This window comes from Bacillus altaicus, assembly GCF_042136375.2.
GTDB lineage: Bacteria > Bacillota > Bacilli > Bacillales > Bacillaceae_G > Bacillus_A > Bacillus_A cereus_U.
The window spans coordinates 115052-171402 of sequence record NZ_CM143394.1 but is presented as its reverse complement, the minus strand read 5'-3'; the positions used below and the strand labels follow the sequence as shown (position 1 = coordinate 171402).

Sequence of the window (56351 nt, the reverse complement as noted above, 5' to 3'; positions counted from 1 at the left end):
ATTCCGTCGTGCACAAAAGCAAGTTATTCAACGTGCTATGCGTGCAGGAGCAAAAGGTATTAAAACACAGGTTTCTGGTCGTCTTGGCGGAGCTGATATCGCTCGTGCAGAATCTTACAGTGAAGGAACTGTTCCACTTCATACACTTCGCGCTGATATTGACTATGCAGCAGTTGAAGCTGATACAACATACGGTAAATTAGGCGTAAAAGTATGGATCTACCGTGGAGAAGTCCTTCCTACAAAAAAGAAAGCTTCTGAGGAAGGAGGAAAATAATATGTTAATGCCTAAACGCGTAAAATATCGTAGAGAGCATCGTGGTAAAATGCGTGGTCGTGCAAAAGGTGGAACTGAAATCGCTTTTGGTGAATTCGGTTTACAAGCACTAGCTGCTTCATGGATTACAAACCGTCAAATCGAAGCTGCTCGTCGTGCAATGACTCGTCAAATGAAACGTGGCGGTAAAGTATGGATTAAAATTTTCCCTTCTAAACCTTACACTGCAAAACCTTTAGAAGTACGTATGGGTTCCGGTAAAGGGGCACCAGAAGGCTGGGTAGCAGTAGTAAAACCTGGGAAAATTATGTTTGAAATTGCGGGTGTATCTGAAGAGGTAGCACGTGAAGCATTACGTCTTGCAGCTCACAAATTACCAATTAAATGTAAATTCGTAAAACGTGAAGTAAATGGTGGTGAATCTAATGAAAACTAATGATATTCGTGAATTAACCACTGCCGAAATCGAAACAAAAGTTAAAGCTTTAAAGGAAGAGTTGTTTAATCTTCGCTTCCAACTTGCTACAGGACAATTAGAGAATCCGACTCGCATCCGTGAAGTACGTAAAGCGATTGCTCGTATGAAAACTGTAGTTTGTGAAAGAGAGATCGGAATTAATCGATAAATTGAGGGGAGGTTTGCATAGTGAGCGAACGTAACCAACGCAAAGTTTATACTGGTCGTGTTGTTTCTGACAAAATGGACAAAACGATTACAGTTTTAGTTGAAACTTACAAAACTCATTCCTTGTACGGAAAACGTGTTAAGTATTCTAAAAAGTATAAAGCCCATGATGAGCAAAACCAAGCGAAACTTGGCGATATCGTTAAAATCATGGAAACTCGCCCGCTTTCTGCTACTAAGCGTTTCCGTTTAGTTGAAATCGTTGAAGAAGCGGTTGTTATCTAAATAGACGAATCGGAATTTTTAGTCCGAAGGGAGGTTTCATAACATGATCCAACAAGAATCTCGTTTGAAAGTTGCTGACAACTCTGGTGCCCGCGAACTTTTAACAATTAAAGTATTAGGCGGCTCTGGTCGTAAATATGCTTATATTGGTGATATTATCGTTGCTACGGTAAAACAAGCAACACCAGGTGGCGTTGTTAAAAAAGGTGACGTTGTTAAGGCAGTAGTGGTACGTACGAAGAGCGGAGCTCGTCGTCCGGACGGTTCTTACATTAAATTTGATGAAAACGCAGCGGTTATCATCAAAGACGATAAGAGCCCACGTGGTACTCGTATCTTCGGACCAGTAGCTCGTGAATTACGTGATAGCAACTTCATGAAGATCGTTTCTTTAGCTCCAGAAGTTCTATAATTTAAGGTATTGCCTTGCTAAGGAGGTGCAGAATTAAGATGCATGTAAAAAAAGGTGATAAAGTTCAGGTAATCACTGGTAAAGACAAAGGAAAACAAGGTGTTATCCTTGTGGCTTTCCCAAAGCAAAACCGTGTTATCGTTGAGGGTGTTAATATCGTTAAAAAACACTCTAAGCCATCTCAATTAAATCCACAAGGTGGAATTATTACGAAAGAAGCACCTATTCACGTTTCTAATGTTATGGTATTAGATCCGAAAACAGGCGAACCTACTCGCGTAGGCTTCAAAGTAGAAGATGGTAAAAAAGTGCGTATTGCAAAAAAATCTGGTGAATTATTAGATAAATAATTTTCTTAAGAAAGGAGGTCACTTCATTGAATCGCCTTAAAGAGAAGTTCCAAAAGGAAATTACTCCTGCTCTAATGAGCAAGTTTAACTATAAATCTGTGATGGAAGTACCGAAAATCGAAAAGATCGTAATCAACACTGGTGTTGGTGACGCGGTATCTAACTCAAAAGCTTTAGACAATGCAGTAGAAGAATTAACTCAAATCGCAGGTCAAAAACCTGTTGTAACTCGCGCTAAAAAATCAATCGCTGGTTTCCGTCTTCGTGAAGGTATGCCAATCGGTGCGAAAGTAACTTTACGCGGTCAGCAAATGTATGAGTTCTTCGATAAATTAGTATCAGTTTCTTTACCACGTGTACGTGATTTCCGTGGTGTTTCTAAGAAATCATTTGATGGTCGTGGGAACTACACATTAGGTGTTAAAGAGCAACTAATTTTTCCTGAGATTGATTATGATAAAGTAAGTAAAGTCCGAGGTATGGACATCGTAATCGTTACTACAGCGAAAACTGATGAAGAAGCTCGTGAACTTTTAACACAATTCGGTATGCCATTCCAAAAATAATGGAAGCCAACGCTAAGTAGAGGAGGCGAAAACGTGGCTAAAAAATCTATGATCGCGAAACAAAAGCGTACTCCTAAGTTTAAAGTACAAGAGTATACACGTTGCGAACGCTGCGGTCGTCCGCATTCTGTATACCGCAAATTTAAGCTTTGTCGTATTTGTTTCCGTGAACTTGCATATAAAGGTCAAATTCCTGGTGTTAAAAAAGCTAGTTGGTAAAACCCACAAATGGGAAGGAGGTAAAACACATGGTGATGACAGATCCAATTGCAGACATGCTTACTCGCATCCGTAATGCGAACATGGTACGTCATGAGAAATTAGAGGTTCCTGCTTCTAAAATCAAAAAAGAGATCGCTGATCTTTTAAAACGTGAAGGTTTCATTCGTGATGTAGAATACATCGGGGATAACAAACAAGGTATCCTTCGTATTTTCCTGAAATATGGTGCAAACAATGAACGTGTAATCACTGGATTAAAACGTATCAGTAAACCTGGCTTACGCGTTTACGCAAAAGCTGATGAAGTACCTCGTGTACTTAACGGATTAGGTATCGCTCTTGTTTCTACATCTAAGGGAGTAATGACAGACAAAGACGCTCGTCAATTACAAACTGGTGGAGAAGTAGTAGCATACGTTTGGTAATATATATTTAAAACGAACGGAGGTGTGACCACATGTCTCGTATTGGTAAAAAGATTCTTGAAATCCCTGCAGGTGTTACTATTACAGTTGCAGAAGACAATACTGTAACAGTAAAAGGCCCTAAAGGTGAATTAACTCGTACTTTCAAAACTAATATGTCTATCAAAATTGAAGAAAATACACTAACAGTTGAGCGTCCATCTGATCAGAAGGAACACCGTGCATTACACGGTACAACTCGTGCTTTAATCGGAAACATGGTTGAAGGTGTAACTACAGGTTTTGCACGCGGACTTGAATTAGTCGGTGTTGGTTACCGTGCTCAAAAACAAGGTGATAAACTTGTTTTAAGCGTAGGTTATTCTCATCCAGTAGAAATGACTCCAGAAGCAGGACTTGAAGTTGAAGTACCTGTACCAACTAAAATCGTAATTAAAGGTATCGACAAGCAACGTGTTGGCGAATTTGCTGCTAACATCCGTGCTGTACGTGCTCCTGAACCATATAAAGGTAAAGGTATTCGTTACGAAGGCGAAGTTGTTCGTCGTAAAGAAGGTAAAACTGCTAAGTAAACCCGTTAGGTGAAAGAAAGGAGTGACAAGAATGATCACTAAAGCTGCTAAAAATGCGACTCGTAAGAAAAGACATGCACGTGTACGTGCTAAACTTACTGGTACTGCAGAACGTCCACGTTTAAACGTGTACCGTTCTAACCAACATATTTACGCTCAAGTTATTGATGATGTAAATGGTGTAACATTAGTAAGTGCATCTACTCTTGATAAAGACCTTGCTCTTAACGGTACTAGCAATACTGAAGCTGCTACGAAAGTTGGAGAATCAGTTGCTAAGCGTGCTGTAGAGAAAGGCGTTAAAGAAGTAGTATTTGATCGCGGTGGTTACTTATACCATGGCCGTGTTAAAGCTCTAGCTGAAGCTGCTCGTGAGGCTGGATTACAATTTTAATGGTCAAAGGAGGGAAAATTGATGCAACGCATTGACCCAAGTAAATTAGAACTTGAAGAACGTGTAGTTACGATAAATCGTGTCGCGAAAGTTGTTAAGGGTGGTCGTCGTTTCCGCTTTGCTGCACTAGTTGTAGTTGGCGATAAAAACGGTCATGTTGGATTCGGTACTGGTAAAGCACAAGAGGTACCAGACGCAATCCGTAAAGCTATCGAAGACGCTAAGAAAAACCTAATCGCAGTACCATTAGTTGGTACAACAATTCCACATACAATCAACGGTCATTTTGGAGCTGGTGAAGTATTCTTAAAACCTGCTGCTGAAGGTACTGGTGTTATTGCTGGTGGACCTGTTCGTGCGGTACTAGAATTAGCTGGTGTACAAGATATTCTTTCGAAATCTCTTGGTACTAACACACCAATCAACATGATTCGCGCTACTGTGAACGGATTAAGCGAACTTAAGCGCGCTGAAGATGTTGCAAAATTACGCGGTAAATCTGTAGAAGAGCTACTAGGTTAAGGAGGGAAAACAAATGGCGAAAAAGTTAGAAATTACCCTCACTCGTAGTGTAATTGGTCGTCCACAAGATCAACGTGCGACGGTAGAAGCTTTAGGTCTTAAAAAGTTGAATTCAACTGTAGTTAAGGAAGAAACTCCTGCTATTCTTGGTATGATCAACAAAGTTTCTCACCTTATAACTGTAAAAGAAGCTTAAGGATAACTCATTAATATAAGGAGGTGCCTGGGAATGAAACTTCATGAATTAAAACCTGCAGAAGGTTCTCGTAAAGTACGTAACCGTGTGGGCCGTGGTATCGGTTCTGGTAACGGTAAAACTGCTGGTAGAGGTCATAAAGGACAAAACGCACGTTCTGGCGGCGGTGTTCGTCTTGGCTTCGAAGGTGGTCAAACTCCACTATTCCGTCGTTTACCAAAACGCGGCTTCACAAACATTAACCGTAAAGAGTTTACTATTGTAAACTTATCAACGTTAAATCGTTTTGAAGATGGTACAGAAGTAACACCTGAATTATTGCTGGAAACTGGCGTTATCAGCAAGTTAAACGACGGTGTTAAAATTCTTGCAAGCGGATCAGTAGAGAAAAAATTAACTGTTAAAGCGCACAAGTTCTCTTCAAGTGCTAAAGAAGCAATTGAAGCAGCTGGCGGATCAGTTGAGGTGATCTAATGTTTCGTACAATCTCCAACTTTATGCGCGTTGCTGAGATAAGACGTAAAATATTATTCACTTTAGCGATGTTAGTCGTATTCAGGATTGGCACGTTTATCCCAGTGCCATTTACAAATGGAGACGTACTGAAAGCACAAGATCAATTAAATGCCTTAGGTATCCTAAATACATTTGGCGGTGGCGCCTTGAAGAACTTCTCCATCTTCGCGATGGGAATCATGCCGTATATTACAGCATCCATCATCGTGCAATTATTGCAGATGGATGTTGTTCCTAAATTTTCGGAATGGTCGAAGCAAGGCGAAATGGGCCGTCGTAAACTAACGCAATTCACGCGTTACTTTACAATTGTTCTTGCGTTTATTCAGGGGTTTGGTATGTCAATCGGTTTTAACGGTATGGTAGGTGGGCAATTAATTTTGAATCCAGGTTGGAGCACTTATTTATACATTGCTACGGTACTGACTGCTGGTACTGCATTTTTAATGTGGTTAGGTGAGCAGATTACATCTAAAGGTGTAGGTAATGGTATTTCCATCCTTATCTTTGGTGGTATTGCCGCGGCGATCCCAAGTGTTATATCTCAAGTGTATCAACAACAGTTTCAAAATATCGGAGATCAATTGTTCATGAGTATCGTTAAAGTTGCATTGATTTTACTAGCTGTGCTAGCAGTTATTGTTGGTGTTATTTTCATTCAACAGGCTGTTAGAAAGATCCCAATTCAATACGCGAAGCGTGTAACAGGAGGGAATGGGAATCATGCTGGAGCACAAAACACTCATTTACCACTTAAGGTAAATAGTGCGGGTGTTATTCCAGTCATTTTTGCTGTTTCATTCTTAATTACGCCTCCAACTATTGCACAGTTCTTCCCGAAACATGATGTATCGCAGTGGATTATTGCAAACTTTAACTATTCTCACCCAGTGGGAATGATCATATATGTTGCGCTCATTGTGGCCTTCACATACTTCTATGCATTTGTTCAGGTTAATCCAGAGCAAATGTCAGAGAATCTAAACAAGCAAGGTGGATATGTTCCAGGTATTCGTCCGGGTAAGAATACAGAACAATATCTAACAAAAATCTTGTATCGTTTGACCTTTGTGGGATCAATTTTCCTAGCAGCGATTGCAATCTTACCAGTTATCTTTACGAAATTGGGAAATCTTCCTCCATCTGCACAGATTGGTGGAACGAGTATGTTAATCGTTGTCGGCGTTGCTTTAGAAACAATGAAGCAGCTAGAAAGCCAATTAGTAAAACGCCATTACAAAGGGTTTATCAAGCAGTGAGTAAGTGGGAAGAATTATCTTCCCTACATGCTCATGTACTGAGGGGGAACAAGGATGAACTTAATTTTAATGGGGCTTCCTGGTGCTGGTAAAGGTACACAAGCCGAACAGATTGTTGCCAAGTATAACATCCCTCACATCTCAACGGGAGATATGTTCCGTGCAGCTATGAAGGCTGAAACTGAACTTGGTTTACAAGCAAAATCTTTTATTGATAAAGGTGCGCTTGTTCCAGATGAAGTTACAATCGGAATTGTTCGTGAACGTTTAAGTCAAGAAGACTGTATTAAAGGATTCTTATTAGATGGTTTCCCACGAACTGTTGCACAAGCATCAGCTCTTGAAGAGATTATGAAAGATCTTGGCAAAAAAATCGATTATGTTTTAAACATTAATGTGGATTCAGGGTTGTTATTAACACGCCTTACAGGTCGTCGCATTTGTAAAGAGTGCGGTGCGACTTACCACTTAGAATTCAATCCGCCAGCAAAAGCTGATGTGTGCGATAAATGTGGTGGCGAATTATATCAACGCTCTGATGACAACGAGGAAACTGTAGCAAATCGTTTAGATGTAAATATTAAGCAAACAAAACCTTTGCTTGATTTCTACGGGGAGCTTGGTTACTTAGAAAGCATTAATGGTGAGCAAGATATCAATAAAGTATTTGCTGATATCGATGTTCTCATCGGGTGCTTAGCGTAATGATCATCTGCAAAACTCCTCGCGAGATAGAAATCATGCGAGAAGCTGGCAGGATCGTTGCTTTAACTCATCAAGAGTTGAAACAACATATTACTCCAGGAATTACAACGAAAGAGCTCAATCAAATAGCGGAAAAGACGATTCGAAAATATGGTGCTACGCCATCTTTTAAAGGATATAACGGATTTCCGGGGAGCATATGTGCTTCTGTAAATGAAGAGCTTGTACACGGGATTCCAGGGAAGCGTAAGCTCGAAGAGGGCGATATCATCAGTATCGATATTGGTGCGAAATACAATGGGTACCATGGAGATTCTGCATGGACGTATCCAGTTGGAAACATTTCTGAATCTGTTCAAAAGTTACTTGATGTCACAGAAAAATCGTTGTATCTTGGTCTAGAACAAGTAAAACCAGGCGAAAGATTATCAAATATCTCACATGCGGTTCAAACCCATGCTGAAGAGAATGGATTCTCGATTGTTAGGGAGTATGTTGGTCACGGAATCGGGCAAGACTTACATGAGGACCCTCAAATCCCGCACTATGGTCCACCAAATAGAGGCCCTAGATTAAAGCCGGGAATGGTCATCTGTGTTGAGCCGATGGTGAATCAAGGAAGACGATATGTAAAAACACTATCTGATGACTGGACAGTGGTAACGGTAGATGGTAAATGGTGTGCCCACTTTGAGCACACGATTGCTCTTACAGAAGCAGGATACGAAATCCTTACCACTTTATAAGTAGCTGGCTCTCCGGGATTTCAGAGCAGTGTAAAATGTTACTGATTTGAAGAAGGGAGAACTATTGAATGGCTAAAGATGATGTAATTGAAGTCGAAGGTACCGTTCTTGAAACGTTGCCAAATGCTATGTTCAAAGTAGAATTAGAGAATGGGCATGTCGTATTGGCTCACGTTTCTGGTAAAATCCGTATGAACTTCATTCGTATTTTACCAGGAGACAAAGTTACGGTAGAATTATCTCCGTACGATTTAAATCGTGGTCGTATTACGTACCGTTTTAAATAATATAGCACTCCGTAATCTTTAAGGAGGTTCGAGACATGAAAGTAAGACCGTCAGTTAAACCAATCTGCGAAAAATGTAAAGTTATTCGTAGACGTGGAAAAGTAATGGTTATTTGTGAAAACCCTAAACATAAACAAAAACAAGGTTAATCAGAAGGAGGTGCATTCAGAATGGCACGTATCGCAGGTGTAGATATTCCTCGTGACAAGCGCGTTGTTATTTCTTTAACTTACGTATTCGGCATTGGTCGCCCAACTGCTGAAAAAATCATTACAGAAGCTGGTATTTCTTCGGAAGCACGAGTTCGTGATTTATCGGAAGATGAATTAGGACGTATCCGTGATATCATCGATCGTATTAAAGTTGAGGGAGACCTTCGTCGTGAAGTATCTCTTAACATTAAACGTCTAATGGAGATCGGTTCTTACCGTGGTCTTCGTCACCGTCGTGGTTTACCAGTTCGTGGTCAAAACTCTAAAAACAATGCTCGTACACGTAAAGGTCCACGTCGTACAGTAGCAAATAAAAAGAAATAATAAGTAAAGGAGGTTGAACTAACAATGGCACGTAAAACAAACACTCGTAAAAAACGTGTGAAAAAGAATATTGAAGCTGGTATAGCTCATATTCGTTCTACTTTCAACAACACAATCGTAACACTTACAGATACTCACGGTAACGCACTTTCTTGGTCTAGTGCTGGTGCACTTGGTTTCCGTGGATCTCGTAAATCTACTCCATTCGCTGCGCAAATGGCTGCTGAAGCTGCTTCTAAAGTTGCAATGGAGCATGGTTTAAAAACTTTAGAGGTTACTGTTAAAGGTCCTGGTGCTGGTCGTGAAGCTGCAATTCGTGCTCTTCAAGCGGCAGGTCTAGAAGTAACAGCAATTAGAGATGTTACTCCAGTTCCTCATAATGGATGTCGTCCACCAAAACGTCGTCGTGTGTAATTTTTCTGTATAGAATTTTCCCTTTTGTCTATAATGGATATGATGCATTATCGAGAAATTTCGTACAGAAACATCGCTTGTTGTGCACAATCGGGAACTGCCTAAGGGGGACTTTCGGTTAAACAGAGGTTCTTCCTTTGTTTAACCGGGGTTTCGACGTTTTGAAGGAGGGTTTAGTTAATGATTGAAATCGAAAAACCGAAAATCGAAACGGTTGAACTTAACGAAGATGCTAAGTATGGCAAATTCGTGATTGAACCGCTTGAGCGTGGATATGGTACTACTTTGGGTAACTCCTTACGTCGTATTCTTTTATCCTCACTCCCTGGTGCCGCTGTAACTGCTATCCAAATCGATGGCGTTTTACACGAATTTTCAACAATTGAGGGCGTAGTAGAGGACGTTACGACGATGATCTTAAACTTGAAAAAGTTAGCTCTTAAAATCTACTCTGAAGAAGAGAAGACGTTGGAAATCGATGTACAGGGCGAAGGTATTGTCACAGCTGCTGATATTACTCACGATAGTGATGTTGAAATCTTAAATCCAGATTTACACATTGCAACGTTAGCAAAAAATGCGCATTTCCGCATGCGTTTAACTGCAAAGCGTGGCCGTGGGTATACGCCAGCTGTTGCAAATAAAAGCGAAGATCAACCAATAGGAGTAATTCCTATTGATTCTATTTATACTCCAGTATCACGTGTGACTTACCAAGTGGAAAAGACACGTGTCGGACAAGTGGCTAATTATGATAAGCTTACGCTTGATGTATGGACGGATGGAAGCATCGGGCCAAAAGAAGCTATCTCTTTAGGTGCCAAAATCTTAACTGAGCATTTAAATATCTTTGTTGGTTTAACTGACGAAGCACAAAATGCTGAGATTATGGTCGAGAAGGAAGAAGATCAAAAAGAAAAAGTTCTAGAGATGACTATCGAAGAACTAGATCTTTCTGTTCGTTCTTATAATTGCCTAAAACGTGCAGGAATTAATACTGTACAAGAGCTTGCGAACAAAACAGAAGAAGATATGATGAAAGTTCGTAACTTAGGACGTAAATCCTTAGAAGAAGTTAAACATAAACTTGAGGAATTAGGTTTAGGTTTACGTAAAGACGACTGAGGATTTAAACCCATCAACAAAGGAGGGAACTACGAATGGCATACAGAAAATTAGGCCGTACAAGTGCGCAACGTAAAGCTATGTTACGTGATTTAACTACTGATTTAATTATCAACGAGCGCATTCAAACGACAGAAACTCGTGCAAAAGAACTTCGTTCTGTAGTGGAAAAAATGATCACTTTAGGTAAACGCGGAGATCTTCATGCTCGTCGTCAAGCAGCAGCTTTCATCCGTAATGAGGTTGCTAACGCTGAGACTGGTCAAGATGCACTTCAAAAATTATTCGCTGATGTAGCTCCACGCTATGCTGAGCGCCAAGGCGGATACACTCGTATTGCAAAAATTGGTCCACGTCGCGGAGACGCAGCACCAATGGTAATTATCGAGCTAGTATAATGATAATTAAAAGGGCAAGACAGTTCTTTTCAAGTAACTGGTCATGGCCCTTTTTTTTTAAATATAGAAAAACGGGCTAACTTGGCGAAAGAAAGGGTGCCTTGTATTGAAAAAAGAGAAACTTCGGACAGAAAATATATCATTTCAATATCCTGGGGCAGCCTCTTATGCATTAAAAGATGTTTCGTTTTCCTTATATGAAGGAGAATGGGTATCTGTTATTGGACAAAATGGTTCAGGGAAGTCTACACTTGCAAAATTATTGAATGGCTTATTTTTACCGGAATCAGGGACAATTACTTTAAATGATACAATGATGTTATCAGAGGAAACAGTATGGGATGTTCGAAAGCAAATTGGGATGGTATTTCAAAATCCAGATAATCAATTTGTTGGAACGACAGTACAAGATGATGTTGTATTCGGCCTAGAGAACATCGGAATGCCAAGGGAGCAGATGATAGAAAGACTAGAACAAGCTCTGCAACTTGTCCGTATGGAAGATTTTTTAAATGAAGAGCCCCATTCGTTATCTGGTGGACAAAAGCAGCGAGTCGCAATAGCAGGTGTTCTAGCACTTCAGCCATCTATTTTAATACTAGATGAAGCAACTTCAATGTTAGACCCTCAGGGGAGACGTGAAGTAGTAGAAACGGTCAGACAACTTGTTAATCAAAAGGGTATTACGGTGTTATCGATTACGCACGATTTAGAAGAAGCGGCACAGTCAGACCGTATTATTATTTTGAACAAAGGAGAAATATTAGAGGAAGGTACTCCAGAGAAAATTTTCAAATCCTCTCATATGCTCCAAGAGATTGGATTAGATGTACCTTTTTCGGTGAAAATAGCAGAATTATTAAAAAAAAATGAAATTCACTTGCAAAATACGCATCTTACAATGGAAAGCTTGGTGAACGAACTTTGGAGATTACATTCCAAAAAGTAGAACATCGTTATCAATATAAAACTCCATTTGAAAGACGCGCACTTTATGATGTAGACGTGTCGTTTCCAAGTGGGGGCTATTATGCCATTATCGGTCATACTGGTTCAGGTAAGTCGACGATGATTCAACATTTAAATGGTTTATTGCAGCCGACAAATGGTACGGTTCAAATTGGTGAACATTTAATTTCAGCAGGGAAGAAAGAGAAGAAACTTAAGCCGCTACGAAAAAAAGTAGGGGTTGTCTTTCAGTTTCCAGAACATCAACTATTTGAAGAAACAGTTGAAAAGGACATTTGTTTTGGACCTACTAATTTTGGTGTATCTGAAGAAGAGGCAAAACAAAAGGCGAAAGATGCAATCCAGCTTGTTGGATTGGACATAGAGTTATTAGCACGTTCTCCGTTTGAATTAAGTGGTGGGCAAATGAGGCGTGTTGCAATAGCAGGCGTACTTGCGATGGAACCCGAAGTGCTTGTATTAGATGAACCTACAGCAGGGCTTGATCCGAAAGGACAGCACGAGCTCATGGAGATGTTTTACAATTTGCATAAGGAACAGGGGCTTACAGTCATTCTTGTTACCCATAATATGGAGGATGCCGCTAAGTATGCAGATCAAATAGTGGTCATGCATAAAGGAACGGTCTTTTTGCAAGGAAGAGCAGAGGAAGTATTTTCATATGCTGATGAATTAGAACAAATCGGTGTGGATCTTCCAATGTCTTTAAAGTATAAACGTGCAATTGAAGAGAAGTTTGGTATTTCAATTTCGAAGGCTACCTTATCTTTAGAGGATCTTACTCATGAAGTTGTACAGGTGTTACGAAAAGGTGGTCATGAATCATGCAGCAGTTGATTATTGGGAGATATATTCCAGGTCAGTCACTCGTTCATCAACTTGATCCTCGTACGAAGCTGTTGATTGTCTTTTTATATGTATTTGTTGTTTTCTTAGCAAATAATGCGATTTCATATGGGTTTTTATTCTTATATGCACTCATTGCTTTATTTTTTGCAAAAGTGCCGATTCGTTATGTACTTTCGGGCTTAAAACCAATTTTATGGATTTTTCTTTTTACATTTTTCCTGCATATTTTTACAAATAAAGAAGGGGAAGTACTATTCCAGCTTGGTTGGTTTTCGATACATGAAAAAGGATTAGAGCAAGGAATCTACATTTCTATACGATTTTTCGTTATTATTTTAATGACGACATTATTAACGTTAACAACGACACCAATTGAGATTACAGATGGTTTAGAGACGTTATTAAAGCCGTTGAAGCGTATGAAAGTTCCTGTTCATGAAATCGCATTAATGATGTCAATTTCTCTTCGATTTATCCCCACATTAATGGATGAAACGAGTAAAATCATGAAAGCGCAGGCGTCACGTGGTATTGATTTTGCTGGGGGACCGATAAAAGATAGGATGAAAGCTATTATCTCACTACTCGTTCCATTATTTATCAGTGCTTTTAAGCGTGCAGAGGACTTAGCGATTGCGATGGAATCTCGTGGATATAAAAGTGGCGAAGGACGTACTAAATTTAGGCAACTACGCTGGAAAATAAGTGATACAGTAACAATTGTAAGCTTACTTTGTTTAGCTTGTATTTTAGCATGGGTGCGGTCGTAATGGAGAATAGAGAAATGGAAAGAATAAAATGTACAGTTGCATATGATGGCATTCATTTTTGTGGTTACCAAATTCAACCACAGCATCGTACTGTTCAACAAGAAATAGAGAAAGCATTGCAGAAGTTGCATAAAGGAGAACTTGTTCGTGTGCAGGCATCAGGCAGAACGGATTCTACCGTTCACGCCAAAGGACAAGTGATACACTTTGATACACCTTTGTCTCTTGAAGAGTGGCAATGGAGTAATGCTTTAAATACAATGTTGCCGGATGATATTATTATCAGGCAAGTAGAGAAGAAAACAGAAGAATTTCATGCACGTTACGGTGTCGAGAAAAAAGAATATCGCTATCGTGTATTATTATCAAAGCCTGCGGATGTATTCCGTAGAAATTACGTATATCAATATCCATATCCGCTCGAAATAAACTCTATAAGAAAAGCGATTCCTTATTTTATTGGAACGCATGACTTTACTTCTTTTTGTTCGGCAAAAACTGACAAAAAAGATAAAGTGCGAACAATTTATGAAATCGAATTAATTGAGCAAGACGATGAATTAATTTTTCGCTTTGTAGGTAATGGATTTTTATATAATATGGTCAGAATTATTGTTGGTACGTTACTTAGCGTAGGCCAAGGAAGGCTTGATCCTGATAGTATTCCAGAGATTTTAGCGAAACAAAATCGCCAGTTTGCTGGAAAGATGGCTCCAGGTCATGGACTTTACTTATGGCAGGTAAACTATAACAACTAATCCTGGTGTAACATTTGCTTGACATTAGAAACTCAACAGTATATCATAACATATGGTATTGTTTCTAAAACCACGATTAGCCCCGGAAGGAAATCGTGTTTAAGATAAACAATAGATTTTTTCTATGGAAAAGATAACGAGGAGGGAAACACATGCGTACGACTTTTATGGCAAAAGCTAACGAAGTTGAGCGTAAATGGTATGTGGTTGATGCTGAAGGTCAAACTTTAGGTCGCCTATCTACTGAAGTAGCATCCATTTTACGTGGTAAACACAAACCTACATTTACACCACACGTTGACACGGGTGATCATGTAATTATTATTAACGCTGAGAAAATTCATTTAACAGGTAATAAATTAAACGATAAAATTTACTACCGTCACACTAACCACCCAGGTGGACTTAAGCAAAGAACAGCTCTAGAAATGCGTACAAACTACCCTGTACAAATGTTAGAGCTTGCAATTAAAGGCATGCTTCCAAAAGGACGTTTAGGACGTCAAGTGTCTAAGAAATTAAACGTGTATGCTGGAGCAGAGCATCCACACCAAGCACAACAACCAGAAGTTTACGAACTTCGCGGATAATTAATTAAAGGAGGGCTTACTTTGGCACAGGTTCAATACTATGGCACTGGACGTCGTAAGAGTTCAGTAGCGCGCGTACGCCTAGTTCCAGGCGAAGGACGCGTTATCATTAACGGTCGTGATTTTGAAAAATATATCCCATTTGCTGCATTACGTGAAGTAGTGAAACAACCTCTAGTTGCAACAGAAACTTTAGGTAACTACGATGTACTTGTAAACGTAAATGGTGGTGGATACACTGGTCAAGCTGGTGCTATTCGTCACGGTATTTCTCGCGCTTTATTAAAAGCTGATCCAGAATACCGTCTAACACTAAAACGTGCAGGTCTATTAACTCGTGACGCACGTATGAAAGAGCGTAAAAAATACGGTCTTAAAGGCGCACGTCGTGCACCTCAGTTCTCAAAACGTTAATTTTTGCGAACTTCAAACCCCAACCATTTTGGTTGGGGTTTTTTTATGTTTAATTCTTCTTTTGTAATTTTTGTAGCTTGGAATATTTTAGTGCTACCGCCGCGCGTATGCTTCTTCTTTAGAAGTTTAGACTAATACGTATTAGGGAGGTTTATAAGTACTATGAATGTCATTGTCAGCTTACAAGAAAAACAAAAAGAAAAGCAGTTAAAATACGAGCGGAAGATGCTGCGAGAATTATCATTAAAAACATTGCGTTCAAATATTCGTGATGCCTTTCAGATGCAAGAACTTCATCGTCAGTATGAAGATTATTGTATTGAATTAGGGATAGAATCTTATTTATTAGGAGCGAGATACAGTAAATTTGGTTATCATGGTGAATCATTCTTTGATGTGAAATATAGGGCTTTAGAAGAAGAGCAACAATTAACTGAAACATTATTTCAATTTTTAACGAGTATGACTATACGTGAAATTAAGTTGCAAGACGAGGAATTACTTTTTGAATCTTGCCAGCAGTTTATCGGCTTGTGGTGGCAGGAAGGGTATGAAAAAGGCGAAAGAAGATATCGATTAAAGCTACACTAAGACAAGCATAAACTTTCCTCTTGTCCCATATAAGTAATTAGAGGGACTAGCTGGAGGAGGAAAGGTATGAAGAGAATTCGAATTATCTCTTTTGCGCTCGCTGCGGTTGTTTTGTTTTTTTTAGTTAAACAAGAATTTCAAATTACAAAATCGTGGCGAGCTTGGAATTTACCCTTATCAGGGAAAGTGATTGTACTAGATGCTGGGCATGGTGGGCCAGACGGAGGGGCTGTTGGTGGAAAGGATATTGTAGAAAAAGATATTACGCTTGAGATTACAAAAAAGGTACAAGATTATTTACAAGAGCAAGGTGCTTTAGTCATTTTAACGCGTGAAGGAGATTATGATTTAGCTAATCAAGATACAAAGTCATATAGTAGACGTAAAGCAGAGGATTTAAAAAAGCGTGTGGATATCATTAATAAGCCTGATGTAGACTTTTTTGCGAGTATTCATTTAAATGCCCTAACTAGTAGTGGATCTAAGGGCGCACAAACGTTCTACTACCGTTCTTCGATTGAAAATGAACGGGCTGCGAAATTTATACAAGCTGAATTGAGAACAAGCTTAGAAAATACGAATCGTTCTGCTAAAACAATTCCTCACGTGTATTTATTGAAGTATGCCAAAAAACCAGGTGCTTTAATTGAGGCTGGCTTTTTATCGAACGTGAATGAAAGATATATGTTAAATTCGGAGAAATACCAGCGAAAAGTAGCGGCTGCAATATATCGTGGTATATTACGTTATTTTACGGAAAAAGGGAATCCTCCAGAATAAGGAGGATTTTTCGAGTTTCTCTCGTTAACGAAGTTTTCCGAAAATATGTTATACTGGAAATGTAAACGCAATTATTTCAAAAATAAAGAGAGATAAATTTAATTAACATTACGTTATTTTTCATACAGGGGGCTGGGCTAATTATGGTAACAAAAGAGCAGGTAGTGGAAGCATTGGAAGGGATTGTAGATCCGTTTATACATAAAACGTTAAAAGAAACAAATGCAATTAAAGAGGTAACAGTCAAGCCTGAGAAGGAACATGTAAGTGTTAAAATTGCAATTGTAAAGACAGGTACAGCGGAACAAATGCAGTTGCAGTCTGGAATTGTAAAGTTAGTAAAAGAACTTGGAGCAACAACAGTTGGACTTCGTTTTGCGGAATTTACAGAAGAGGAACTAGCCCAGTTTGCACCACCGCAAGAGGAAGAGAAAAGTGAATCCTTATTATCACCGAACTCAAATACAACATTTTTAGCAGTAGCAAGTGGAAAAGGTGGAGTAGGGAAATCGACTGTTTCAGTTAACCTTGCAATTGCTTTAGCTCGTTTAGGAAAAAAGGTTGGTATCATTGATGCGGATATTTATGGTTTTAGTGTACCGGATATGATGGGTATAGAAAAACGCCCAATCGTAAGAGGTGATAAGATAATACCAGTGGAGCGTCTAGGCGTGAAAGTAATCTCAATGGGATTCTTTGTAGAAGATAACGCACCTGTTATTTGGAGAGGACCGATGCTTGGGAAAATGTTAAATCACTTTTTCACAGAAGTAGAATGGGGTGATTTAGATTACTTAGTATTGGATCTACCACCAGGTACGGGTGATGTTGCTCTAGATGTGCATTCGATGTTGCCGGCTTGTAAAGAGATTATTGTAACAACGCCGCATCCAACAGCGGCATTTGTAGCAGCGCGCGCTGGAGCCATGGCTTTACGTACAGAACATAGTATTCTTGGTGTTGTTGAAAATATGGCGTATTTTGAAAGTAAAGCAACTGGTGAAAAAGAGTATGTGTTTGGAAGAGGTGGAGGAGATAAACTGGCTACGGAACTCCAAACGGATGTACTTGGCCGAATTCCACTTCAACAACCTGATTGGAATAAAGAGGACTTTGCGCCGTCAGTATATGAAGATACACATACAACGGGTCTTATTTATCGTACGATAGCTGAGACAGTTATTGATAAAACAGCTGTTACACAAAAATAAAGTAGTAATGAGCGGACAATATATACATTGTCCGCTCATTACTATAATTTTTATTGTTGTTCTTTGTTCCCATCTTGAGAACCGCCTTCACCACCTGCGCCTTTCTTATCAGACCCACCTTTTTCGGCTTTTTGTACACCTTTACTAATGATGTCAATCATCTTAGCTTGGAAGAGTGGACTTTCGGCAGTTTCGGTTAGTACTTGCTGTAAATATTGACGATATTCTTTACTCTTCATTGTTTGTAACATAATTTTCTCTACTTCAGGATTTTTCATAATCTCTATAACACCTGATTGGTATTCAGGATCTTTTAGTAAAGTTTTCATTAAGTTCGTTTGTTCTTTTCCCATACTTTTAGCAAATTTCGATGAGAACTCAGGGTCTTTAAAGAGCTTTTCCCAGAATTGTTGCCCTTTTTCAGATACCATCGCATCTTCAATCGTTTTCTTTACTACTGTTTCATCTAGTATGAGGGCTTGTTTCATTTTTTCATCAGTTAATACATCTTGGATCGCCTTTTTTCCTTGGTCGGTTTTTAAAATATCAACAATCATTTTTTTTGTTTGATCATAATCAAGTTCGGATTTTGCTTCTTTTTCTTGTGCACATGCCACTAGTGCTATAAATAGAAAAGAAGAAATCAAAACGAGCAGCATCCGTTTCATAAGTTGGAGCTCCTTTCAGCAAAGTTCTCTTTTTTTAATATAAATCTCTTTAAGGAATTTATACATTAACATGGCTAGCTTTTTGAAATTGTCATTGATACAATTTAATTAGAAATATAAGAATAATGGGGGATGTGTTGTGAATAGCCGCAAGTGGGTACGACTATTTTTTACGACGTTGTTTCTTGGTGGAATTAGCACAGTCTTTATTGGTTTTGTTTTAGAGTGGGACAAGTACGTTAAATTTTTTCAAAATTTTGACGGAAAGGAGATTCTAGCAGTTTCTTTTTGGTTGATGGGCGTAGGATTTATTTTTAGTGTTATAAGTCAAATGGGATTCTTTGCATATTTAACGATTCATCGTTTTGGGTTAGGGATGTTTCGTTCATCTTCTTTATGGAATGCAGTGCAACTGTTCTTTATTGCGTTCGTATTGTTTGATTTCGTTTATTTAAGGTCAGTACTTATTGCAAATGGGGAAGTTTCGTTAGGGAATAACATACTTGTTGCTGGGATGTTATTTGTGTTTGGGGCAATTGTCGCTTACATAAAGAGTAAAGAAACGAATAAAAAAGCATTTGTTCCCGCTTTGTTCTTTATGGTTGTTGTAACAATTCTTGAATGGGTACCAGCGCTCCGGATTAATGATACAGATTGGTTATATTTAATGGTGATACCACTTCTATTATGTAATGCATATCAGTTACTTGTATTGCATCGTTTAATTGGACAAAAGAGTAAGTCAGTTTAATGAGAAGAGAATGGGTTTTTAATTAACCAGATTCTTATCGTCTGTAAACACTAGAATAAAAAAGCTCTGCTATCTTAACGAAAGATAGCAGAGCTTTTTATGTGTGAAGAACCGTGTGGAAAGGAACTACTTAATATCTTCGCTTTTTGTACTTGTGTTGGAAATAAGTTGTGATACAGATGTTTGTTCATATCCGTCGCTCTTTAATTTTTGTAAGAGTAATGGTAAAGCCTTATTTGTTTGAAGGGCAGAATCAGAAGCATGTAATAAGACAATATCTCCACCCTTTAAATTGCTAGAGACTGTGGAAACGATTTTATTTACGCCGGGATTTTTCCAGTCATTTGAATTGTTACTCCAATGAACGATGGTGTATCCGAGTGATTCCGCTATTTTAAGAGTCGTTTTGTTAAAGTCGCCACTAGGTGGACGTAATAGCTTGACTTGTTTTACGCCAAGTTTTGTAAAAACATCTTGTGCCCGTAAAAGATCTCGTCGTATTTCAGTTGCTTCTAGTGAAGTGTAGGACGTGTAATTATAACCCATACTACCAATCTCATGTCCATCTTTCATGATGCGTTCGACAATATCAGGGTGTCTTTCAGCCCATGCAGCAGAGAGAAAGAAGGTTGCATTCTTAATTTCTCTTTCTTTGAGTGTATTAAGGATTGGAATAGCTTTTTGGTCTCCCCAACTAATGTCAAACGTGAATGCAACTTGTTTTTTTGCAGTGTCTCCTTTGTAAATCACTTTAGGACCGGTAGCAGTTGAAAAAGCAGATTCATGTGAATATGTTTTTAAAAAGAGTAGCCATGCGGTAAATAAGGAAAGTACGACTATTAAGCTAATGTGTTTAAATGTCCTTTTACTCGTAATAAAAAAGAAAAACATAATATTACGCCCCTTTGTCCAATCCTTTTCAGTTACATATATGCTTTAAATTTAAAAAAGAGAACAAGGGATTAACATCGTAAGTGGTGGATATAATGAGTGATAGAATTTTGTTTTTTGATGATACATTATTGATAATTGAAAATGAGTGCGGCGTTTATCGGTACACGTAAGGAGTTATTGGGGTGATAATGTGCTTGGGATTATGTTGACGAAGGAAGAGAAAAAAGAAATGGAATACATACTGAAGAGAGAATTAGAGGAACTTTTATTTGATTTTGAAGATGAGCGTATACATAGCATTGTAAAAAAGGCGATGGAAGAAAGGTATAAAATCATTTTTTGTTTATTTCGGAGAGTTGCTAATAGGGAAGAATGTATTCGTTATGTAAGAAAAAGAATTTTTTATTAAAAAGTATTGACGTTAAGAGTAAGTATATGATAAATTAATAAACGTCGCTGATGCAGAAACGCAGAAAACGACAAAAAAGAAATTGAAAAACTTAGTTGACATCGAAAAATGAAGATGTTAATATAAGAAAGTCGCAAATGAGCGGCCGAGTAGTTCTTTGAAAACTGAACGAAACAAACAACGTGAACGTCAATTTTTATTTTTAGATGCTAGACAAACTAACTTTATTGGAGAGTTTGATCCTGGCTCAGGATGAACGCTGGCGGCGTGCCTAATACATGCAAGTCGAGCGAATGGATTAAGAGCTTGCTCTTATGAAGTTAGCGGCGGACGGGTGAGTAACACGTGGGTAACCTACCCATAAGACTGGGATAACTCCGGGAAACCGGGGCTAATACCGGATAATATTTTGAACTGCATAGTTCAAAATTGAAAGGCGGCTTCGGCTGTCACTTATGGATGGACCCGCGTCGCATTAGCTAGTTGGTGAGGTAACGGCTCACCAAGGCAACGATGCGTAGCCGACCTGAGAGGGTGATCGGCCACACTGGGACTGAGACACGGCCCAGACTCCTACGGGAGGCAGCAGTAGGGAATCTTCCGCAATGGACGAAAGTCTGACGGAGCAACGCCGCGTGAGTGATGAAGGCTTTCGGGTCGTAAAACTCTGTTGTTAGGGAAGAACAAGTGCTAGTTGAATAAGCTGGCACCTTGACGGTACCTAACCAGAAAGCCACGGCTAACTACGTGCCAGCAGCCGCGGTAATACGTAGGTGGCAAGCGTTATCCGGAATTATTGGGCGTAAAGCGCGCGCAGGTGGTTTCTTAAGTCTGATGTGAAAGCCCACGGCTCAACCGTGGAGGGTCATTGGAAACTGGGAGACTTGAGTGCAGAAGAGGAAAGTGGAATTCCATGTGTAGCGGTGAAATGCGTAGAGATATGGAGGAACACCAGTGGCGAAGGCGACTTTCTGGTCTGTAACTGACACTGAGGCGCGAAAGCGTGGGGAGCAAACAGGATTAGATACCCTGGTAGTCCACGCCGTAAACGATGAGTGCTAAGTGTTAGAGGGTTTCCGCCCTTTAGTGCTGAAGTTAACGCATTAAGCACTCCGCCTGGGGAGTACGGCCGCAAGGCTGAAACTCAAAGGAATTGACGGGGGCCCGCACAAGCGGTGGAGCATGTGGTTTAATTCGAAGCAACGCGAAGAACCTTACCAGGTCTTGACATCCTCTGAAAACTCTAGAGATAGAGCTTCTCCTTCGGGAGCAGAGTGACAGGTGGTGCATGGTTGTCGTCAGCTCGTGTCGTGAGATGTTGGGTTAAGTCCCGCAACGAGCGCAACCCTTGATCTTAGTTGCCATCATTAAGTTGGGCACTCTAAGGTGACTGCCGGTGACAAACCGGAGGAAGGTGGGGATGACGTCAAATCATCATGCCCCTTATGACCTGGGCTACACACGTGCTACAATGGACGGTACAAAGAGCTGCAAGACCGCGAGGTGGAGCTAATCTCATAAAACCGTTCTCAGTTCGGATTGTAGGCTGCAACTCGCCTACATGAAGCTGGAATCGCTAGTAATCGCGGATCAGCATGCCGCGGTGAATACGTTCCCGGGCCTTGTACACACCGCCCGTCACACCACGAGAGTTTGTAACACCCGAAGTCGGTGGGGTAACCTTTATGGAGCCAGCCGCCTAAGGTGGGACAGATGATTGGGGTGAAGTCGTAACAAGGTAGCCGTATCGGAAGGTGCGGCTGGATTACCTCCTTTCTATGGAGAATTGATGAACGCAGTTCATCAATAAACGTTGACTTGTTTTGTTTCGTTCAGTTTTGAGAGAACTATCTCTCAAGTTTAAATGTATGTTCTTTGAAAACTAGATAACAGTGTAGCTCATATTTTTTTAATTTTAGTTTGGTTAAGTTAGAAAGGGCGCACGGTGGATGCCTTGACACTAGGAGTCGATGAAGGACGGGACTAACGCCGATATGCTTCGGGGAGCTGTAAGTAAGCTTTGATCCGAAGATTTCCGAATGGGGAAACCCACTATACGTAATGGTATGGTATCCTTACCTGAATACATAGGGTAAGGAAGACAGACCCAGGGAACTGAAACATCTAAGTACCTGGAGGAAGAGAAAGCAAATGCGATTTCCTGAGTAGCGGCGAGCGAAACGGAATCTAGCCCAAACCAAGAGGCTTGCCTCTTGGGGTTGTAGGACATTCTATACGGAGTTACAAAGGAACGAGGTAGACGAAGCGACCTGGAAAGGTCCGTCACAGAGGGTAACAACCCCGTAGTCGAAACTTCGTTCTCTCTTGAATGTATCCTGAGTACGGCGGAACACGTGAAATTCCGTCGGAATCTGGGAGGACCATCTCCCAAGGCTAAATACTCCCTAGTGATCGATAGTGAACCAGTACCGTGAGGGAAAGGTGAAAAGCACCCCGGAAGGGGAGTGAAAGAGATCCTGAAACCGTGTGCCTACAAATAGTCAGAGCCCGTTAATGGGTGATGGCGTGCCTTTTGTAGAATGAACCGGCGAGTTACGATCCCGTGCAAGGTTAAGCTGAAGAGGCGGAGCCGCAGCGAAAGCGAGTCTGAATAGGGCGTTTAGTACGTGGTCGTAGACCCGAAACCAGGTGACTTACCCATGTCCAGGGTGAAGTTCAGGTAACACTGAATGGAGGCCCGAACCCACGCACGTTGAAAAGTGCGGGGATGAGGTGTGGGTAGCGGAGAAATTCCAATCGAACCTGGAGATAGCTGGTTCTCCCCGAAATAGCTTTAGGGCTAGCCTTAAGTGTAAGAGTCTTGGAGGTAGAGCACTGATTGAACTAGGGGTCCTCATCGGATTACCGAATTCAGTCAAACTCCGAATGCCAATGACTTATCCTTAGGAGTCAGACTGCGAGTGATAAGACCGTAGTCAAGAGGGAAACAGCCCAGATCGCCAGCTAAGGTCCCAAAGTGTGTATTAAGTGGAAAAGGATGTGGAGTTGCTTAGACAACTAGGATGTTGGCTCAGAAGCAGCCACCATTTAAAGAGTGCGTAATAGCTCACTAGTCGAGTGACTCTGCGCCGAAAATGTACCGGGGCTAAATACACCACCGAAGCTGCGAATTGATACCAATGGTATCAGTGGTAGGGGAGCGTTCTAAGTGCAGTGAAGTCAGACCGGAAGGACTGGTGGAGCGCTTAGAAGTGAGAATGCCGGTATGAGTAGCGAAAGACGGGTGAGAATCCCGTCCACCGAATGCCTAAGGTTTCCTGAGGAAGGCTCGTCCGCTCAGGGTTAGTCAGGACCTAAGCCGAGGCCGACAGGCGTAGGCGATGGACAACAGGTTGATATTCCTGTACCACCTCTTTATCGTTTGAGCAATGGAGGGACGCAGAAGGATAGAAGAAGCGTGCGATTGGTTGTGCACGTCCAAGCAGTTAGGCTGATAAGTAGGCAAATCCGCTTATCGTGAAGGCTGAGCTGTGATGGGGAAGCTCCTTATGGAGCGAAGTCTTTGATTCCCCGCTGCCAAGAAAAGCTTCTAGCGAGATAAAAGGTGCCTGTACCGCAAACCGACACAGGTAGGCGAGGAGAGAATCCTAAGGTGTGCGAGAGAACTCTGGTTAAGGAACTCGGCAAAATGACCCCGTAACTTCGGGAGAAGGGGTGCTTTCTTAACGGAAAGCCGCAGTGAATAGGCCCAAGCGACTGTTTAGCAAAAACACAGGTCTCTGCGAAGCCGTAAGGCGAAGTATAGGGGCTGACACCTGCCCGGTGCTGGAAGGTTAAGGAGAGGGGTTAGCGTAAGCGAAGCTCTGAACTGAAGCCCCAGTAAACGGCGGCCGTAACTATAACGGTCCTAAGGTAGCGAAATTCCTTGTCGGGTAAGTTCCGACCCGCACGAAAGGTGTAACGATTTGGGCACTGTCTCAACCAGAGACTCGGTGAAATTATAGTACCTGTGAAGATGCAGGTTACCCGCGACAGGACGGAAAGACCCCGTGGAGCTTTACTGTAGCCTGATATTGAATTTTGGTACAGTTTGTACAGGATAGGCGGGAGCCATTGAAACCGGAGCGCTAGCTTCGGTGGAGGCGCTGGTGGGATACCGCCCTGACTGTATTGAAATTCTAACCTACGGGTCTTATCGACCCGGGAGACAGTGTCAGGTGGGCAGTTTGACTGGGGCGGTCGCCTCCTAAAGTGTAACGGAGGCGCCCAAAGGTTCCCTCAGAATGGTTGGAAATCATTCGTAGAGTGCAAAGGCATAAGGGAGCTTGACTGCGAGACCTACAAGTCGAGCAGGGACGAAAGTCGGGCTTAGTCGATCCGGTGGTTCCGCATGGAAGGGCCATCGCTCAACGGATAAAAGCTACCCCGGGGATAACAGGCTTATCTCCCCCAAGAGTCCACATCGACGGGGAGGTTTGGCACCTCGATGTCGGCTCATCGCATCCTGGGGCTGTAGTCGGTCCCAAGGGTTGGGCTGTTCGCCCATTAAAGCGGTACGCGAGCTGGGTTCAGAACGTCGTGAGACAGTTCGGTCCCTATCCGTCGTGGGCGCAGGAAATTTGAGAGGAGCTGTCCTTAGTACGAGAGGACCGGGATGGACGCACCGCTGGTGTACCAGTTGTTCTGCCAAGGGCATAGCTGGGTAGCTATGTGCGGAAGGGATAAGTGCTGAAAGCATCTAAGCATGAAGCCCCCCTCAAGATGAGATTTCCCATAGCGTAAGCTAGTAAGATCCCTGAAAGATGATCAGGTTGATAGGTTCGAGGTGGAAGCATGGTGACATGTGGAGCTGACGAATACTAATAGATCGAGGACTTAACCATATAATATGAAGCAAATGTTATCTAGTTTTGAAGGAATATATATTTAAAATTCCTTTGGACATTCTGAAAAGAATGTGTATAATGATAAAAGTCTGGTAATGATGGCAGAGAGGTCACACCCGTTCCCATACCGAACACGGAAGTTAAGCTCTCTAGCGCCGATGGTAGTTGGGACCTTGTCCCTGTGAGAGTAGGACGTTGCCAGGCTTATATTATTCCGCAGTAGCTCAGCGGTAGAGCTATCGGCTGTTAACCGATCGGTCGTAGGTTCGATTCCTACCTGCGGAGCCATTATGCTTCCATAGCTCAGCTGGTAGAGTACTTCCATGGTAAGGAAGAGGTCACCGGTTCAAGCCCGGTTGGAAGCTTGGGAAAAGTTTTTATTCTTTTGGCCCGTTGGTCAAGTGGTTAAGACACCGCCCTTTCACGGCGGTAACACGGGTTCGAATCCCGTACGGGTCATCACTTTTGGAGGATTAGCTCAGCTGGGAGAGCACCTGCCTTACAAGCAGGGGGTCGGCGGTTCGATCCCGTCATCCTCCACCATATATTTTTAAATGTCGGAGGGGTAGCGAAGTGGCTAAACGCGGCGGACTGTAAATCCGCTCCTTTGGGTTCGGCAGTTCGAATCTGCCCCCCTCCACCATTTTCTTTAAAATAACCTGAAAGGGTTTATTTTTTTGAAAAGATAACCATACTAGTAAATATTAATGGGCTATAGCCAAGCGGTAAGGCAACGGACTTTGACTCCGTCATGCGCTGGTTCGAATCCAGCTAGCCCAGCCATTTACGAGCCATTAGCTCAGTTGGTAGAGCATCTGACTTTTAATCAGAGGGTCGAAGGTTCGAATCCTTCATGGCTCACCATTTTCGCGGAAGTAGTTCAGTGGTAGAATACAACCTTGCCAAGGTTGGGGTCGCGGGTTCGAATCCCGTCTTCCGCTTAATTACTAAGGGGCCTTAGCTCAGCTGGGAGAGCGCCTGCCTTGCACGCAGGAGGTCAGCGGTTCGATCCCGCTAGGCTCCATATAAATAGGGAAAGCTTACATCAAATGATGTAAGCTTTTTTTGTGTTTAAATTCCACTCCAAAAGGCAACTTTTCCGTATATCGTTTAAAATGAAACAAAGGGATTGAATAAGAGGGAGGTAACTATGAAAGTTGTCATTGCATCGGATTCATATAAAGAAAGCCTGAAAGCTATAGAGGTATGTGAAGCTATTGAAAGAGGCTTTGCAGCAATTTTTCCTAAAGCAGAGTATGTTAAAGTACCAATTGGAGATGGAGGCGAAGGAACGGTTGAATCTCTTGTTGGCGCTACAATGGGGAGAATTATATCACTTAATGTGACAGGTCCGCTTGGAGAGAGCGTGCAAGCATTTTATGGTATGTCTAAGGATAAGAAGACAGCATTTATTGAAATGGCAGCAGCATCAGGATTACAACACGTTCCAACTGAAAAGAGAAACCCACTTATTACAACTACAAAAGGGACAGGTGAACTTATATTACATGCATTAGATCAAGGAGTTAAACACATTATTTTAGGGCTTGGAGGAAGTGCTACAAATGATGGTGGGGCTGGTATGCTATCTGCCTTAGGCGCAAGATTTATAAATAAGAAAGGTGAGGTAATAGAACCCTCTGGAGGGACATTACATTGGATAACCACTGTTGACCTTTCTAGGATTGATTCACGCCTGGAAGATATAAAGTTAGAAGCAGCATGTGATGTAGATAACCCTTTAGTTGGACTGAGCGGGGCGTCTTTTGTATTTGCGAGACAAAAAGGTGCGAATGTAGAGATGATGAAAGAGCTAGATGAGAATTTAAAACATTATGCTAATATACTTAAACAACATGTGTCTTTTGATGTATCTGAAATACCGGGTGCGGGGGCAGCTGGAGGAATGGGAGCTGCTGTCGTTGCAGTGCTAAAGGGACGGCTAAGAAAAGGGATTGAAATTGTATTAGATTATACAAATTTTGATAAGTGTATAGAGGGTGCTGATCTTATTATAACTGGTGAGGGAAGAATAGATGAACAAACAGCTTATGGAAAAGCCCCTGTTGGTGTCGCGAAGCGGGCGAAATGTCGTCATATTCCTGTAATTGCTATTGGTGGATCTGTATCTCCGAACTATACAATTGTTTATGAAAAGGGAATTGATGCAGTATTTAGTATTACAGCTAGTCCAATGACATTAGAAGAAGCATATAAAAGGGCAGAAGAGAATATCGAAATGACAGCAAAAAATATTGCAGCAGTGTGGAAACTAGCATCAGAAAAACGCTTCTAAATGTAGAAGCATTTTTAATTATTATCTAATAATAGTGATAGTAGTTATTTCATTAAGTTAACTTTATACATAGAATAGTTTAAAAATCGGGAATCCAACGTAAATATAAGTGAATAAAATGTATATCCATGCAGAAAAATGTCGAGTTGAGTCAGACTATATAAAAGATTTAAAATATTTAGTGAAGGCATAAAAGGGGGATACTATCTATGAAAAAAGAAATCTCAGTTATTGGAGTTCCAATGGATTTAGGACAGATGCGTCGCGGGGTTGATATGGGACCAAGCGCGATCCGTTATGCAGGGGTAGTTGAAAGAATTGAACAAATTGGATATGACGTAAAAGATATGGGAGATATATGTATAGAGAGAGAAAAAGAAGTAGATGAAAATACAAAGTTACGAAACCTTACTCAAGTTGCAACTGTATGTAATGAACTAGCGACTAAGGTTGATCATATTATAGAAGAAGGTCGTTTTCCACTTGTATTAGGCGGTGATCATAGTATTGCTATCGGTACGCTAGCTGGTGTGGCGAAACATTATAAAAATTTAGGTGTTATTTGGTATGATGCACACGGTGATTTAAATACAGAAGAAACATCACCATCTGGAAATATTCACGGTATGTCACTTGCTGCAAGTTTAGGTTATGGACATTCTTCACTTGTAGATTTATACGGGGCATACCCGAAAGTAAAAAAAGAGAACGTTGTAATTATAGGTGCACGTGCATTAGATGAAGGGGAAAAAGACTTTATTCGTAATGAAGGCATTAAAGTATTTTCAATGCATGAAATTGATCGTATGGGTATGACGGCTGTTATGGAAGAAACAATTGCTTACTTATCTCATACTGACGGTGTTCATTTATCATTAGATTTAGATGGTCTTGATCCTCATGATGCACCAGGAGTTGGGACGCCTGTAATTGGTGGTTTATCGTATCGTGAAAGCCACCTAGCGATGGAAATGTTAGCAGAAGCTGATATTGTTACATCTGCTGAATTTGTTGAAGTAAATACGATTTTAGATGAGAGAAATAGAACAGCAACAACAGCGGTTGCTTTAATGGGTTCTTTATTCGGTGAAAAACTAAAATAAATGTAAGAAAAGCAACTGAGAAGTTGCTTTTTTTATTTGAAAATAGGCGTATAATAATGACTTATATTATACTGTAGGATAAGAAAGTTTGACATCTTACCAATTTAAGCTAAAGGGGGGCGTTTGTAATTGTCGTTTGGTTCATGTATGGTATAATTAACTAGTTGTTGGAAATACATACAGATAGAGCATAAAATAATATTTCAATATATGGATAGAATTGCTCGTAAGTAGGAGGAAGGGTTAGCATGCCTTTTGAAGATACGACCATTTTGAAATATCTTAGTACGGCATTAGATATTGCTGTTGTATGGTTTATTATATATAAGCTAATTCTTATAATTCGGGGCACGAAGGCTGTGCAACTTTTAAAAGGTATTACAGTTATTATTGTCGTCCGGATGATTAGTATTTTACTTGAATTGCATACGCTATATTGGCTAACGGAACAAGTATTAACGTGGGGATTTTTAGCCGTTATTATTATCTTCCAGCCAGAATTGAGAAGAGCACTTGAGCAGCTAGGACGGGGTAGCTTATTTTCGCGTGTGGGAACTCACGAGGACGATGAACCTGAAATTGTTGCAACAGCGATAGCGAAAGCAACGGAATATATGGGAAAACGTAGAATTGGTGCACTAATTACTTTGTCAAAAGAGACTGGGGTGGATGATTATGTAGAAACGGGTATTCCGCTAAATGCAAATGTGTCATCGGAATTACTCATTAATATTTTTATCCCTAATACCCCTCTTCATGATGGAGCAGTAATTATGCAGGGAAGTACAATTAAAGCAGCAGCATGTTACCTTCCGTTATCAGAAAGCCCATTTATTTCTAAGGAGTTAGGAACTAGGCATCGCGCTGCAATGGGAGTTAGTGAAGTCACTGATAGTATTACAGTAGTTGTGTCGGAAGAAACAGGCCAAATTTCTTTAACGAAAAACGGTAAGTTACATCGTGATTTGAAGACAGAACAGCTGAAGGACATGTTGTTAGCAGAATTTAGTGGGAATGAAAAAACGACTTCTTCGTCTTTATGGAATTGGAGGAGAAAGCGTCATGGATAAGTTAATGGAGAATCATTGGTTTTTAAAAGGAATCTCATTACTATTGGCGTGTATGCTTTTCATGTCAGCAACTTTAACTGAAAAAAATACGACATCGAGTATATTACCTTTCGTAAATGAAACGAAAGAAACATTAACTGATTATCCTATTACCCTTAAGTATGATGAAGAGAAATATATTGTAAGTGGTATTCCATCAGGTGGAGTCAAGGTGAAGTTGGAAGGTCCAAAATCAGCAGTTGCTACAGCAAAAGCAAAAAAACAATTTGATATATCAGTTGATTTGCGAGATAGTCCAAAAGGAACTTATGAAGTTTCTTTAAAAGCGAATGGGCTTCCAGATGATGTGAAAGGAACAGTCCAACCAGCAACAATCAAAGTTACTCTTCATGAAAAAGCGAGAAAATATGTTCATGTAGACTTAAAATTATCAAATGAGGATCAGATGCCAGCGGGTGCTACTCTCGAAAAATCAAACATTAAACCTGATACTGTTGAGGTAGTTGGGACGAAAGAAGAAATCGAAAGTATTTCATCTGCTAAGGCGTATATTGATTTGAAAGGTGTTAATAAAACTGTTACAAAAACACCCGAAGTTACATTATACAATAAAGAAGGAAAACGTTTAAATGTAAGAACAAGTCCATCTAAAATTAGTGTAACGTTGAATGTGGCGACGCAAGCTACAGCAAATAACGTCGAAAAAACAGTTCCTTTAACATATTCGAAAAAAGGGAATTTACCAGAAGGTTTAGCTGTTACAAATATTAGTATTGAACCAAAAGAAGTAACGATAGCAGGTCCAAAAGACATTTTGGATAATATACAATCTATAGAGGGGGTCGAGGTAGATCTTAGTCAATTGACGGATTCTACAACATTCGATGCCTCTGTTTTATTGCCAAAAGGTGTAACAAGTGCAAAACCAAATCAAGTGAAGGTTTCCGTAGGGGTACAAAAGGTAAAACAAACGAAAAGTAAAACGATTGATGGTATCCCGATTCAAAAAAATGGAATTCCGAATGATGTTACTGCTCAGCTACTTTCGCCACAAGATGGAAAGATAAGCGTTGATATTTCAGGAGAAGCAAGTATAGTAGATAAAATAACAGCTGCTCAAATAACAGCGGCGATTAATCTACAAAATGTATCTCCGGGGACGAAGGATGTTTCTATTCAAGTGAGCGGTCCTGGTAATATTTCGATAGAAGCAAAACAAAAAAGTGCTAAAGTCACAATTGTGAAGAAAGAAAAGCCGGATAAAGAAGTACAAGGTAATATTGAACCACCAGATGCAAAAAACAATCAAGAAAATCAAACTGAAAAACCAAAAAATCCTGAACCGGATCCAGAAAAGGATCAGGAAAAAGATAAAAATAAAGAAAAAGAAAAAGAAAAAGAAAAAGAAAAAGAAAATGGCCAAGAAACGAGCCAAGAACCAACAGTAGATAATCAAAAAGAGCACGAAAAAGGAGCGAATAATAATGGGTAAATATTTTGGTACAGACGGAGTACGCGGGGTTGCAAATAAGGAATTAACACCTGAATTAGCATTCAAAATTGGACGTTTTGGTGGCTATGTATTAACAAAAGATACAGATCGTCCAAAAGTAATTATTGGCCGTGATACACGTATATCTGGACATATGTTAGAAGGAGCTTTAGTAGCAGGTCTATTATCAACTGGAGCAGAAGTAATGCGTCTTGGTGTTATTTCTACACCAGGTGTGGCTTATTTAACAAAAGCTTTAGATGCACAAGCGGGTGTTATGATTTCTGCATCTCATAATCCAGTACAAGATAATGGAATTAAGTTCTTTGGTTCAGATGGCTTTAAATTAACAGATGAGCAAGAAGCAGAAATTGAAGCATTATTAGACAAAGAAGTTGACGAGTTACCACGTCCAACAGGTACTAACCTTGGCCAAGTGAGTGATTACTTTGAAGGTGGACAAAAATATTTACAATACATTAAACAAACTGTAGAGGAAGATTTCTCTGGTTTACATATCGCTTTAGATTGCGCACACGGTGCGACTTCTTCTTTAGCTCCATACTTATTTGCAGACTTAGAAGCTGATATTTCAACGATGGGAACTTCTCCAAACGGTATGAATATTAACGAAGGCGTAGGATCTACACATCCAGAGGTCTTAGCTGAATTAGTAAAAGAAAAAGGTGCGGATATCGGACTTGCTTTTGATGGTGATGGCGACCGTTTAATCGCTGTAGATGAAAAAGGAAACATCGTTGATGGCGATCAAATTATGTTTATTTGCGCGAAGTATATGAAAGAAACTGGTCAATTAAAACATAATACAGTTGTTTCAACAGTTATGAGTAACTTAGGTTTCTACAAAGCACTTGAAGCAAACAGTATTACAAGTGATAAAACAGCAGTTGGTGACCGCTACGTAATGGAAGAAATGAAACGTGGTGGATATAACCTGGGCGGAGAACAATCAGGTCACATTATCTTACTTGATTACATTACAACTGGTGATGGAATGTTAAGTGCACTTCAACTTGTAAACATCATGAAAATGACGAAAAAGCCATTATCTGAGCTTGCAGGTGAGATGACAAAATTCCCACAATTACTAGTAAACGTTCGTGTAACAGATAAAAAACTAGCATTAGAAAATGAAAAAATTAAAGAAATTATTCGTGTTGTAGAGGAAGAAATGAATGGAGAAGGTCGTATTCTTGTTCGTCCATCTGGAACAGAACCACTTATTCGTGTAATGGCAGAAGCACCGACACAAGAAATTTGTGATGGGTATGTACATCGTATTGTAGAAGTTGTGAAAGCTGAAGTTGGCGTTGAATAATTAGCCGATTTTATTTAAAAGGAGCACAAAAAGTGCTCCTTTTTCATATGTTTTATAGACAATGAAAAAAATTTCATTGACGATTTATATTGTTTGTTATACGATGGTCTTGTTCTTTTTCTCAAAGGAAATATTGTAAATTATAAAAGCGCCAGAACTACAAGTAGTGTAGTTGACGAGGTGGAGTTTATCGAGATTTCGGCGGATTACTCCCGGTTGTTCATCACAACCGCAAACTTTTACTTAAAACATTAAGGTGACTTAGTGGACAAAGGTGAAAGTGTGATGAGAGAAGAGGAACGGATGAATACTAGCTGTATAAGTATATACGGACTTTAACCCAATCGAGAGGAAGGTGAAAGCCGTTACAAGCTTACAGGGCTAGCAATATGTAATCCGTTTTTTAGTATAAATAAAAATGGTATCGGACTATGTCGTTACATGTTCGCAGAGCAGTGTAAGCATTTGTAACGGCGACTAAACATGTGTGGAATCGTAGGATTTATTGGAGAGCAAGATGCAAAGGAAATTTTATTAAAAGGTTTAGAAAAGCTAGAATATCGCGGATATGATTCAGCAGGTATTGCAGTACAAGCAGAGAACGGTGTTGTTGTATACAAAGAAAAAGGCCGTATCGCAAAACTTCGCGAAGTCGTAGAAGAGAATGTAGCAGCAAGCGTGGGAATCGGTCACACACGTTGGGCTACACATGGTGTTCCAAGCAAACTAAATGCGCATCCGCATCAAAGTACATCAAAACGCTTTACACTAGTTCATAACGGTGTAATTGAAAACTATGAATTAGTGAAAAAAGAATATTTACAAGATGTAACGTTCGTAAGTGAAACAGATACAGAAATTATCGTGCAGCTTATGGAACAACAAGTAAGTACAGGACTAAGTGTAGAAGACGCGTTCCGTCAAACGTTATCTCTTTTACATGGTTCTTACGCAATTGGACTACTTGATGCTGAAAATCCAAACATGATTTATGTTGCTAAAAACAAAAGCCCGCTATTAGTAGGTGTTGGTGACAACTTTAATGTTGTGGCGAGCGACGCTATGGCGATGTTACAAGTTACAGATCAATTTATTGAGTTAATGGATAAAGAAATCGTAATCGTAACAAAAGAAAGCATAACAATTAAAAACTTACAAGGTGAAACGATTGAACGTGCACCTTATACAGCGGAATTAGACGCAAGTGATATTGAAAAAGGAACGTATCCTCATTTCATGCTAAAAGAAATCGATGAGCAACCACTTGTAATCCGTAATATTATTCAAAAGTATCAAGGTGAAAATGGCGAGATTGAACTGGATGCAGATATCCGTAACGCAATTTTAGATAGCGATCGCATTTACATCATTGCATGCGGAACAAGTTATCATGCAGGTCTTGTTGGAAAGCAATTCATCGAGAAATTTGCGAAAGTACCAGTTGAAGTACACGTAGCAAGTGAATTCTCTTACAACATGCCATTATTAACAGAAAGACCATTCTTCATTTACATTTCACAAAGTGGTGAAACAGCTGATAGCCGTGCAGTACTTGTGCAAACAAATGAAATGGGTCATAAAGCATTAACGATTACAAATGTACCTGGTTCTACGCTTTCTCGTGAAGCTGATTATACACTTCCTTTATATGCGGGACCGGAAATCGCAGTTGCATCGACGAAAGCATACACAGCACAGCTTGCAGTACTTTCAATCTTAGCAGCTGACATTGCAAAAGCGAAAGGTGAAGTTCTTGATTTCGATTTAATACACGAATTAGGGCTTGTAGCAAATGCAATGGTAGTACTTTGTGATCAAAAAGAAGAAATGGACGCATTAGCAAAACAATTTTTAGCAACAACGCGTAACTGCTTCTTCATCGGACGTAGTGTAGACTTCTTCGTAGGTTTAGAAGGTGCGTTAAAACTAAAAGAAATCTCTTACATCCAAGCAGAAGGATTTGCTGGAGGAGAATTAAAACACGGTACAATCGCCTTAATCGAAAACGGTACACCAGTTATCGCACTTGCTACACAAGAGCACGTAAACCTTGGAATTCGTGGTAACGTGAAAGAAGTAGTAGCACGCGGAGCTAACCCATGTATCATCTCAATGAAAGGCTTAGAAATGGAAGGCGACAGCTTCATATTACCAGCTGTACACGAAGCACTAGCACCGCTAGTAGCAGTAATTCCATTACAACTTATCTCATACTACGCAGCGCTTCACCGCGAGTGTGACGTTGATAAGCCACGTAACTTAGCTAAGTCTGTTACTGTTGAGTAGGAGATTGGTAAGTTAATAAATATAGTTGTAGCTTTAAAATAAATTTACGAATTTGTACCCCTTTGGATATTTTATCTAAAGGGGTATTTTTGTGCCGAAAATGAACATCTAAAATTGATAAGTGGATAGAACCCTACTGATTAAAGTTTTATTTTATCGGATTCACTTTTATTTATCTGAATCTTCCGTTATCATTTTAAGTATTCGTGAACAATTTCCTTTATTATGACAAGAAGAGACGATAGATTCATGGACATTACGAGGGGGTATATTGATGAAAGTAAATGAAAAGAAATATCTAAGTATAGAAGAGATTATTTCATTACCGGCCTTATCAAGTACAAACATAAGTGATGATGGCAAAAACGTAGCATTTGTCAAGAAGACAGCTAACTGGAAAGACAATACATATAGGAATCAGGTATGGATATATGAAAAAGATAAGGGACAGAGTTATCCGTTAACAACTGGGGGTATAGATAGTACATACCTATTATGGTCTCCAAATTCTAGAGATATCGCATACCTTAGCCCAGTTGATGATGGGGAGAATAAGACAAATCAGATCTTTGTTAAATCGATAGATGGCTATGCCGAGGTTCAAATTACTGATGAGAAAGAAGGAATCAGTACATTCAAATGGGAGCCTACTGGCAGGGGTTTTTATTATGTTGCACAGTCAAAAGAATGTGAGGAAATAAAGAAACGTAAGGAACTATATGGAGATTTCCACCATGTAGGTAAGGAACATCAGAATAATTGTTTATATTACATTGAAATAGAAAAAGCGATACAAAATGATAAAGATGCACACGAAAATAGCGTTGTTTATCAACTAACTGATGGAAATAATTTTCATATCCATGAATTTGATATTTCAAATGATGGGAAGAAGGTTGTATTTATGGCTACACCAAGCCTAAACGATTATATGAATGGTGATCTATACATATTAGATGTTGAAGCTGGGGAACTACAAAAGATGAATGTAGATAAGTTGTTGGGCGGGAGCGTTTGTTTTTCTCCTGAAGGCAGCAAAATATGTTACTCAGCAAGCATAAGAGAGAAGGATTACTATAGAAACCATATACAAGATAGTACATTAGAGATATATGATATGAATACTGGAGAGGTAATTCAACCTTTAACAAATTTTGATAGTACGGTTATGCCATTACAGTGGACAGCTAAAGGAATTTTAATTAGATGGCAGGATAAAACGAATTACCTTATTGGATTGCTATGTGAGGATGGCACTGTAGAAATGTTAAGTGAAAAAGTAGATAGTTTTATAATGGATGCTTCTATCACAAGAGATGGAAATCATATATCCTATAATAAGGCTATAACAAATGAAACTTTTGAAATCTATTTAGACGATAAAAAAATAACGAATGAAAATAGCTTTTTCGAAGGAAAGCTTAAAAGTAATAGGGAAATAATCGCATGGAAAAGTAGTGATGGTCTTGAAATAGAGGGTGTTTTATCAACCCCAGTAGAGTTTGACGCAAATAAAAAATATCCTTTATTAATAGTAATCCATGGTGGTCCGGCTTGGGCATCTTTTCCGATATTTTCAGACTGTTTTAATGAGAAGTATCCGATTGAACAGTTTGTTGAAAAAGGCTTTATCGTTTTAGAACCAAACTATAGAGGAAGTTCTGGTTATGGTAATGAATTTTTAAAAGCAAACTATAGAAAACAGGGAATTGCTGACTATGATGATATTATATCTGGAGTAGATAAACTAGTTGAAAAGGGGATTGTAGATAAAGATAGAGTAGGAGTTATGGGATGGAGCAATGGGGGATATATATCAGCTTTCTGTTCTACATTTAGTAGTAGATTTAAAGCTATTTCAGTTGGCGGTGGAATTACTAATTGGAGTACCCATTATGTAAAGACAGATATCCCTTACTTTATTAGAATGCATTTAGGAGATAATCCATGGAATGATCCAGAGATATATAAGAAAACATCACCAATGACATATATTCAATCAGCCTGTACGCCTACCTTAATTCAACATGGGGAAAAGGATGTAAGAATTCCAATTACAAATGCATATGAGCTACATCAAGGATTAAGAGAAATGGAAGTTGATACAGAATTAATTATATTTAAAGGAATGGCATATAGTTCTGATCAGCCAGGAATGAGAGTGGCTATTATGAAACAGAATTTGATGTGGTTTTCACACTATATTCTTGGAGAAAGTATGAAAGATTTTAGGACTTTATAATGACAGGATACATAAGGAAGGATTTTTTTTTATTTAGCTTGTGATTGTAGCTCTTGCTTCTGGTTCATCTACAAGTATACGTATTATTAGATTTTCAGATAGCCCAACGTTATAAGGTAAATTATAACGTTTATATAAATATAAATTACTTCTATAGATAAATTTGTATTATATCAAATTGTGAATAGTTTAGGTAATTTATTGTATATCAAAAAACCGAAATCTGATTATAGATTTCGGTTTCGTTTTATGTGCGAAAATGATCGTGTTTCTTATTATTTGATATTTCAAAGATGAATTGTTCTTATGCAGTTTTACTTAATTTATATGCTTCACGGTTATTTTTTTTGAAAAGTTTTGGGAAAACATAACCATCTAATCCAATACGTCCAGCATTCTGTCCTGCAACTAAAATGAACATAGTTAAAATAAGCAGGTTTGGGTTTACACTAACAGTTCCGCTTAATAAAAATGAAAGGTTCATTATGATTCCGAAAAATGCAGCTGTTTTTGTTAATCCACCTAAAATCAAACCGAGACCTACTAAAATTTCTCCCCATTGAACTAAAAAGCTAAATAGATCTGCGTTTGGAAGAACAAAATGTTGAAGGAAATCTGCCCACCAACCTTGTACTGCAGGGTGACTACCTGATGCTTGAGCGATAGCTCCTTTTAGAAAACCGCTTGCATCAAAAGACTGTCCGAAAACTTTTCCTATTCCAGCAGCAAGCCATGCATATCCTATGTAAAGTCGTAAAAATAATAATATGAAAGTAGCGCGTTTATCGGTTCTTAAAAAATTGATAACCATTGAAATCCCTCCAATGTATTGTATTTACATGTTTATTATATATCCATTGTGAATAAGTTCACAATGGAGGAAATGTGAACAAAGATAGGTTATGAGTAATTGTTTTATTTTTTGTAACATTTCATCTTTTTTGGTAGACTAATAATAGAGATATATTGAAAGGGGATAAAGAGTAGGTATGTGGATGAGCTTGTAATGATTAGAAATTGGATAGATGAATTTTTCTCTCTCATTAGTGAGGGTGTATTTAGTTCTCTACAAATCATTCAAGGACTGCATATTTGGCTTGTACATCCCTTTTGTAAGGATAGATGCCTATTTTATGTATCTGTCTTTTTTTGCGGGAAAGTTTATATCTCTTTTATAAAATATGCGTCTTTAATTTGGAGGAGTATATTATGAATCAATTGAAAAATAAAGTAGCTGTTGTTACAGGTGTTAGTCGTCTAGATGGTATTGGAGCAGCGATTTGTAAAGAATTAGCTGAAGCAGGATACGATATATTTTTTACGTACTGGACGAATTACGATAAAGAGATGCCTTGGGGCGTTGATCCAAACGAACAAATACAATTAAAAGAAGAGCTGATACAAAGCGGTGTTGAAGTATCAAGTATGGAGTTAGATTTAACTCGGAATGATGCGCCGGAACAACTTATAAATAAAGTTATTGAACAAATGCGGTACCCTGATATATTAATTAACAACGCAGCGTACTCTACGAATAATGATTTCTCCAATTTGACTGCTGAAGAGTTAGATAAACATTATATGGTAAATGTTCGCGGCACTACATTGTTAAGTAGTAAGTTTGCTCAAGGATTTGATAAAGAATCAGGTGGTAGAATCGTTAATATTACTTCGGGACAATTTAAAGGGCCTATGGCTGGAGAATTAGCGTATGCAACGACGAAGGGAGCTATTGACGCTCTCACTAGTACGTTATCAGCAGAAGTGGCTCATTTAGGGATAACGGTTAATGCGATTAATCCAGGCCCAACTAATACGGGATGGATGACTGAAGAGATAAAGCGTGGGTTAACACCGATGTTTCCTTTTGGCAGAATTGGTGAACCAAAGGATGCAGCAAGGCTTATTAAGTTTTTAGTGAGCGAAGAAGCTGGGTGGATTACAGGGCAAGTTATTCATTCAGAAGGTGGATTTAAGAGATAAATTTATAAATAAAAGAGGTAACTACTCAGTCATTCTATGAAAAACCGACAGAAAAAGCATTTTTTAAAATGGTCGAGGGGTGACTGGCTATGTATAGGAGCGGTCAGTGCCTTTTCCTGCCACGCACAAAGTTTTAAAACAAAGAAAGGTAGCAAGGTGTAGGTCCATTTTTATCTTCATGGTAGCAATCTATATGCTGAAAAATGAAAATAACTTTCTATAGGCAATAAGGGGCGTATTCTCGCCGGAATAATACGCCTTATCCAACTTCTAAATGAAATGTATGGCTGAGTAGTTACTAAAAAAGAAGGTATCTCATTTCAGCGAGATACCTTCTTTTTAATCTTTCTTCAATCTCCGCGCTATACCATTCCCTAATGACTGTAATCCTTGAACGAGAATGATTAAAATAAAGACTGTTGCATACATTACTTCAGGTTCGTAGCGTAAATGCCCGAATCGATATGCGAGATCACCAAGGCCTCCAGCACCTACAAGTCCAGCCATTGCTGTTGCACCGATTAAGCCGATCGTTGCGATTGTTAATCCGAGTACGAGAGATGGACGAGCTTCTTTAACCATGACGTGCCAAATGATTTTTAAAGTAGAAATTCCCATTGCTTGATATGCTTCAATAACACCACGGTCCACTTCTAATAAAGCCGTTTCCATTAAACGAGCAATATAGGGAGCTGTGAATACGACAAGTGGTACGATAACACCTTGCACACCAATAGATGTCCCCATTAGAAATTTTGTAAAAGGTAAAATAAAGAATAATAGAATGATAAATGGCAGAGAGCGAATGACATTAATAATTGTATTAAGAATCGGATATACGATTTTATTCTCTAGTTGGCCACCAGGTCTTGTTAAAACGAGTGTTACACCGAGTGGTAATGCAATTAGAATAGAGATAAGTAGTGAAATAGATGTCATTTGAAAGGTTTGAATTGTTGCTTCCCATATTAAGTTACCCCACTCATCCAAAAAGGATTTGTTTCCCATAATCGGTTCTACCTCCTTCTACGATAATTCCTTGTTCTTGTAAAAATGATAAGGCACGGTGTACTTCACTTTTTTCACCTTGCATATGAACGACCAGTCTCCCATATGCCTCATGTTTTAACTGCGTAATATTGCCTGATAAAATATTAGGATATACGTGGAAACGTTTTGTAGCGACAGCTAACGCTGGCTCTCCTGAAGAGGTTCCAATAAATGAAAGTGTTACGATTTCTCCAGTACTTTGTAGCTTTTTCTGTACCTCTTCTGGAATTTTAGCTGCAAATGCGCTATTTACAAATTTCTTCGTTGTTACATGTTGTGGGTTTGTGAAAATATCTTTTACGGTTCCACTCTCAACGACAGATCCATGTTCCATTACAGCAACTTGGTCACATATACGCTGGATGACATTCATTTCGTGTGTAATTAGCAAAATCGTAATTCCGATTTCTTCGTTGATCTTTAATAATAAATCAAGAATAGAATCGGTTGTTTCCGGATCTAATGCGCTCGTTGCTTCATCACTTAATAAAACTTCAGGTTCATGAGATAGTGCGCGGGCGATCGCTACACGTTGTTTTTGACCACCAGATAATTCACTTGGATAGGCATCTTTTTTATTAAAGAGATCAACAATGCGTAAATACTTTTCTACCCTTTTTTCAATTTCATTTTTGGGAAGGCCAGATAGACGTAAGGGTAGTGCGATGTTTTCATAAACGGTAACGGTTTTAAGTAAATTGAATCCTTGAAAAATCATGCCGATCTTTTGTCTCGCTTTTGCGAGTTCCTTTGTCGATAAGGTTGTTAAGTTTTGATCGTTTATAATGATATTTCCTGTCGTTGGTTTTTCTAATAAATTTACACAGCGAATTAATGTACTTTTACCAGCGCCGCTATATCCGATGATTCCAAATACTTCGCCCTTTTTTACTTTAAGGGAAGTTGGTTTAAGGGCCTCAACAGTTCCTTTTTTTGTTGTAAATACTTTGGAGACGTTTTTTAATTCAATCATTATAGTCAGCTCCTACCAAGACGGTAAAACAGAACCATCGAATTTTTTCTCAATGAAATCTTTTACTTCTTTAGATTGATAAGCTTTCTTTAATTTATTTACAACAGCATCATCTTTATTTTCAGTACGAACAACGACCCAGTTCACATATGGTGAATCTTTTCCTTCGCGGAAAATAGAATCTTTCGCTGGACTTAATTTTGCACCTAATGCAAAGTTTGTATTAATCGCAGCTGCCTTCACTTCACCTAGCTGCGTTGGTAGTTGAGATGCCTCTAATTCAACAATCTTTAAATTTTTCGGATTTTCAATTACATCTTTTGCAGTCGCCTTTTCTGTAGCTTTTGGATCAACTTTTAAAACCCCTGCTTTTTCAAATAGCTTTAGAGCACGAAGCTCATTTGTTGGATCGTTTGGGACAGCAATTGCGTCACCCTCTTTTAATTCTTTTACATCTTTTAAGTTTTTAGAGTATATGCCCATAGGGAATGTTACTGTGGAAAATACTTCAGTTAATTTCATATTACGTTCAGCTTTAAATACGTCTAAATAAGATTTGGTTTGATAGCTATTTACATCGAGGCTTTTTTCATCTAAAGATACGTTTGGTGCTACATAATCATTAAATACCTTTACATCGATTTGGAGGCCATCTTTTGCTGCAACTTCTTTCACCTTTTCAAAAATTTGTTCATGAGGTCCGCCTGTTACACCAACGGTAATCTTTTTCTCATCTAATGCTTTTACCTCTTTATCAGAATTAGCACCACATGCGCCTAACAATAAGACAGCTCCACTTACAATACTTACTAATACCTTTTTCATCTATAATTCCCCCTTAATATACGTTCCAAAATAAAAAGCACCTCTCAAAAATAAGAGAGGTGCCGAATAGACGAAATAGGTTCCTCTCTTATCTTCCAAAACGAAAATCGTTCTGCAGGAATTAGCACCTTAGCTTATACGTTATAAGCTCGGTTGCCGGGCATCATCGGGCCAGTCCCTCCGCCACTCTTGATAAGAGTATGTGTATTTAGTTTTTAAATATGGTACTAATAGTAAATCTTATAAAAAGAATTGTCAATATTATTTTCTGAATATATTTTATTTTAAGGTAATGGAAACATTACCTTTTTTATGTCCTGTCTCTACGTACGTATGAGCCTCTGAAATTTCTTCTAACGGGTAAGTTTTATCGATAACTGGCTTTAATTTTTCTTCTTCCGTTAGCCTTTTTAGTAGAAGGATATCTTCTTTGCTTACTTTTGCCATCGTTCCATTGACTGACACGTATTTACCGTTAGCAGTTAATGCGCTCTTGCAATGGGGTTTTTTAATTTTTCCAACTGCATCGAATATAATATCGTAGCGTTCATCGCGCTTTGTAAAATCTTCTTTCGTATAATCAATTACGTGATTCGCCCCTAAAGATTGTACTAACTCAAAATTTGAATTACTACAAACAGCTGTAACAGTCGCACCGAAATATTTAGCAAGTTGCACAGCAGCGGTACCTACTGATCCGGAAGCGCCATATATAAGTACTTGTTGTCCCTTTTTTATGTGCCCTTTTCTCAGAAAATGTAATGCTGAAGTTCCACCAAAAGGAATAACAGCAGCTTCTTCATACGTTAAATTGAGGGGCTTTAATGCTATCAATCCGCTTTCATGCACACATGTGTATTCGGCATAACCACCAACGTTCAGCTCCGTTAGTGCAAAGACTTGGTCTCCTTTTTCAAATTGAGTTACATCCGTTCCTATTTCCTCAATTTCACCAGATAACTCTACACCGAGTATAGGTCTTCTTGGTGTTTTGAAACCTAATATAATTCGCATAGGAATCCAAAATAATAGGGGACTAGTAAAGCTTCGCATTCTACAATCTCCAGTGGTTACACTTGTTGCGTGAATCTTAACTAATACTTCATTCTTTTTAGGAATAGGTTTCTCTACATCTTGAAGTTTGAGAACATTAGGTGGTCCATACTTTGTGTAAATAATTGCTTTCATAATGACCTCCTGAATTTAATTGTTTTTATTTACATCATATTTAGGTATTCCTTTAAAAATGTTGTTAGGAGAGGAATAAAGTTAAATAGAAATATTAAAAATTATATAGATTTCAGAGGAAAATAGATGATATCCTTTTGGAAAGGAGGGAGAATTATGAAAAAACTTATTTTAACTTCTAGTTTAGCCCTTGCAATTATTTTAGGTGCAGGGTGTAGTAATGAGAAAACAACAAAGACGGATGAACCAAAAAAAGAATCGGTACAAAAAGAAAAGGAATTAGCAGCGAAGGATGTTTTCAAGAAAGCGAATGAAGCTTTTAAAAATGAAGAACATGTAACGATGACATATGATGTAGGGATAAAAGCTGAAGGAACAGAGATGGATGTACTAAAGGCTAAAATGCAATTAGAGCCAAAGAAAAAGAATTCTCGTTCTGAAATGAATGTTTCTGGTACAGATGTTGTAGTGTATGCTGTGGATGGTAAAGTTGCTGGTCAGGTGAAAAATCCTAATACAGGAGAAGTTATATCTGTACCGGAGGAGCAATTAAATGCTGGCGGGATGAAAGCAACTCAAGATATTGTAGATAATTTAGAAGTGCCAGCAGTAGTTTTAGATAAAATGAAGATGGAGAAAAGCGGAGACAAATATAAGCTGAAGTTCATATTAAAAGGGCAAGAAACAGAAAGTATGTTAACTAGCATGGATGAAACGCAGAAGAAAATGCTACAAGCACAAAATGCAAAGATAGAAGAAGTGGATGCAGAATATATCATTACAAAAGATTTTAAATATGAATCAGCGAAGATAGATATGATTATGAGTAGTAATGGTGAGGATAAGGCACACATTATTACGAATGCAAAATATACATCGTACGAAAAGTTTGAGCCAATACAGCTGCCAGCAGCAAAGTAACAGTCTTGATGAGGGAGGGACCTAAAATAAGGATCGCTCTCTTTTTTGTTAATACTTTTTTTAGGAAAATAGGTACAATATGAAGAGGAAGGACGTTAGAAAAGGAGAGTGCCATTTGAAAAAAAGAAAGATAGCAGTTGTTATTGTAGCGTATACCGTGTTGCTCGCGACATCTATATATACATACAAAGAGCAATTGGCTCATCCTATTATGAGTGATGTAGGAAAGTTGCTTCCAACGAAAATTAAACGTGTTGAAAATGCTGAGGATGAAAGGTCATTAAAAAAGTTAGTGCAAGATGCAAATGTTTCTGGAGAGAAGATTTCTATTGCAGGTATGCAACATAGCCAAGGCGGGCAGACGTATTATCCGAACGGTACGATGCTTGATATGAAAGGCTATAATGAAATATTAGAATTCGATCCGGAGAAGAAGAGGATTAGGGTACAAAGCGGTGTCACATGGAATGACATTCAAAAGAAAATCAATCCATATGGTCTTGCAGTTCAAGTGATGCAATCTCAAAATATTTTTACTGTTGGTGGTTCATTAAGTGTAAATGTACATGGGCGTGATATTCGTCATGAAGCATTGATTGATACAGTAGAGTCGTTCAGATTGTTAATGGCAGATGGTACGGTACGTAATGTAAGTAGAGAAGAAAATGCTGACTTGTTTCCGTATGTAATTGGGGGATACGGATTGTTTGGTGTGATTTTAGATGTGACGCTACAGTTAACAAACGATGAATTGTATGAAACGCATACGAAGGTACTAGATTATAAAGAATACTCTTCATACTTTAAGAATAAAGTGCGAAGGGACGAGAATATACGTATGCATTTAGCACGTATTTCTGTTGCCCCAAATTCATTTTTAAAAGAAATGTATGTGACAGATTATGTACTGGCAGAAGATCAACAGAAGTTGAAAGAGTACAGCAAATTAAAAGAAGAAAATATTATAGCTGCGCCGAAATTCTTACTTGGGTTATCACGTTATAGTGACTGGGGAAAGGGCGCATTTTGGGATATACAAAGAAGTTATTTTGAACGTACAGATGGTAAGCACGAAACTCGAAATAACGTAATGAGATCTGATAGTGCTTTTATGGAATACGATAATCCAAACTTGACCGAAGTTTTACAAGAGTACTTTGTACCAATAGATGGTTTTGCAGAGTATATAGATGATTTGCGAAGCGTTTTAACTAAAGAGGAATTAAACCTTCTTAACATTACAATCCGCTATGTAGAAAAGAATGAGAATGCGGTGCTATCTTATGCGAAAGATGATATGTTTGCGCTTGTGCTTCTAATTAATCAAGGACGTTCTGAGGGTGAAATAAAGAAAACAAAAGCGGTCATTCAGAAGATGATTGATGTTACTTTAAAGCATAATGGAAGTTATTATTTACCGTATTATTCTTATCCGGAAAAGGAGCAACTAAAGAAAGCGTATCCTCGCATAGAAGAATTCCTTCAGAAGAAGAAGGAAGTAGACCCAGAGGAAAGGTTTGTGAATTTATTTTATAAGGAGTATAGCAAATGACATATAGAAGATTTGTGGCCTCACAAAGCATTATTATGATGGCGGGTAGTATGGTATTTCCTTTTTATATACTATTGCTTCGAAATGTTGGAAATAGTTTCTCGCAATTTGGCTGGGCGTACGGCTTATTTGCCTTAACTTCAGCTCTAGTATATCCGTTAGTTGGAAGAATCTCTGATAGTGTAGGTGATAGAAAGTTATTAATTGTATACGCTTGGTCTATGGCTATATTAATGCTTTGTTTCCCTATTGCAACAGAAGTTTGGCATGTATATATTCTCCAAATTTTAATGGGGGTTTTAGGTGCTGTGCAGCGCAATACGGAGAAGACGTCGTTAGCACGAAAGGTAGCACATAAGGAAGCTGGTTACGAAATTGGGAAATACCATGTATGGACATCAATTGGTGGCGGAGTAGCTATAATTGCAACTGGTTACTTAGTGGATTTCTTTACGATAGGGACTATTTTTTACATTGCTTCAGTTTTATATGTAGTTAGTGGATTTATATTAAGCCGCAGTGATAAGTAATTAAAAGTATTTTCATTCCCATTTTTACCTGATTACCCTTTATTTGTTATACTTATGGAGAAGACAAAAGAAAAGGGGACATTGCCTTTGATGAAATTTATAGTTTTAGCTATTCTCACTTTGTTTTTGATTCCATGGACTAGAAGCGGTAATAAAATTCGCGCGGTGGATAAAGGAGGAAATGAGAAAGTTGTAAAGAGGAAGAAATCATCTGTTTTAGTTATTCCTGTTTTATTTTGGATAGGTATTGCAATCTATGAATATTTTTGGCTAATTGATGATCGAGCAGATTCTATTCTTACTCATTATTCTGTTGCAGTAGCGATTTTAATTGGGCTTGTTTTATTTTCACAAGAGCAGGTAGGGAAATTAGAAGGTATGTTAAAAGGACTTCTAATGTTTGTTTTACTCGCAAGTTACGGCTATTTTGGTTATTTGCACGATATAGTAATCTCGCAAAAGAAATATGATTCGGTCGTGAAGATAGAGAAAGATATTTCAGAGCCATTTACTGAAAATGACCAACCGTTTACAGTTCCGCCTAAAACAGCGGAAAATAAAATGAAAAAGGTATTTGGTGATATTCCGAAAGTAGCTTATTTTGAGCTAGGGGAATTAACACCGCAAATGGTAAATGGTGAAGCCTTGTATGTAGCACCGATAGAAGTTTCGGGATTTTTTAAAGCACGTAAAGCGGAAACAATTCCAGGTTACGTAACAATGTCAGGTACAAATCCTGATGCGGAAGCGAAATTACATCTTGGTTATAAAATGAAGTATGTACCAAGCATGTTTTTCGGTAATAAATTAGAACGTGTCGTTCGAAAAGCAGAGCCAGATTTAGTTTTTAAAGGGAAACCAAAATTTGAAGTTGATGATAAAGGAAAACCGTATTATACAATGACATACGGTGAGTTTATTTCAGGAAGATCAGGGTTTGAAGTAGAAGGCGTTGTCGTTGTTGATGCACAAACAGGTGATGTGAAACGATATGATAAAGGGAATGCACCTAAATTCGTTGATGGTGTATTAAATCATGAAACAGCATCTACGTTAAATACGTACTTCGGAAAATATATTCACGGATTTTGGAACACGAAATTCTCACAAACAGACATGAAGATGCCGACTGAGTGGGGGACGAAGGAAGGCGTTACGCCAATCTTCGGAAAGGATGGTAAACTGTATTACTTTACAGACTTTACCTCTCCGAAAGAAGGAGTAGATTCTGCCCTTGGTTACTCATTAGTTGATGCACGTACAGGGAAGTTGTATTACTATAACGGAAAAGAAGTGAAGGGAATTATGGATGGTTCGGCTGCTACAGAAGTAGTGGATAATTCCTTTAAGAGAGAGAAATGGCATGGAACAATGCCGGTTATTTATAACGTATATGGTAAACCTTCTTGGATTGTACCAGTTATTGATGACGGGGGATTAGTACGTGCTCATACTGTTATATCTGCTTCTAATGCAAAAGTATTTGCGTCAGGTTCAACGCAAAAAGAAGCCCTTGAGAATTATAAAAATGCGCTGAGCGGAAGTGGTGATTCATTTAGACCAACTTCAAATGGGAAAGAAGCGCAAAAAGAAGGTACTGTACAACGTGTGTATAAAGAAAAATCAGGCGAAAATACGATTGTGTACGTATTATTAGAAAACGAGCAAAGAGTATTCATGGTACCAGCGAAGAAATTCCCATATGCAATGTTTACAGAAGTAGGAGATCCAATTCAAATCACATATTTAGACACAGGAGAAATGATGGCATCTGTATCTAAATTTACAAATAGTAATTTGAAAAAGTAAAGCGATAGAGATTCTATCGCTTTTTTTTACATTATTAAACAGGGAAATACGGTATACTTGACGTATATTTATGTTGTAACTATAATTGTTACGATTGAGTGTTTATCCCGCATTAACGGGCAGTAAAATTCCCACCTCAAAATTCGGCTGGAGCAAAGAAGTTAGGTGGGAGATTAACTGCCCGTAAACGCCCGATTGGTTCAACTAATAATCAGTGGGGGATGAACAAAACCCCCACTGATTAAAGTTTCACTTTATATGAAAGGGTGAATGGAAAAATGAATGGAGTTAATCACGAAGTATATAAACCTGTAAAGACAAACAGGTTATGGATGATTCTTGTATTAGGGACACTTACGGCAATTGGGCCATTATCTATTGATATGTATTTGCCTTCTTTACCAAAGTTAACGGATGATTTACAAACGGGTGCATCCCTTGCGCAGCTTACATTAACTGCTTGCCTGCTTGGGCTTTCAGTAGGACAGTTATTTGTTGGTTCAATTAGTGACATTTACGGAAGACGCAAACCTCTTATTATCGCTCTTATTATTTATGTTGCTTCTTCTTTACTTTGTGCTGTTGCACCATCGATTTGGAGTTTAGTGCTTTTACGTTTCTTACAAGGTGCTTCAGGGTCTGCTGGTATCGTTATATCACGTGCAATGGTACGTGATATGTATTCAGGTTCTGAAATGACGAAGTTTTTCTCACTGCTTATGTTAGTAAACGGAGCAGCCCCTATTTTGGCACCGATTATTGGAGGGCAATTATTACAGTTCACATCATGGCGCGGCGTCTTTATCGTTCTTGGAGCAATTAGTGTATTCATGCTAATATCAGCTACTTTCGTATTACGTGAAACATTACCTCCTGAAGAAAGGGAGACAGGTGGTTTGTCGGGAACGCTGGCGACATACGGAAAGCTTCTGAAAGATCGTTTATTTATGGGTTATGCATTGTCGCAAGGATTAGTAACAGCTGCAATGTTTGCTTATATTTCTGGTTCACCGTTCGTGTTGCAAAATATATACGGGGCATCACCACAACAGTTTAGTTTGTTCTTTGCAATTAACGGTATTGGTATTATTATTGCTAGCCAAGTTACTGGTCGTTTAGCAGGAAAAGTGGATGAGAAGACATTATTTGTTTCCGGTATTGTTATTGCGGCTGTTGGCGGTCTATCGTTACTACTTACAATCGTATTAGGAATAGGTCTAATCGGTGTTTTATGCTCGCTATTTCTCGTTGTATCAAGTGTTGGGGTTGTATCAACAACTGGCTTCTCGTTAGCGATGAGAAATCAAAAACAAGCTGCAGGAACAGCATCAGCTTTACTAGGTTTATTACAGTTCATTTCAGGAGCGCTTGTTGCACCGCTAGTAGGTATTGGCGGAAGTAATACAGCACTTCCTATGGGTGTTGTTATAGCTCTTTGTGAAATTGGTGCTGTGTTATGCTATTTATTCATGGCAAAAAGAAGTGAAAAGCAGTTTGAACTGCAACAAAATTTAGAGGCTTAACAAAAAAGAGCTGATTCAAACATTTCTTTGAATCAGCTCTTTTTTTTCATTTCCTTGAAATAACTCATGCAAAAGTTATTTGCATAAAGTGACGATACTGTGACAAAAATGTTGGTATATATATTAAGATGTGGTCTCGAGTGCAAAAATCAGGGCGTTCTCGGTATAATAACAAGTGGAGATAAAGGAAACTATAATTCGTAGTAGCTGTAGATAAAAGGAGAAAAAGAGATGAAGAAGGTTTTGGGTATTGCTGTAATGGGAAGTATGATCCTTCTAGCAGGATGTAATGGGAATAAAGAAGCGAAAGAACCAAAAGAAAAGGTAGAACAATCTACTGAACAGACAGAAGAGATGAAAGTGTATCGCGAGGTACATGAAAAGTATGATGTGAAGATGAACAAAGAAATTAATAAAGCATTACAGTTATGGGAAGTGGCGAAAGAAAAGGGCGGCAAGGAAATAACTAATGCTAAATATAAAGAAGACGTGCAAAAGGTAACAACGGGCATGTTAGAAGATATTGATCATATGCGTAAAGAAATTCGTGTGCCGAAGTCGAAAGAGGACGAACATGAACTATATGTTGGTTTCTTAAATGAATCAGAACAAGCAATGAAAAAATTGCAGAAGTTAGCAGAGGAAGAAGATTCCTCGTTGATTCGTGATATAGAAATTCATTTTTCAACAGCATCGACATACTATAAACGCTTTCAAACAGAGGCGAAAAAATAACCTTGCGCATGCGCAAGGTTATTTTTTCTTCTTACCATCTCCGTCTTCATCCTCGGATACTAATACCTTTTGTTCTTCATGAAATTCTGAAATTGTTTGTCCAGTAATATTATCGAATGGAGTGTAAAAAGAAGTGATGCTTTTCTTTTTAATGAAGAGTTTGTAGAAGCCAATGATGACGAGTATGACGATTGTTAATGGCAATCCTATAGTAGCCAGAAGTAAGGGATCCATTTTATAACTCCTTTAAAGTAATTAATTTTATTATAAGCTAAAGTAGTGATTTTAAGAAATAACGCTATTAAAAACTGATTTTTCTAAATATATCCAATTAGATTGACTTTTCATTTTTTCAGAATTATAATTCAAAATATACAATTTGAACCAAATAATAATATAGCAATTTACTTATCCAGAGAGGTAGAGGGACTGGCCCTATGACACCTCAGCAGCGGGTTCTGTAATAGAACACCGTGCTAATTCCAGCAAGCAAGGCTTGCAAGATAAGTGATGGGCATCGTTTTATTAAGCCTTGATCTTATTTTTTAAGATCAAGGCTTTTTGTGTTTTAAGAAGTGGAAAAGGAGTAATGGGAACAAATATGTCAATAAAACAAAGTAAATTCATTTGTTTAGGGGGTTATTGAAGTGTATGTTATTAAAAAACTATCGGTTATGGTATTCACGCTATGGGTCATTACGACAGTAACATTTTTAATTATGCATATTATTCCAGGTGATCCATTTTCGTCAGATGCGAAAATCTTTCCTGAAGAAGTAATACAAAACATGAGAGCGAAGTATCAACTTGATGAACCGTTATGGAATCAGTATGTTGCTTATTTGGATGGGGTAGTTCATTTTGATTTTGGTGAATCTGTTCAATCGACAGGTCAAGGTGTATCGGAAATTATAACAACCGGTTTTGGACCGTCGGCAATTATTGGTTTACAAGCACTTGTTATTTCATTGTTAGTCGGAATTGCCGCAGGTACATTTGCCGCTCTATATCATGGGAAAGTGATTGATTATAGTGTGAGCTTGCTTGCGATTCTCGGTATTTCTATTCCTAGTTTTATTTTAGCGCCACTATTTATACAAGTATTCGCCATCCAATTTGAATTACTACCAGTGGCGTCTTGGGGAACATTCGAGCATACGGTATTACCTTCCTTCGCATTGGCGCTCGGGCCAATCGCAGTTATTACAAGATTTGTTCGCTCTAATATGATTGAAGTGTTGCAGAGTGATTATATTAAGCTAGCGAGAGCGAAAGGTATACCAATTAAGAAAATCATTATAAGACATGCTCTTCGAAATGCGATTGTTCCGGTTCTTACATTTGTTGGCCCATTAATGGCTGGACTTTTAACAGGGACTTTCGTTATTGAAAAAATCTTTTCAATTCCTGGTTTAGGAAAATATTTTGTAGATAGTATTTTTAACCGAGATTATCCAGTAATTATGGGAACAACAATTTTCTATAGTTCATTATTAATCTTTTGTATTTTCATTACAGATATTATTCATCGTATTGTTGATCCGCGTATTCGGTCTATTACGTAAGGAGGGGATATTTAAATGGGGGCCTATGAAATTAATGACCAGTTATTAACGAATGAAGAGAAGAAAGAATTAACGATAAATAAAGATCAGCAAACGATTAGCCGAAAAAAGGAAGTGTTTTGCAAGTTTGTATCAAACCCTATAGCAGTTTTAGGGGCAGTGACGTTATTACTAATTATTGTTTTTTCGCTTATTGGCGAAAGTTTAACGTCATTTACTGCGAGTGAACAAGTAAAAGAAGCAACTAATTTACCGCCTAGTAGTGAGCATTGGTTTGGAACAGACGATTTAGGTAGAGATATTTGGGCGCGTACTTGGGCTGGTGGGAAAATTTCATTAATAGTTGGATTGGTAGCGGCAGCTCTTGATATAGGGCTTGGTGTACTTATCGGAGGTTTTAGTGGATATGTGAGAGGGCGTAATCGTCTTGGAACGTTAATTGATGAGTGGATTATAAGAGGGATTGAAGTGTTATACGGTATCCCATATTTATTAATTGTTATTTTACTATTAATCGTTATGAAACCAGGACTTTTTACAATTATAATCGCCCTTGCGTTAACGGGATGGATTGGCATGGCACGTCTCATTCGGGCGCAAGTACTTTCATTGAAACAAAGAGAGTTTGTTATTGCAGCAGAGCGATTAGGTACACCTCATATGAAAATTATATATGGGCATTTAATTCCAAACTTAACAGGGATTATTATCGTAAATTTATCATTTACAATTCCAGCAGCTATTTTCTCAGAATCATTTTTAAGTTTTATCGGACTTGGAGTACAATCACCAGCGGCAAGTTGGGGCACGATGACGAACGATGCACTCGGGACATTACTAAGCGGAGAATGGTGGCAACTTTTCTTCCCGGCAATCATGATTGCACTAATCATGTTCGCATTTAATGCGATTGGTGATGGTTTGCAAGATGCAATTGATCCGAAAATTGTAAAACGTAATCGAAAGGAGAAAAAACATGGCACAAATCTTATCTTTAGAAAACGTAACGTTGGCCGTTGAAAAAGAGAATAGTAAGCAAGCAATTGTGAAGCATGTTTCCTTTTCTATTAACGAAGGTGAAATAGTTGCACTTGTCGGAGAAAGTGGTTCAGGGAAAAGTGTTACAGCACAATCAATTATCGGCTTGAATCAAGAATCAATTCATATTGATGATGGAAATGTATCTTTCCAATCAAAGGAATTAACAGATTTACAAGAATCGGAATGGAATCAAATTCGCGGGAAAGATATTTCCTTTATTTTTCAAGACCCGCTTTCATCTTTAAATCCGACGATGAAGGTGGGAAGACAAATTACAGAAGTAATTGTGCAGCATGAAAAGAAATCGAAAAAAGAGGCAAAAGAAATTGCAATTAACTTACTAAATGATTTAGGGATACATGAAGCAGAGAAACGCTTTGAACAATACCCGTATCAGTTAAGCGGAGGTATGAGGCAGCGTATTTGTTTAGCAATTGCGTTTGCATGTCACCCGAAGCTCGTTATTGCAGATGAACCTACAACGGCGTTAGATGTAACAATTCAAAAACAAATTATGGGGTTATTAAAAGAGCGAAAAGAAAAACAAAATACGAGTATTTTATTAATTACTCATGATTTGGCACTTGTGCGTGAAATCGCTGACCGAGTAGTTGTTATGTACGGGGGGCGCATTGTTGAAAAAGGAACGATTCAAGAAGTAATTGGCTCTCCTAAGCATCCTTACACGAAAAGTTTATTACAAGCAATTCCGAATATGGATGATTCAGAAAAGGTACTCCGGGCAATTGAGGGAACAACACCTTCAATTGAAACGTTAAATAGTTTTGGGTGCCCGTTTGTGAATCGTTGTCCTGTAGCGCTAAAAGAATGTATCCATCGTTTCCCAGAGAGAACAACATATTCTGAGGAGCATAGTTCACATTGCTGGCAGCATATTCTGGAGCATAATAAAGCGAAATCAAAAGAGAAGGTGAATGCCTCATGACGACAGATTTAATTACTGTAAAGCAAGTAACGAAAACGTATGGAATTAAAAATAAAGAAATCGCAGCGTTAAAAGGTATATCACTTTCTATTCCGAAAGGAACAACTCTTGGCATTATCGGAGAAAGTGGTTCAGGAAAAACAACACTTGGTAAGCTCATAGCTGGGATTGAAAAACCAACGTCTGGTGAAATTGATTATAACGGTCAAGTTGTTCACACGCTGAAGTCGGCTAATAAGCGGAATTTCTTACAGAAAGTACAGTTTATTTTTCAAGATTCCACAGCTGCATTAAATCCGCGCTGGAAAGTACGCGATAGCGTAACGGAAGGATATATTTCATTCGGTTTAGGCGATAAAGGATTGAAAGATAAAGTCGCAGGTGATGCACTAGAGCGTGTTGGATTAGATAGACGATATATTGATCGTTATCCCCACGAATTTAGCGGTGGACAGCGTCAACGTATTGCCATTGCAAGAGCGCTATTATGTGAGCCAGAAGTATTAATCCTTGATGAACCAATTTCAGCATTAGATGTTTCACTGCAAATCCAAATTGTACATTTGCTGCAAAAGATTCAAAAGGAACAAGGCTATACATATTTATTTATCGCACATGATTTACCGATGGTTCACTATTTATGTGAAAAAGTGGCTGTCTTATACAAAGGAGAACTTGTTGAATTTGGAAATACGGAAGAAGTATTCCGTAATCCACAACATTCTTATACAAAAACATTATTAGCATCAACACCAAAAATTTTAGGTTAAAGGGGAATGTAGGATGAAGAAGTTTTTATTATTTGTCATTATGACTGTTTTAGCAATAACTTCTGTTGCTTGCGGTAAGAAAGACACTTCAAAAGCAAGTGCTAGTAAGGGAGAAGGAGATCGATTAGTAACGAATATTGGTAGTGATCCATATACGCTTGATTCTGCCATTGCGACAGATAGCACGTCAGGTTACATAATTGGACAGTTGTTTTCAAGTTTATATACGCAAGATAGTGACGGGAAATATCAAAATGAATTGGCAGAGAAAGAAGAAGTAAATGCGGATGGAACTGAATATACAATTCATTTAAAGAAAGATATTAAATGGTCAGATGGCTCTTCTATTACAGCAAATGATTTTGAGTTTGCATGGAAGCGATTATTAAATCCAAAAACAGGTTCTATGAATGCGACAGAAATGTATTTTATTAAAGGAGCAGAGGCATATAATACTGGAAAAGGTGAAGAAGGACAAGTTGGTATTCAAGTCGTTGATCCTCAAACATTAAAGGTAACACTTGAGCACCCAGTTGCTTCTATTAAACAAAAATTAGCAAGTTTATTATTTATTCCATTATCTAAAAAATCAATTGATGATAATAATAAATTAAAAACAGATCCAAAAGAGTTAATTACGAACGGACCATTCACGTTAAAAGAATGGAAGCATAACCAAGCTATTACAGTACAAAAAAATAAAGAATACTATGATAAAAAGGTAACATTAAAAGAAATTGAGTTTCGTATTATTCCAGATTCTAAAACAGCGTACCAATTGTACAAGTCAAAAGAATTAGATTTGCTAAGTAGCTTACCACAAGAGATGATTGAAAAAGAAAAAGGAAACAAAGAATATAAGCGTGTTGCAGGATTCTCATCTTATATTTATTCGTTTAACGTAGAAAAAGAGCCGTTTACAAATGCGAAAGTACGTAAAGCATTTTCATTAGCGGTTGATCGTAAGTTTATCGTTGAAAAACTGTATAAAAATAATGCACAAGAAGCATATGCTTTTGTTCCAGAAGGGGCAAAAACACAAGGTGGTCGTGATTTCCGTAAAGAAAAAGGCGATTACGTAAAATTCGATTCAGCAGAAGCGAAAAAATTATTAGAAGAGGGCATGAAAGAGCAAGGTTGGTCTACATTACCTGAAGTGACATTAAAATTCACTACAGATACACAACATAAAAAAGTAGCAGAAGCAATGCAAGAAATGTTTAAGAAAAATCTTGGTGTAGATATTAAATTAGAAAATAAAGAGTGGAAGAGTTACATCGACACATATAAGCAAAGTGATTTCCAATTAGCTTATATGGGATGGGGCGGCTCTCTATTGGATCCGATTACTAAACTAGATTTATATGCAGGTGATGGTCCAAACAACTATGCAAAATGGCATAATAAAGAATTTGACGCTTTAGTAAAAGAGGCAGAAGTTGAACAAAACGAAGATAAGCGTTTTGACTTATTGCATAAAGCAGAAGATATTATGTTTGATGATACACCATTGATCCCAATTATTTTCCCAAGCGCTTCGTATTTACAAAAATCATCAGTATCTGGCGTCCAATTCATTATTGGTTCTAGTCCAGAACTAAGATACGTAAAAATTAAAAAATAAAGAAGTAGGCAATCGCCTACTTCTTTATTTTATTTCTTTCTTATATTCCTTTTTCGTTCCGTCAGAGAAAACAACTTCTAAATTAAATTTTTGATAGTCTTTATCAAGCTTGAACACGTTTACTACTTGATCAATCACTTCTTGATCAGGCGTAT

General features: G+C 38.6%; 62 protein-coding genes, 9 tRNA genes, 3 rRNA genes, 1 pseudogene and 2 riboswitches (2 of these 77 running past the window's edge). Of the genes and pseudogenes, 66 read left to right on the top strand and 9 right to left on the bottom strand.

Annotation, left to right across the window (positions count from 1 at the left end; all coding sequences use genetic code 11):
• The 32 genes from rpsC to ACE38F_RS00790 all read left to right on the top strand — a co-directional run.
• On the top strand, positions 1–277 hold the 3' portion of the coding sequence (gene rpsC, locus ACE38F_RS00945; RefSeq protein WP_341307900.1) for a 30S ribosomal protein S3. The gene continues 383 nt to the left of window position 1, outside the view; the window shows 277 of its 660 coding nt (coding positions 384–660); its start codon lies beyond the left edge, outside the window; the stop codon is at positions 275–277.
• A 1-nt stretch (position 278) separates the two neighbouring features.
• Positions 279–713: a 50S ribosomal protein L16 gene (gene rplP, locus ACE38F_RS00940; RefSeq protein WP_215554965.1), complete on the top strand. Its 435-nt coding sequence runs from the start codon at positions 279–281 to the stop codon at positions 711–713.
• Positions 703–903 carry a 50S ribosomal protein L29 gene (gene rpmC, locus ACE38F_RS00935; protein WP_002091523.1) on the top strand — a complete coding sequence of 67 codons (201 nt, stop codon included), beginning with the start codon at positions 703–705 and terminating at the stop codon, positions 901–903. Before rplP ends, rpmC begins: the two co-directional genes overlap by 11 nt.
• Positions 904–923: 20 nt before the next feature.
• Positions 924–1187 carry a 30S ribosomal protein S17 gene (gene rpsQ / locus ACE38F_RS00930; RefSeq protein WP_002091526.1) on the top strand — a complete coding sequence of 88 codons (264 nt, stop codon included), beginning with the start codon at positions 924–926 and terminating at the stop codon, positions 1185–1187.
• A gap of 43 nt (positions 1188–1230) precedes the next feature.
• Positions 1231–1599 (top strand): 50S ribosomal protein L14, encoded by a 369-nt coding sequence (rplN, locus tag ACE38F_RS00925; RefSeq protein WP_002063420.1) that lies wholly within the window; start codon positions 1231–1233, stop codon positions 1597–1599.
• Between the two features lie 38 nt (positions 1600–1637).
• The gene (rplX, locus tag ACE38F_RS00920) at positions 1638–1949 is read left to right on the top strand and encodes a 50S ribosomal protein L24 (RefSeq protein ID WP_000558201.1); all 312 of its coding nucleotides are present in this window, start codon (positions 1638–1640) and stop codon (positions 1947–1949) included.
• Between the two features lie 26 nt (positions 1950–1975).
• Positions 1976–2515, top strand: a complete 540-nt coding sequence (rplE, locus tag ACE38F_RS00915; RefSeq protein WP_002091528.1) for a 50S ribosomal protein L5 — start codon at positions 1976–1978, stop codon at positions 2513–2515.
• 33 nt (positions 2516–2548) lie between these two features.
• A complete protein-coding gene (rpsN, locus tag ACE38F_RS00910) occupies positions 2549–2734 on the top strand; it encodes a 30S ribosomal protein S14 (protein ID WP_001085700.1) in 186 nt (61 codons plus the stop codon).
• 29 nt (positions 2735–2763) lie between these two features.
• A complete protein-coding gene (gene rpsH, locus ACE38F_RS00905; protein ID WP_002091529.1) occupies positions 2764–3162 on the top strand; it encodes a 30S ribosomal protein S8 in 399 nt (132 codons plus the stop codon).
• A gap of 32 nt (positions 3163–3194) precedes the next feature.
• Positions 3195–3734 (top strand): 50S ribosomal protein L6, encoded by a 540-nt coding sequence (gene rplF, locus ACE38F_RS00900; protein WP_002091531.1) that lies wholly within the window; start codon positions 3195–3197, stop codon positions 3732–3734.
• A 31-nt stretch (positions 3735–3765) separates the two neighbouring features.
• Entirely contained in the window at positions 3766–4128 is a 363-nt protein-coding gene (gene rplR / locus ACE38F_RS00895; RefSeq protein WP_002009761.1) for a 50S ribosomal protein L18, read from the top strand.
• A 21-nt stretch (positions 4129–4149) separates the two neighbouring features.
• Positions 4150–4650, top strand: a complete 501-nt coding sequence (gene rpsE / locus ACE38F_RS00890; RefSeq protein WP_002063426.1) for a 30S ribosomal protein S5 — start codon at positions 4150–4152, stop codon at positions 4648–4650.
• Positions 4651–4663: 13 nt separating this feature from the next.
• On the top strand, positions 4664–4846 hold the full coding sequence (rpmD, locus tag ACE38F_RS00885) for a 50S ribosomal protein L30 (protein WP_001085231.1): 183 nt from the start codon (positions 4664–4666) through the stop codon (positions 4844–4846).
• 33 nt (positions 4847–4879) lie between these two features.
• Positions 4880–5320, top strand: a complete 441-nt coding sequence (gene rplO / locus ACE38F_RS00880) for a 50S ribosomal protein L15 (RefSeq protein WP_375371347.1) — start codon at positions 4880–4882, stop codon at positions 5318–5320.
• A complete protein-coding gene (gene secY / locus ACE38F_RS00875; RefSeq protein WP_002091534.1) occupies positions 5320–6621 on the top strand; it encodes a preprotein translocase subunit SecY in 1302 nt (433 codons plus the stop codon). The genes rplO and secY overlap by 1 nt, the downstream gene beginning before the upstream one ends.
• A gap of 54 nt (positions 6622–6675) precedes the next feature.
• Complete coding sequence (locus ACE38F_RS00870; protein WP_002091536.1) at positions 6676–7326, top strand: adenylate kinase; 651 nt, start codon at positions 6676–6678, stop codon at positions 7324–7326.
• Entirely contained in the window at positions 7326–8072 is a 747-nt protein-coding gene (map, locus tag ACE38F_RS00865) for a type I methionyl aminopeptidase (protein ID WP_002091537.1), read from the top strand. The genes ACE38F_RS00870 and map overlap by 1 nt, the downstream gene beginning before the upstream one ends.
• 68 nt (positions 8073–8140) lie before the next feature.
• Positions 8141–8359, top strand: coding sequence for a translation initiation factor IF-1 (infA, locus tag ACE38F_RS00860; RefSeq protein WP_001029884.1), 219 nt, complete (start codon positions 8141–8143; stop codon positions 8357–8359).
• A gap of 35 nt (positions 8360–8394) precedes the next feature.
• The gene (gene rpmJ, locus ACE38F_RS00855; protein WP_000868344.1) at positions 8395–8508 is read left to right on the top strand and encodes a 50S ribosomal protein L36; all 114 of its coding nucleotides are present in this window, start codon (positions 8395–8397) and stop codon (positions 8506–8508) included.
• Positions 8509–8529: 21 nt separating this feature from the next.
• A complete protein-coding gene (gene rpsM, locus ACE38F_RS00850; protein WP_002091539.1) occupies positions 8530–8895 on the top strand; it encodes a 30S ribosomal protein S13 in 366 nt (121 codons plus the stop codon).
• 24 nt (positions 8896–8919) lie between these two features.
• The gene (rpsK, locus tag ACE38F_RS00845) at positions 8920–9309 is read left to right on the top strand and encodes a 30S ribosomal protein S11 (protein ID WP_002009745.1); all 390 of its coding nucleotides are present in this window, start codon (positions 8920–8922) and stop codon (positions 9307–9309) included.
• Between the two features lie 180 nt (positions 9310–9489).
• Positions 9490–10434: a DNA-directed RNA polymerase subunit alpha gene (locus tag ACE38F_RS00840; RefSeq protein ID WP_215554966.1), complete on the top strand. Its 945-nt coding sequence runs from the start codon at positions 9490–9492 to the stop codon at positions 10432–10434.
• Between the two features lie 35 nt (positions 10435–10469).
• Complete coding sequence (gene rplQ / locus ACE38F_RS00835; RefSeq protein WP_002091542.1) at positions 10470–10832, top strand: 50S ribosomal protein L17; 363 nt, start codon at positions 10470–10472, stop codon at positions 10830–10832.
• 106 nt (positions 10833–10938) lie between these two features.
• On the top strand, positions 10939–11781 hold the full coding sequence (locus ACE38F_RS00830; RefSeq protein WP_375371348.1) for an energy-coupling factor ABC transporter ATP-binding protein: 843 nt from the start codon (positions 10939–10941) through the stop codon (positions 11779–11781).
• A complete protein-coding gene (locus tag ACE38F_RS00825) occupies positions 11757–12638 on the top strand; it encodes an energy-coupling factor ABC transporter ATP-binding protein (RefSeq protein ID WP_002124690.1) in 882 nt (293 codons plus the stop codon). Before ACE38F_RS00830 ends, ACE38F_RS00825 begins: the two co-directional genes overlap by 25 nt.
• Complete coding sequence (locus ACE38F_RS00820; RefSeq protein ID WP_341307899.1) at positions 12626–13420, top strand: energy-coupling factor transporter transmembrane component T family protein; 795 nt, start codon at positions 12626–12628, stop codon at positions 13418–13420. The genes ACE38F_RS00825 and ACE38F_RS00820 overlap by 13 nt, the downstream gene beginning before the upstream one ends.
• Positions 13421–13434: 14 nt before the next feature.
• Complete coding sequence (gene truA, locus ACE38F_RS00815) at positions 13435–14178, top strand: tRNA pseudouridine(38-40) synthase TruA (RefSeq protein WP_002091547.1); 744 nt, start codon at positions 13435–13437, stop codon at positions 14176–14178.
• 152 nt (positions 14179–14330) lie between these two features.
• Positions 14331–14768 (top strand): 50S ribosomal protein L13, encoded by a 438-nt coding sequence (rplM, locus tag ACE38F_RS00810; protein WP_002029337.1) that lies wholly within the window; start codon positions 14331–14333, stop codon positions 14766–14768.
• A gap of 21 nt (positions 14769–14789) precedes the next feature.
• Positions 14790–15182 carry a 30S ribosomal protein S9 gene (gene rpsI / locus ACE38F_RS00805; RefSeq protein WP_002091548.1) on the top strand — a complete coding sequence of 131 codons (393 nt, stop codon included), beginning with the start codon at positions 14790–14792 and terminating at the stop codon, positions 15180–15182.
• A gap of 162 nt (positions 15183–15344) precedes the next feature.
• Positions 15345–15773, top strand: coding sequence for a DUF2521 family protein (locus ACE38F_RS00800; RefSeq protein ID WP_002113330.1), 429 nt, complete (start codon positions 15345–15347; stop codon positions 15771–15773).
• 66 nt (positions 15774–15839) lie between these two features.
• On the top strand, positions 15840–16553 hold the full coding sequence (cwlD, locus tag ACE38F_RS00795) for an N-acetylmuramoyl-L-alanine amidase CwlD (RefSeq protein WP_375371349.1): 714 nt from the start codon (positions 15840–15842) through the stop codon (positions 16551–16553).
• A gap of 143 nt (positions 16554–16696) precedes the next feature.
• The gene (locus ACE38F_RS00790; RefSeq protein WP_002204569.1) at positions 16697–17764 is read left to right on the top strand and encodes an Mrp/NBP35 family ATP-binding protein; all 1068 of its coding nucleotides are present in this window, start codon (positions 16697–16699) and stop codon (positions 17762–17764) included.
• 50 nt (positions 17765–17814) lie between these two features.
• Here ACE38F_RS00790 and gerD read toward each other — a convergent pair whose 3' ends face one another.
• On the bottom strand, positions 17815–18432 hold the full coding sequence (gene gerD / locus ACE38F_RS00785) for a spore germination protein GerD (RefSeq protein ID WP_078180865.1): 618 nt from the start codon (positions 18430–18432) through the stop codon (positions 17815–17817).
• 139 nt (positions 18433–18571) lie between these two features.
• Here gerD and kbaA point away from each other — a divergent pair, with 139 nt between their 5' ends.
• Positions 18572–19183, top strand: a complete 612-nt coding sequence (gene kbaA, locus ACE38F_RS00780) for a KinB signaling pathway activation protein KbaA (protein ID WP_016103304.1) — start codon at positions 18572–18574, stop codon at positions 19181–19183.
• A 126-nt stretch (positions 19184–19309) separates the two neighbouring features.
• Here the strand turns inward: kbaA and pdaB are convergent, their stop codons facing one another.
• The gene (pdaB, locus tag ACE38F_RS00775) at positions 19310–20074 is read right to left on the bottom strand and encodes a polysaccharide deacetylase family sporulation protein PdaB (protein ID WP_016103305.1); all 765 of its coding nucleotides are present in this window, start codon (positions 20072–20074) and stop codon (positions 19310–19312) included.
• Positions 20075–20267: 193 nt separating this feature from the next.
• Between pdaB and ACE38F_RS00770 the strand changes: the two genes are divergently transcribed.
• The 21 genes and pseudogenes from ACE38F_RS00770 to ACE38F_RS00670 all read left to right on the top strand — a co-directional run bounded on the left by ACE38F_RS00770 (position 20268) and on the right by ACE38F_RS00670 (position 37161).
• Positions 20268–20486 (top strand): hypothetical protein, encoded by a 219-nt coding sequence (locus ACE38F_RS00770; RefSeq protein WP_033710542.1) that lies wholly within the window; start codon positions 20268–20270, stop codon positions 20484–20486.
• A 224-nt stretch (positions 20487–20710) separates the two neighbouring features.
• Positions 20711–22262: ribosomal RNA gene (locus ACE38F_RS00765) — 16S ribosomal RNA — on the top strand.
• Positions 22263–22408: 146 nt separating this feature from the next.
• Positions 22409–25330: ribosomal RNA gene (locus tag ACE38F_RS00760) — 23S ribosomal RNA — on the top strand.
• A gap of 91 nt (positions 25331–25421) precedes the next feature.
• Positions 25422–25537, top strand: a 5S ribosomal RNA gene (rrf, locus tag ACE38F_RS00755).
• The 16S, 23S and 5S rRNA genes sit together here with 9 tRNA genes alongside, the layout of an rRNA operon.
• A gap of 9 nt (positions 25538–25546) precedes the next feature.
• Positions 25547–25621, top strand: a tRNA-Asn gene (locus tag ACE38F_RS00750).
• A 4-nt stretch (positions 25622–25625) separates the two neighbouring features.
• Positions 25626–25698: transfer RNA gene (locus ACE38F_RS00745), tRNA-Thr, on the top strand.
• A 22-nt stretch (positions 25699–25720) separates the two neighbouring features.
• Positions 25721–25792 (top strand) — tRNA-Glu (locus ACE38F_RS00740).
• A gap of 8 nt (positions 25793–25800) precedes the next feature.
• Positions 25801–25876, top strand: a tRNA-Val gene (locus ACE38F_RS00735).
• Positions 25877–25892: 16 nt separating this feature from the next.
• Positions 25893–25976 (top strand) — tRNA-Tyr (locus ACE38F_RS00730).
• Positions 25977–26041: 65 nt separating this feature from the next.
• Positions 26042–26116: transfer RNA gene (locus ACE38F_RS00725), tRNA-Gln, on the top strand.
• A 5-nt stretch (positions 26117–26121) separates the two neighbouring features.
• Positions 26122–26197: transfer RNA gene (locus ACE38F_RS00720), tRNA-Lys, on the top strand.
• Positions 26198–26202: 5 nt separating this feature from the next.
• Positions 26203–26274: transfer RNA gene (locus ACE38F_RS00715), tRNA-Gly, on the top strand.
• 10 nt (positions 26275–26284) lie between these two features.
• Positions 26285–26357: transfer RNA gene (locus tag ACE38F_RS00710), tRNA-Ala, on the top strand.
• A gap of 126 nt (positions 26358–26483) precedes the next feature.
• Positions 26484–27629: a glycerate kinase gene (locus ACE38F_RS00705; RefSeq protein WP_375371270.1), complete on the top strand. Its 1146-nt coding sequence runs from the start codon at positions 26484–26486 to the stop codon at positions 27627–27629.
• A gap of 209 nt (positions 27630–27838) precedes the next feature.
• Positions 27839–28732, top strand: a complete 894-nt coding sequence (gene rocF, locus ACE38F_RS00700; protein ID WP_002009861.1) for an arginase — start codon at positions 27839–27841, stop codon at positions 28730–28732.
• A 248-nt stretch (positions 28733–28980) separates the two neighbouring features.
• Complete coding sequence (cdaA, locus tag ACE38F_RS00695) at positions 28981–29802, top strand: diadenylate cyclase CdaA (protein WP_002191712.1); 822 nt, start codon at positions 28981–28983, stop codon at positions 29800–29802.
• Positions 29795–31294: a CdaR family protein gene (locus ACE38F_RS00690; RefSeq protein ID WP_375371271.1), complete on the top strand. Its 1500-nt coding sequence runs from the start codon at positions 29795–29797 to the stop codon at positions 31292–31294. Before cdaA ends, ACE38F_RS00690 begins: the two co-directional genes overlap by 8 nt.
• Positions 31287–32633, top strand: coding sequence for a phosphoglucosamine mutase (glmM, locus tag ACE38F_RS00685; protein WP_375371272.1), 1347 nt, complete (start codon positions 31287–31289; stop codon positions 32631–32633). Before ACE38F_RS00690 ends, glmM begins: the two co-directional genes overlap by 8 nt.
• Positions 32634–32918: 285 nt before the next feature.
• Positions 32919–33104: pseudogene (locus tag ACE38F_RS00680) on the top strand (hypothetical protein).
• 12 nt (positions 33105–33116) lie between these two features.
• On the top strand, positions 33117–34919 hold the full coding sequence (glmS, locus tag ACE38F_RS00675; RefSeq protein WP_375371273.1) for a glutamine--fructose-6-phosphate transaminase (isomerizing): 1803 nt from the start codon (positions 33117–33119) through the stop codon (positions 34917–34919).
• 274 nt (positions 34920–35193) lie between these two features.
• On the top strand, positions 35194–37161 hold the full coding sequence (locus ACE38F_RS00670) for a S9 family peptidase (protein WP_375371274.1): 1968 nt from the start codon (positions 35194–35196) through the stop codon (positions 37159–37161).
• 304 nt (positions 37162–37465) lie between these two features.
• On the opposite strand, the gene ACE38F_RS00665 is transcribed toward ACE38F_RS00670, so the two are convergent.
• Positions 37466–37972, bottom strand: a complete 507-nt coding sequence (locus tag ACE38F_RS00665) for a DoxX family membrane protein (RefSeq protein ID WP_002202045.1) — start codon at positions 37970–37972, stop codon at positions 37466–37468.
• Positions 37973–38370: 398 nt separating this feature from the next.
• Between ACE38F_RS00665 and ACE38F_RS00660 the strand changes: the two genes are divergently transcribed.
• On the top strand, positions 38371–39144 hold the full coding sequence (locus ACE38F_RS00660) for an SDR family oxidoreductase (protein ID WP_375371275.1): 774 nt from the start codon (positions 38371–38373) through the stop codon (positions 39142–39144).
• Positions 39145–39483: 339 nt separating this feature from the next.
• Here the strand turns inward: ACE38F_RS00660 and ACE38F_RS00655 are convergent, their stop codons facing one another.
• The 4 genes from ACE38F_RS00655 to ACE38F_RS00640 form a co-directional block, all read right to left on the bottom strand.
• Entirely contained in the window at positions 39484–40152 is a 669-nt protein-coding gene (locus ACE38F_RS00655) for a methionine ABC transporter permease (protein WP_215554980.1), read from the bottom strand.
• Positions 40127–41167 (bottom strand): methionine ABC transporter ATP-binding protein, encoded by a 1041-nt coding sequence (locus ACE38F_RS00650; RefSeq protein WP_215554981.1) that lies wholly within the window; start codon positions 41165–41167, stop codon positions 40127–40129. Before ACE38F_RS00650 ends, ACE38F_RS00655 begins: the two co-directional genes overlap by 26 nt.
• A gap of 12 nt (positions 41168–41179) precedes the next feature.
• Positions 41180–41992, bottom strand: a complete 813-nt coding sequence (locus tag ACE38F_RS00645) for a MetQ/NlpA family ABC transporter substrate-binding protein (RefSeq protein WP_215554982.1) — start codon at positions 41990–41992, stop codon at positions 41180–41182.
• 85 nt (positions 41993–42077) lie between these two features.
• Positions 42078–42191, bottom strand: a riboswitch (SAM riboswitch).
• 80 nt (positions 42192–42271) lie between these two features.
• Positions 42272–43180 (bottom strand): NAD(P)-dependent alcohol dehydrogenase, encoded by a 909-nt coding sequence (locus ACE38F_RS00640; protein ID WP_375371276.1) that lies wholly within the window; start codon positions 43178–43180, stop codon positions 42272–42274.
• A 156-nt stretch (positions 43181–43336) separates the two neighbouring features.
• Here ACE38F_RS00640 and ACE38F_RS00635 point away from each other — a divergent pair, with 156 nt between their 5' ends.
• The 6 genes from ACE38F_RS00635 (at position 43337) to ACE38F_RS00610 (ending at position 50250) form a co-directional block, all read left to right on the top strand.
• A complete protein-coding gene (locus ACE38F_RS00635) occupies positions 43337–44101 on the top strand; it encodes a hypothetical protein (protein WP_215554984.1) in 765 nt (254 codons plus the stop codon).
• A 115-nt stretch (positions 44102–44216) separates the two neighbouring features.
• Positions 44217–45653 carry an FAD-binding protein gene (locus tag ACE38F_RS00630; protein ID WP_375371277.1) on the top strand — a complete coding sequence of 479 codons (1437 nt, stop codon included), beginning with the start codon at positions 44217–44219 and terminating at the stop codon, positions 45651–45653.
• Positions 45650–46183, top strand: a complete 534-nt coding sequence (locus tag ACE38F_RS00625; protein WP_375371278.1) for an MFS transporter — start codon at positions 45650–45652, stop codon at positions 46181–46183. The genes ACE38F_RS00630 and ACE38F_RS00625 overlap by 4 nt, the downstream gene beginning before the upstream one ends.
• A 90-nt stretch (positions 46184–46273) precedes the next feature.
• Positions 46274–47992: a DUF3981 domain-containing protein gene (locus tag ACE38F_RS00620; protein WP_375371303.1), complete on the top strand. Its 1719-nt coding sequence runs from the start codon at positions 46274–46276 to the stop codon at positions 47990–47992.
• 278 nt (positions 47993–48270) lie between these two features.
• Complete coding sequence (locus ACE38F_RS00615) at positions 48271–49515, top strand: multidrug effflux MFS transporter (protein WP_375371279.1); 1245 nt, start codon at positions 48271–48273, stop codon at positions 49513–49515.
• Positions 49516–49746: 231 nt separating this feature from the next.
• A complete protein-coding gene (locus tag ACE38F_RS00610; protein WP_215554988.1) occupies positions 49747–50250 on the top strand; it encodes a hypothetical protein in 504 nt (167 codons plus the stop codon).
• An 18-nt stretch (positions 50251–50268) separates the two neighbouring features.
• On the opposite strand, the gene ACE38F_RS00605 is transcribed toward ACE38F_RS00610, so the two are convergent.
• Positions 50269–50484: a DUF3951 domain-containing protein gene (locus tag ACE38F_RS00605; RefSeq protein WP_000371390.1), complete on the bottom strand. Its 216-nt coding sequence runs from the start codon at positions 50482–50484 to the stop codon at positions 50269–50271.
• A gap of 171 nt (positions 50485–50655) precedes the next feature.
• Positions 50656–50760, top strand: a riboswitch (SAM riboswitch).
• Positions 50761–50897: 137 nt separating this feature from the next.
• On the opposite strand from ACE38F_RS00605, the gene ACE38F_RS00600 reads away from it, so the two are divergent.
• Genes ACE38F_RS00600 through ACE38F_RS00580 form a run of 5 tightly spaced genes read left to right on the top strand, consistent with a single transcriptional unit; the run spans position 50898 to position 56196 of the window.
• On the top strand, positions 50898–51815 hold the full coding sequence (locus ACE38F_RS00600; protein WP_375371280.1) for an ABC transporter permease: 918 nt from the start codon (positions 50898–50900) through the stop codon (positions 51813–51815).
• Positions 51816–51830: 15 nt separating this feature from the next.
• Entirely contained in the window at positions 51831–52835 is a 1005-nt protein-coding gene (locus ACE38F_RS00595; protein ID WP_375371281.1) for an ABC transporter permease, read from the top strand.
• Complete coding sequence (locus ACE38F_RS00590) at positions 52792–53802, top strand: ABC transporter ATP-binding protein (RefSeq protein ID WP_215554991.1); 1011 nt, start codon at positions 52792–52794, stop codon at positions 53800–53802. Before ACE38F_RS00595 ends, ACE38F_RS00590 begins: the two co-directional genes overlap by 44 nt.
• Positions 53799–54572 (top strand): ABC transporter ATP-binding protein, encoded by a 774-nt coding sequence (locus ACE38F_RS00585; protein WP_341307885.1) that lies wholly within the window; start codon positions 53799–53801, stop codon positions 54570–54572. The genes ACE38F_RS00590 and ACE38F_RS00585 overlap by 4 nt, the downstream gene beginning before the upstream one ends.
• 13 nt (positions 54573–54585) lie before the next feature.
• On the top strand, positions 54586–56196 hold the full coding sequence (locus ACE38F_RS00580; RefSeq protein WP_375371282.1) for a peptide ABC transporter substrate-binding protein: 1611 nt from the start codon (positions 54586–54588) through the stop codon (positions 56194–56196).
• Between the two features lie 24 nt (positions 56197–56220).
• Here ACE38F_RS00580 and ACE38F_RS00575 read toward each other — a convergent pair whose 3' ends face one another.
• Positions 56221–56351 carry the 3' portion of a YusW family protein gene (locus tag ACE38F_RS00575; protein WP_215554994.1) on the bottom strand. It continues 337 nt past the right edge of the window, so 131 of the gene's 468 nt are visible here — the last part of the coding sequence; its start codon lies beyond the right edge, outside the window; its stop codon occupies positions 56221–56223.

Excerpts from the sequence above, each read along its gene's own strand:
- rplP (WP_215554965.1), top strand. The coding sequence starts at position 279 with ATGTTAATGCCTAAACGCGTAAAATATCGTAGAGAGCATCGTGGTAAA.
- rpmC (WP_002091523.1), top strand. The coding sequence starts at position 703 with ATGAAAACTAATGATATTCGTGAATTAACCACTGCCGAAATCGAAACA.
- rplN (WP_002063420.1), top strand. The coding sequence starts at position 1,231 with ATGATCCAACAAGAATCTCGTTTGAAAGTTGCTGACAACTCTGGTGCC.
- rplX (WP_000558201.1), top strand. The coding sequence starts at position 1,638 with ATGCATGTAAAAAAAGGTGATAAAGTTCAGGTAATCACTGGTAAAGAC.
- rpsH (WP_002091529.1), top strand. The coding sequence starts at position 2,764 with ATGGTGATGACAGATCCAATTGCAGACATGCTTACTCGCATCCGTAAT.
- rplF (WP_002091531.1), top strand. The coding sequence starts at position 3,195 with ATGTCTCGTATTGGTAAAAAGATTCTTGAAATCCCTGCAGGTGTTACT.
- rplR (WP_002009761.1), top strand. The coding sequence starts at position 3,766 with ATGATCACTAAAGCTGCTAAAAATGCGACTCGTAAGAAAAGACATGCA.
- rpsE (WP_002063426.1), top strand. The coding sequence starts at position 4,150 with ATGCAACGCATTGACCCAAGTAAATTAGAACTTGAAGAACGTGTAGTT.
- rpmD (WP_001085231.1), top strand. The coding sequence starts at position 4,664 with ATGGCGAAAAAGTTAGAAATTACCCTCACTCGTAGTGTAATTGGTCGT.
- rplO (WP_375371347.1), top strand. The coding sequence starts at position 4,880 with ATGAAACTTCATGAATTAAAACCTGCAGAAGGTTCTCGTAAAGTACGT.
- secY (WP_002091534.1), top strand. The coding sequence starts at position 5,320 with ATGTTTCGTACAATCTCCAACTTTATGCGCGTTGCTGAGATAAGACGT.
- ACE38F_RS00870 (WP_002091536.1), top strand. The coding sequence starts at position 6,676 with ATGAACTTAATTTTAATGGGGCTTCCTGGTGCTGGTAAAGGTACACAA.
- map (WP_002091537.1), top strand. The coding sequence starts at position 7,326 with ATGATCATCTGCAAAACTCCTCGCGAGATAGAAATCATGCGAGAAGCT.
- infA (WP_001029884.1), top strand. The coding sequence starts at position 8,141 with ATGGCTAAAGATGATGTAATTGAAGTCGAAGGTACCGTTCTTGAAACG.
- rpmJ (WP_000868344.1), top strand. The coding sequence starts at position 8,395 with ATGAAAGTAAGACCGTCAGTTAAACCAATCTGCGAAAAATGTAAAGTT.
- rpsM (WP_002091539.1), top strand. The coding sequence starts at position 8,530 with ATGGCACGTATCGCAGGTGTAGATATTCCTCGTGACAAGCGCGTTGTT.
- rpsK (WP_002009745.1), top strand. The coding sequence starts at position 8,920 with ATGGCACGTAAAACAAACACTCGTAAAAAACGTGTGAAAAAGAATATT.
- ACE38F_RS00840 (WP_215554966.1), top strand. The coding sequence starts at position 9,490 with ATGATTGAAATCGAAAAACCGAAAATCGAAACGGTTGAACTTAACGAA.
- rplQ (WP_002091542.1), top strand. The coding sequence starts at position 10,470 with ATGGCATACAGAAAATTAGGCCGTACAAGTGCGCAACGTAAAGCTATG.
- ACE38F_RS00820 (WP_341307899.1), top strand. The coding sequence starts at position 12,626 with ATGCAGCAGTTGATTATTGGGAGATATATTCCAGGTCAGTCACTCGTT.
- truA (WP_002091547.1), top strand. The coding sequence starts at position 13,435 with ATGGAAAGAATAAAATGTACAGTTGCATATGATGGCATTCATTTTTGT.
- rplM (WP_002029337.1), top strand. The coding sequence starts at position 14,331 with ATGCGTACGACTTTTATGGCAAAAGCTAACGAAGTTGAGCGTAAATGG.
- ACE38F_RS00800 (WP_002113330.1), top strand. The coding sequence starts at position 15,345 with ATGAATGTCATTGTCAGCTTACAAGAAAAACAAAAAGAAAAGCAGTTA.
- cwlD (WP_375371349.1), top strand. The coding sequence starts at position 15,840 with ATGAAGAGAATTCGAATTATCTCTTTTGCGCTCGCTGCGGTTGTTTTG.
- ACE38F_RS00790 (WP_002204569.1), top strand. The coding sequence starts at position 16,697 with ATGGTAACAAAAGAGCAGGTAGTGGAAGCATTGGAAGGGATTGTAGAT.
- gerD (WP_078180865.1), bottom strand. The coding sequence starts at position 18,432 with ATGAAACGGATGCTGCTCGTTTTGATTTCTTCTTTTCTATTTATAGCA.
- pdaB (WP_016103305.1), bottom strand. The coding sequence starts at position 20,074 with ATGTTTTTCTTTTTTATTACGAGTAAAAGGACATTTAAACACATTAGC.
- ACE38F_RS00705 (WP_375371270.1), top strand. The coding sequence starts at position 26,484 with ATGAAAGTTGTCATTGCATCGGATTCATATAAAGAAAGCCTGAAAGCT.
- rocF (WP_002009861.1), top strand. The coding sequence starts at position 27,839 with ATGAAAAAAGAAATCTCAGTTATTGGAGTTCCAATGGATTTAGGACAG.
- cdaA (WP_002191712.1), top strand. The coding sequence starts at position 28,981 with ATGCCTTTTGAAGATACGACCATTTTGAAATATCTTAGTACGGCATTA.
- ACE38F_RS00690 (WP_375371271.1), top strand. The coding sequence starts at position 29,795 with ATGGATAAGTTAATGGAGAATCATTGGTTTTTAAAAGGAATCTCATTA.
- glmM (WP_375371272.1), top strand. The coding sequence starts at position 31,287 with ATGGGTAAATATTTTGGTACAGACGGAGTACGCGGGGTTGCAAATAAG.
- glmS (WP_375371273.1), top strand. The coding sequence starts at position 33,117 with ATGTGTGGAATCGTAGGATTTATTGGAGAGCAAGATGCAAAGGAAATT.
- ACE38F_RS00670 (WP_375371274.1), top strand. The coding sequence starts at position 35,194 with ATGAAAGTAAATGAAAAGAAATATCTAAGTATAGAAGAGATTATTTCA.
- ACE38F_RS00665 (WP_002202045.1), bottom strand. The coding sequence starts at position 37,972 with ATGGTTATCAATTTTTTAAGAACCGATAAACGCGCTACTTTCATATTA.
- ACE38F_RS00660 (WP_375371275.1), top strand. The coding sequence starts at position 38,371 with ATGAATCAATTGAAAAATAAAGTAGCTGTTGTTACAGGTGTTAGTCGT.
- ACE38F_RS00655 (WP_215554980.1), bottom strand. The coding sequence starts at position 40,152 with ATGGGAAACAAATCCTTTTTGGATGAGTGGGGTAACTTAATATGGGAA.
- ACE38F_RS00650 (WP_215554981.1), bottom strand. The coding sequence starts at position 41,167 with ATGATTGAATTAAAAAACGTCTCCAAAGTATTTACAACAAAAAAAGGA.
- ACE38F_RS00645 (WP_215554982.1), bottom strand. The coding sequence starts at position 41,992 with ATGAAAAAGGTATTAGTAAGTATTGTAAGTGGAGCTGTCTTATTGTTA.
- ACE38F_RS00640 (WP_375371276.1), bottom strand. The coding sequence starts at position 43,180 with ATGAAAGCAATTATTTACACAAAGTATGGACCACCTAATGTTCTCAAA.
- ACE38F_RS00635 (WP_215554984.1), top strand. The coding sequence starts at position 43,337 with ATGAAAAAACTTATTTTAACTTCTAGTTTAGCCCTTGCAATTATTTTA.
- ACE38F_RS00625 (WP_375371278.1), top strand. The coding sequence starts at position 45,650 with ATGACATATAGAAGATTTGTGGCCTCACAAAGCATTATTATGATGGCG.
- ACE38F_RS00620 (WP_375371303.1), top strand. The coding sequence starts at position 46,274 with ATGAAATTTATAGTTTTAGCTATTCTCACTTTGTTTTTGATTCCATGG.
- ACE38F_RS00615 (WP_375371279.1), top strand. The coding sequence starts at position 48,271 with ATGAATGGAGTTAATCACGAAGTATATAAACCTGTAAAGACAAACAGG.
- ACE38F_RS00610 (WP_215554988.1), top strand. The coding sequence starts at position 49,747 with ATGAAGAAGGTTTTGGGTATTGCTGTAATGGGAAGTATGATCCTTCTA.
- ACE38F_RS00605 (WP_000371390.1), bottom strand. The coding sequence starts at position 50,484 with ATGGATCCCTTACTTCTGGCTACTATAGGATTGCCATTAACAATCGTC.
- ACE38F_RS00595 (WP_375371281.1), top strand. The coding sequence starts at position 51,831 with ATGGGGGCCTATGAAATTAATGACCAGTTATTAACGAATGAAGAGAAG.
- ACE38F_RS00590 (WP_215554991.1), top strand. The coding sequence starts at position 52,792 with ATGGCACAAATCTTATCTTTAGAAAACGTAACGTTGGCCGTTGAAAAA.
- ACE38F_RS00585 (WP_341307885.1), top strand. The coding sequence starts at position 53,799 with ATGACGACAGATTTAATTACTGTAAAGCAAGTAACGAAAACGTATGGA.
- ACE38F_RS00580 (WP_375371282.1), top strand. The coding sequence starts at position 54,586 with ATGAAGAAGTTTTTATTATTTGTCATTATGACTGTTTTAGCAATAACT.